This is a genomic window from Nonomuraea sp. NPDC049400 (genome assembly GCF_044466425.1).
In the GTDB taxonomy this organism is placed as follows: domain Bacteria; phylum Actinomycetota; class Actinomycetes; order Streptosporangiales; family Streptosporangiaceae; genus Nonomuraea.
Genome location: NZ_JBITMP010000035.1, coordinates 1 through 54832 on the forward strand (window position 1 = coordinate 1; position 54832 = coordinate 54832).

The following is a 54832-nucleotide window of genomic DNA, read 5'->3' on the forward strand; positions in this document are numbered from 1 at the left end:
GTTGGGGCATGGCGGGATCCGGGCGGTGGCCAGGGCAGCCGGGGTTCGCGAGGCGACGGTATCGGCCGGGGTGCAGGAATTGGAGTCGGGGCAGGAGCCGCTGGGTCGGGCGCATCGCCCTGGTGGTGGGCGCAAGCAGGTGGCCGATCTCGATCCGGACCTCCGTCCGGCGCTGTTGGCTCTGGTCGAGCCGGACATGCGCGGGGATCCGATGTCGCCGTTGCGGTGGACGACCACCTGGACCCGCAAGCCCGCCGCGGAGCCCAGCTTCAGAGTTCGCAGCGACGACTGGACGCGCTTCTCGACGCGACGCTTGAACCCGTGACAGATGGACCGGGCGTCGCGTCTGCACAAGCGTGCTCTGGAGGCGCTACCCCTTGACGCTGGTGTCAAGGGGTGCGGGCGGCCCGCTGGCGGGGGCGACGCAGGGCCAGCGCCCGTCCCCACTGTGGGTGTCGGCGGTGGTGGCGCACTGCCGCAATGGGCAGGTGCGGAAGTCGGTGGCGGCGAAGCGTACCTGGACGTGGAACGCCTCTGGTCGAGTGGGTCTGGGCGCAGGAGGCGCTGGTGTGCCCGCCGGGGCAGACGACGGTGCGCGCCTGGTCGTTGATGAGGAAGGGACGACGCTGCAGGTGTCGGTGGCCTCGACCAGGGCCACCCGAAGGGCCTCGGCGCTTCATGGCTGGCCGTTGAGGAAGTCCCGCAGGTGGGCGGTGAGGACGGCGGGCTGGTCTTCGGGGATGAGGGTGTAGCTGTCGGCGATTTCGACGAGCTTGGCCTGCGGCAGTAGCTGGGCCAGGCGGCGGCCGTGGGAGGGGGGCATCACGCGGTCCTCGGCGGCCCAGGCGACAAGGGCGGGACGGTTGAAGGTGCTGAGCGCCTCGGACCAGGCGAGCAGCTCGTCCTTTGGCGGGGTGCTGAGGACGTATTTGCGCAGGTCGCGGCGTACCTCGGCGGAGGTGATCACGGGCCGGAACCAAGCGTCCATGATCTCGGGTGGCACCGGCCGTTTGGTCATCCAGCCCCAGGTCATCGGGAGTCGGCGCATGGGCTTCAGGCGGAGCAGGTTGAAGGCCAGGGGCAGGCCGCCGGGCAGTCTGGCGGAGGTGACCAGGTTGCTGCCGGGCAAGCCGGGCGGGTAGTTGTCGAAGGCCTCGCAGGAGGTGAGGACGAGCCGGCCGATGCGGGCCGTGCGGCCGTCGGCGACGAGGCTCTGTGCGCCGCCCCAGTCGTTCAGCACCAGCGTGACATCGCTGAGGTCGAGCCGTTCGAGGAACTCGTCCACCAGCCGGGCGACGCCGAGGATCGACAGGTCAGCATCCGGGTGCATCGGACGACGGTGGCCGCCGAGCGGGAGGGTGGGGACGACGCAACGGAAGTCGTCTCGGAGCCCGGCGACGACGTGGCGCCAGAGCGAACCGTCCATGGCGACGCCGTGCAGCAGGACGACCACGGGGCCGTCACCGCCGGTGTCCTGGTAGTCGATGGTTCCCGCCGAAAGGTCCAGATCGGGCATGAAGGCCCCCGCTTCCGCTCGTGACGATGGACCAGTCTGCGCCAAGCCGCACGGCGCTGCGGTGCTGAGCGAGGCCCAGCACCCGAGCAACATAACGCACTGCTCATGGTCTGCCGCCACGGCGGTGGCGAACGCGGAAGCGCAGAGAGTCCATGATCGGCGGCAAGTGGTATCTGAACGATGGAAGATGATCTTAACTAACGCGGAACACGCTTGGTTTCGACCACGCTTTGCTCGAGGTCAAAGGGTTTCGTCGGTTCCCCGCTACTTCGTCGGCGACGACCTGCTGTGGGGCGTCAACCACCGGCGCAAGAGCAGCGACCACACCTGGGCCGCGCTGAAGTCGATCCGCGCAGCCCGCCCGGACGGCGCACCGATCTACGTCATCCTGGACAACCTGTCGGCACACAAGAACCGGCGCATCCTCACCTGGGCGAAGAAGAACAAGGTCGAGCTGCTGTTCACCCCGACGTATGCCTCCTGGGCCAACCCGATCGAGGCGCACTTCGGACCGCTACGCCAGTTCACGCTGGCCAACTCCCACCATCCCACCCACACCGTGCAGACCCGGGCCCTGCAGGCTTACCTGCGCTGGCGCAACGCTCACGCCCGCCACCCCGACGTGCTGGCCGCGCGACGCCGTGAACGCGCGCGCATCCGCAGCGAGAAAGGCATCCGCTGGGGTGGCCGACCGCCGGCACCCGCCGCGTGAGCACGCGCCCGGTACTCCCGCCACGCTGAAGGAAAGGACAGTTCGCACCTCATGCAGGTCCTGCAGACGAATCGCGCTCTGCTGAGCCGGCTACTGCCGGGCGGTCCCAACGGCGGACGGCCACCTCCTCTTGCTGAGGCCTCCGGCTCGGGTCTCCAGGAGGCGGACAATCTCTGTGTGGCCAGTACAAAGCCACGACTCCGAGCGGAGGTTGCCCGCGTGATCGCGTACTTCCGCCACTACACGCACGTCGCCCCCTTCGGACCTCTCTCGGCGGACCGTGATCTGAGCTCCCTGCGGTGCATGTTCCGTGACCCGCGCGACCACCTCTGCCTCGATGTCGCGGCCTGCGTATTGCCTTGCGAGATCGATAGGGCGTCGGCCTTGGCCGTCGGGCGATGCGGGGTCTGCCCCAGAGGCGAGCAGCGTTCGAACAACGGCCGCTGCGCCTCGCCCGGCGGCATGGTGGAGGGCGGTGCGCCCGGCAGAGTCGGCGATGCCCGGATCAGCGCCTCCGCCCAGCAGTGCTCTCACAACGGCCAGGTGCTCGTTGGAGGCCGCCCAGTGGAGGGCCGTCATGGCGCTCCTTTCGACGTCCTCCTGCCGGGATGGGTCGGCACCGGAGTCGAGCAGCGCGATCACTGCCCCTTTGTGCCCCCAACACGCGGCGGCACAGGCTTGGTAGAGGGCCGTGGTGCCATCCTCATCGGGCACGTCTGGGGACGCGCCGCCATCCAGCAGTCGCCTGACCTCCTCGCCCTCTCCGGCTGTCGCCGCCACACCAGATCACGTTCAGCCATGCGGTCCAGTCTGTACTGCGTGCCTCTCGTGATCCACCGGTTTGGTGGGCTCACCGATGGGTTCCAGGATGACCACGAAAGATCAGATTGCAACAACCCCGGAGGGTGCGGCTCTCCGTAGTGACTGGTTCGATCAAGTGCAAAGGGTGTATTCGTCCTGGTGACAGCGGTGGTGGACACGCTGATCTCGCGGTCGACGTGGAAGGTCCAGTGCTGATCGAGATCCTTTGTTGACGATCAGAGCGCGACGCCTGAAGACGGCCGCGGCTCCGGCGAGTACTCGCCGAAGCCACCGGCGACGAGTTCGATCGCCGTACGTACCAAGCGCGCGATCCAGGGATTGCGCGAGCCGCTCCGCCAGGCGACGGCCGTCGTGTAAGGGCTCGCATCGTGGACTGGCCGGTAGGCGATGTCGGGTCGGCTATTGTGCCGGGCGAGCGACGCCGGGATCAGGGCGACGGCTTGGCCCAGGGCCACGTGTTCCAGCAGTTGCGAGCTGTCGTGCACGATCGGGCCTGATTTGGGCGGCTCTGCCTGCAGGGTCACGTCCTGCCCCGACCAGTACGCCTGGTCGGACGCCGTGGAGCCCGGGCATTGCGGCATCGACAGCCCGGCCAGATCACGACAGCCCAGGCTCTCGCACCGCGCGAGCGGATGTCCGGCAGGGAGGGCAGCGACCCGCGGTTCGCTGATCAGCGGCTCGATGTCCACGCCCTGCCGGTCGAACGGCGATCCGAGGATGGCGATGTCCGCGCGGCCGTCGCGGAGCATGCCGGCCTGCTCCCCGTAGCCGCTCACGACGACCTGGACGGTCGCGGCGTCGGGAAGCGCGCGGTAGACCTGGACCGTGTGGCGGAGCAGATCGGTCGCGACACCGGGTTTCGCGGTGATGGTCAGGACGGGGGTTTCGCCTGCGGTCCGGCTGGTGCGGTGAGCGGCCGCGGCCACCGCCGCGAGCGCATTGCCGGCCTCGTCCCAGAGTGTCAGGCCGGCGACGGTCAGCTTGACTCCGCGGTTGCTGCGTTCAAACAGCTGGACTCCGAGCCGCCTCTCGAGCTTCTGCATCGCGCGGGACAGCGGCGGCTGCGCCATTCCCAGACGCTGGGCGGCACGGGAGAAGCTGAGTTCTTCGGCCACCGCGCGGAAGTATCGCAGTTCCCGTATCTCAAGATCGACCATACCGGCAGGGTATGGCATGAGATCGGACGGGTTCTTCCGCAGCCCGCGGCACCGCGCTGAAATGGGGCTGAACCGAAAGGACCATCCTGATGACCGAACTCGACCAGAACAAGCTGACCGTGCAGCGATTCCTCGATATGGCCTTCAACGACAAGAAGCCCGCCGAGGCGTTCGCCGCCTTCGTCGGTCCCACCTACATCCAGCACAATCCCCACGCGCCGCACGGCAGGGAGGCCTCGCTGGAATTCCTGTCCGGGTTCATGGCCCGGTTCCCTCAGCTCACCCTCGACATCAAACGCGCCATCGCCGAAGGCCACCTCGTCGTCACCCACAGCCTGATGAAGCTGTCGCCAGAGGATCGGGGAGTCGCTGTAGCAGACATCGTCCGGATCCAGGACGGCAAGATCGTCGAACACTGGGACGTGGCACAGGAGGTGCCCGAGGCTCCCGCGAACGACAACACGATGTTCTGAGTCGGGGCGTTTGCCTGGCTCGAGCCTGCCCATCGCCCTGGGCTGCTGTCACTGATGTCGCAGCGGCTGCGCGCCCCAGTCAGGCCCGCGTCCGTGAGGATCCCTCACCGGAACACCGCCCACTCTGGGACCGCGCACCGCCACGACCACCACGCCGTTGCCGGGCAGCGGCACATCATGTGCGGGCAGCGGGATCACTTCGGCCGAGTCGAGTCCACAGCCCCGACCCAGGGCAAGGAGCAGTTTGCAGCCGCAGCTTAGTTCGGCGATGGGCTGGCCGCCGGCCCACGCCCAAAGAGCGGCGAGTTCGGCGTTGGTGTAGGGGCGCGAGGCGGTGTCGGCGGACAATTTGACGGGCTTGCCGGTGGCGCAGCCGGTGCCGATGACAGCTTGGCGCAGCCGCAGCCACTTGGAGCGGTAGGTGGCGCGGGTGCCCTCGCGATGCTCGCCCACGCCTATCTGGCTGTCACCGCCGCTCAGGCCCCAAAAGCCCAAGCGGTCTGGTCCGCCTCACACCAGCCGAAATCCGCCGTCTCCTGGCACGTCTGACCACCACGATCACCCGCCCGCTCAGCCACGCCCTCGTCTGGTCCCAACGTCGACGACACCATCAGACGCGCGCACGAGCCAGCCACTACTGGAGGCGTTGGCTCAAACATCACGAAATCAAGCTGTAGCTAATCGCCCATAGGCCAGAGCGGGAGGACGTGGGGGGCCGCTCATCTGGCCCGTGAACGAGACTGGCCGTGCGGGTGCGCGCCCGGCTTGGCCGCACATGTCGGTCTTCGTGCTGATCAGCAACGATCCCGACCGGCAGGGACGTGGGCTGCCCTGCTCATCATTTTGGCATTTCCTGGGGAAATCCGTACCAGAAAAAGCCCTAAATGAGGTTTTGCTCCATATCGGGCGACCCTTGTAGGCGACCCTGCATAGGCTACGCAGTGGGACTCCCGGGAATCCGATCACACGCAGGATGAGGTGATCCGCGATGGTCAAGCAAGCCCTGATAGCCGCAGCCGTGGCGGCCTCCCCGGTCCTTGTCCCCGGGCCGATGACCGCACAACCGGCCGCCGCGACCGCAGAGACGTCCTGCGCCACCACCACCGGCGTCGTTCTGCAGGACACGGCCAAGCCGTGCCGGCGGTGGAAAGCGTGTGTGTACTGCAAGTCGGAGGGTGCCTGGCACGCGGCATATTGCAAGACGAGCCGCCGGGAAGGAAAGCCCGGCTGGGGCAAGGAGCTCCTGAAAAGCCCCTGGGAGCGCGCACGAAACCCGTGGAGCGACTTGGACCTCGGTTGGGGCCGTGGCCGCTGGGGCAGCGATGACGGTCAGGGTCGTGGTGGCGATGGCCAGGGTCCTGGGCGCGACGGTCAGGGGCGCGGTGGTGACGGCCAAGGTCGTGGGCATGACGGTCAGGGGCGCGGTGGTGACGGCCAAGGTCGTGGGCATGACGGTCAGGGGCGCGGTGGTGACGACCAAGGTCGTGGGCACGGCGGCCAGGGACGCGGTGGTGACGGTCACGGTCCTGGGCACGGCGGCCAGGATTGACAGGGCGTGATCACACCGGGACCGTCAGGTCGGCGCGGGCACCCCACGCGGAATGCCCCCATGGGGCAATCCGCGTAGGCAGCCTTGGGCCCGGTTCGGCACGCGGCCTCCTGGAAGCCAGGCCGCTGCCCGGATTCTGGGACGACCGCGACGCCGCACAGCGCCTGGCCGCTGCCCTGGGCGGCGGTACCCGCGCGATCGAGCTGCGCCGGGGTGGCCTGCTCCAGTGTCGACCCCACCGGGCGACCCCAGCCCAACTGGTGGCACGTCGTCACCAAAGGAAGCCCATGTTCATCCCCGAGTACGAGCGCCGAAGGGTGGGGACGACGCCGACGACATCGCCGCCGCCCGGACGCTCCGCCGCGGCGGCCTGTCCGGATGGCTCGACTCCAGCCACGACGCGGCATGAGCTGTCCCGCTGCGGCAAGCCGGCCCCGGGTGCGCGCTGACCCCGCATTCGCGCGCCGAGCACGAGGCTGCCTACGGCGACCTGTCCTGTCTGGAGGATCTGGAGCGCGCCCGCCGGGTCTGGGTACGGCTCACCCAAGGGCGGACCGGTGCCTTGCGCCGTACCGGCTGGCGGTTCGATGTGGCCGTCACCGCCAGGATCTCCCTGCCCGCACGGCTGAACAGGGGTGCCTGGAGCGGATGTATGGTGTGGCCGGTCGCCTGGCCCGGGTATGGCTCGAGTGCCGCGACGCGTTGGAGGTCATCGCCGCCTATGGCCGGTCTGGCGGCGTCATGCGGTGCCACCGATGTCACCTGGAAATCCTGAGCGTCACGCCGGCGGCCGGGCGAGTTTGGCGGCCACGGCGTCGAGGACCCAGTCCAGGCCGGTCGCGAAGGACACCTCGGCGTCCACCTCCGTGCCGTCGTGCACGGCCTTGGCCAGCGCCGGGAAGCGGCCTGTGGCCAGCATCCTCATCACATGCGGGCCGGAGGCGCGCTGCCAGTCGCGCTTGGACAGGCCCGTGGCGCGCTCGGCCCGCAGGTTCGCGATCTCGCGTCTGATCGCGCCGGTGAAGTAGGCGCTGACGGTCTCCACGGCGCGCATGACGGTGTCGAGGTCGGCGAGGCCGTCGAGGGCGGCCAGCGTGGCCTCGGTCACGGCGAGGGCGTTCGGGCCCAGGGTCGGACGGCCGCCGAGCAGGTCGGCCAGCCATTCGTGACGCAGGGTGGCCTGCCTGGTGCGGTGGGCGCGGATGCGAAGCACCTCCCGCCAGTCGCCGGGCTGCTCCTCGGGGAGGATCTCGGCGTAGACCTCGTCCACCATGAGGTCGAACAGCTCCTCCTTGGTGGAGATGTATCCGTACAGCCGCATCGGGCCGGCGTCCAGCCGGGCGGCGACCTTGCGCAACGACACCGCCTCCAGCCCGCCCTCGTCGGCCAGCGCGATGGCGGCGGCAACGATGCGCTCCCGGTCGAGCGGCGCGGGGCGAGTCGGCGGCTCCGGCCGGTCCCACACAGTCATGGATACATCGTACTGTTGCGATACACCGTCTCAGCGCAATACAGTGTATCGACATGAGACATCGTATCGCCGTGATTGGGGGCGGTCCCGCCGGCCTTACCTTCGCCCGCGTCCTGCACCGCCACGCTCACCCCGTCACCGTCCTCGAACGCGATCCCGCCCCCGATGCCCGTCCCCCGGGCGGCACGCTCGACCTGCACGAAAAGCTGGGCCAGCTCGCGCTGGGCAAGGCGGGGCTGCTGGCGGAGTTCGAGGCGCTGTCCCGTCCCGAGGGGCAGGCCATGCGCATCCTGGACACGGACGGGACCGTGCTTCGCGACTGGCAACCCCGTCCGGATGACCGGGCCAATCCCGAGATCGACCGCGGGCAACTCCGTGACCTGCTGCTCGGCCCCCTGGACGTTCAGTGGGGGAGGGGCGTGACGGAGGTGGTGCCGGGGACCCGGGACGGGGTGCTGGTCCGGTTCCCGGACGGGCGACAGGAGACGTTCGACCTTGTGGTCGGCGCGGACGGCGCATGGTCCCGGGTCCGCCCGGCACTCTCGTCCGCGACGCCGCACTACGCCGGCGTCACCTCGGTCGAGACGTCCCTGGACGACGTCGACACCCGCCACCCCGACCTCGCCCGGCTGATCGGCGACGGTTCCATGGCTGTGTACGGCGTGAACCGCGCCCTCGTCGCCCAGCGCAACAGCGGCGGCCACGTCAAGGTGTACGCCCAGTTCCGCGCGCCGCTGGACTGGCACACGAACCTGGACCTGGCCGATGTCGAGGCTGTGCGATCAAGCCTGCTGGCTCTGTTCGACGGCTGGGCCGCTCCCGTCCTCGGCCTCCTCCGCCGCGGCATCGCTTTCGTCCACCGCCCCCTCTACGTCCTGCCCGTGTCCCACACCTGGGCCCACGTCCCCGGGGTGACGCTCCTGGGCGACGCCGCGCACCTGATGCCCCCATTGGGCGTGGGCGCGAACCTCGCGATGCTGGAAGGCGCCGAACTCGCCGAGTCCGTCGCCTCCGACTCTGGCGATCTGGACGAGGCCGTCCGCGCCTTCGAGGAACAGATGTGGGCACGGGCCGGCAGGTGGGCGAAGATCACGGCGGCCGGTCTGGAACGCCTCGTGAGCCCGGACCCCGCCGAAGCTCTCGCCTTCTTCGACGAAGTCCAGCCATCCTGACTGCGCCGGGAACTGCTGGACGAGCAGGCCCAGGCCGTGATCCTTGCTGGTGCGTGAACGTGCGCCGCGACCGAAGAATCCATAAATCTACTTTGTAAAGGCGTGGGCGCCGATAGTGCAGCGGGCCAAGGAGCGAATACGGCGCAAGCCAGCCGAGCCGAAGCGCCCGTACGGCCCGGTGCCGTGCGGGCGCCGGCGTGTCAATAGACTTGTCCGACGTGACAGCCAAGCCGCGTATCCCGAATGTCCTGGCCTCCCGTTATGCCTCGCCGGAGCTGGCCCGTCTGTGGTCTCCCGACTACAAGGTCGCCGCCGAGCGGCGGTTGTGGCTGGCGGTGCTGCGGGCGCAGGCCGAGCTGGGGGTGGCGGTTCCCGAGGGTGTGATCGACGACTACGAGAAGGTGGTCGAGCAGGTCGATCTCGACTCGATCGCGGCCCGCGAGCGGGTGACGCGCCACGATGTGAAGGCGCGTATCGAGGAGTTCAACGCGCTGGCCGGTCACGAGCAGGTGCACAAGGGCATGACCTCGCGCGACCTGACGGAGAACGTCGAGCAGTTGCAGGTGCGCGACAGCCTGCTGCTGGTGCGCGACCGGGTGGTGGCGCTGCTGTCGCGCCTGGCGGGGCTGGCCGTGGAGCATGAGGCCACGGTGGTCGCCGGCCGTTCCCACAACGTGGCGGCGCAGGCCACCACGCTGGGCAAGCGTTTCGCGACGGCGGCCGATGAGCTGCTGGTGGCCTACCGGCGGCTGGAGGAGCTGATCGGCCGCTATCCGCTGCGCGGCATCAAGGGCCCGGTCGGCACCGCCCAGGACATGCTCGACCTGCTGGGCGGCGATCGGGGCAAGCTGGCCGAGCTGGAGGGGCGGGTGGCCGCCCATCTGGGCTTCTCCGAGCGGTTCACGAGCGTGGGGCAGGTCTATCCGCGGTCGCTGGATTTCGAGGTGGTCAGCGCGCTGGTGCAGCTGGCGGCGGCGCCGTCGTCGCTGGCCAAGACGATCCGGCTGATGGCGGGGCACGAGCTGGTGACCGAGGGGTTCAAGGAGGGGCAGGTCGGCTCGTCGGCGATGCCGCACAAGATGAACACCCGCTCCTGCGAGCGGGTCAACGGCCTGGCCGTGGTGCTGCGCGGCTATGCCTCGATGGCGGGCGAGCTGGCGGGCGACCAGTGGAACGAGGGCGACGTGTCGTGCTCGGTGGTGCGGCGGGTGGCGCTGCCGGATGCGTTCTTCGCCTTCGACGGGCTGGTGGAGACGATGCTGACGGTGCTGGATGAGTTCGGCGCCTTCCCGGCGGTCATCTCCGCGGAGCTGGATCGCTACCTGCCGTTCCTGGCGACGACGAAGATGCTGATGGCGGCGGTGCGGGCCGGGCTGGGCCGGGAGACGGCGCATGAGCTGATCAAGGAGCACGCGGTGGCGTCGGCGCTGGCGATGCGTTCGCGCGGCGCCGCCAACGAGCTGCTGGATCGGCTGGCCGGCGACGCCCGTTTCCCGCTGGAGCGTGCCCAGCTGGAGGGGCTGCTGGCTGATCGGGTGTCGTTCACCGGCGCGGCGGCCGACCAGGTGGCGGCGGTCGCGCAGCGGGTGGGCGAGGTCGTGGCGGCGCACCCGCAGGCGGCCGCGTACCGGCCCGGCGCGATCCTGTGACGATTCGCGAGCTGCGCGATGCCGGTCAGGTGCGGCAGGCGTGCGGCGACGACGACCTGCTGATGTGGGTGGCGCAGGGCCTGCGCGGGGGCGCGCGGGCCTGGGCGCTGGGGGACGCGGTCGTGGCGGCCGCTCCCGGCGTGTCGCGGCGGGAGCGGCTGGGCGTGTGGGGCGGCGTCTCGTGCGCGGTGGAGCTGGTGGGTCACGTGCTGGCCGAGCTGGGCCCTTCGTACCGGCCGTTCGGGGAGCGCGAGCTGGTGCGTGAGGTGACGGCGAAGCTGGACGGGCTGGAGCGGGCCGGGGAGTTCTCCTGGATGAGCCTGCCCGCGCTGGACGGTCCTTCGGCTGACGGGGTGGGCTGGCTGGAGCCGGCCGCCGATGCGGAGGTCGCGGCGCTGCTGGCGGTTGATGCGCCCGATTCGTACGCGGTGCCGGGCATCGCCGGGGTGAGCCGGTGGGCGGGCGTGCGCGTGGAGGGGCAGCTGGCGGCGGTGGCGGCGGACGCGTGGTCCGCGCCCACGGTGGGGCTGCTGGCCGGGGTCGCCACCCGGGCGCGTTTCCGCGGGCGGGGTCTGGCCGAACGCGTGTGCCGGTGGGTGTCGCGGGAGCTGCTGGCGGCCTACGGACGGGCGGCGCTGATGGTGGACGACGGCAATGCTGCGGCCATCAGCGTCTACGAGCGGATCGGCTTTCGGCGGCGGCTCGTGATGGCCTCCCGCGTGACCGGCTGACCACCCGCCTCACCGGGGGTTGGGGCCGGGGGAAAATCGGGTGAGGTTCGCGCGGCGCTGGTGCAGAGTTGACGGAGTGATGTCCGATTTTGTGCCAGGTATTGAGTTGTCGCGCGCTTTTTACGGCGAGGTGGTGGCGCCTTTGGTGCCCGGGGTGGCGCACAGTGCCGCCTTGATCGGGCCGGGGTCGGAGGTGCTGGAGTTCGACACCGCCCGCTCGGCTGACCACGACTGGGGGCCGCGGGTGCTGGTGTTCGTGGCCCCGGAGGCGGTGGCGGAGGTGCGGGCGAAGGTGGTGGCGGGCCTGCCCGAGCGTTTCGGCGGCTTTCCGACCGTGTTCGGTTACCACGGCAGCGTGCGGCCCGGGGTGACGGTGACGGACCTGGGGGCGTGGCTGGTGGAGCGGCTGGGTTTCGACCCGCGGGGCGGGGTGTCGCTGCTGGACTGGCTGTCGGTGTCCTGGCAGAGCCTGGCCGAGGTGACGTGCGGCGAGGTGTTCCACGACGGCTTGGCAGGTGGAGGGCTGGAGGCGGCCAGGGCGGCGTTGCGCTGGTATCCGCGAGATGTGTGGCGCTATGTGCTGGCGTGTCAGTGGCGGCGGATCGCGCAGGAGGAGGCGTTCCCCGCCCGGTGTGGCGAGGTGGGCGACGAGCTGGGCTCGGCCGTGGTGGGGGCGCGGCTGGTGCGGGAGGTGATGCGGCTGGCGCTGCTGCTGCGGCGGCGCTACCCGCCGTACGCGAAATGGCTCGGCAGCGCGCTGGCGCGGCTGCCGGGCTCGGCGGAGCTGGGGGAGTGCCTGGGGACGGCGGTGGCGGCCCGCTCGTGGCGGGAGCGGCAGGCGGGGCTGTCGGGCGCGTACGCGCGGGTGGCGGCGCTGCAGAACCGGGTGGCGCTGGCCGAGCCCCTGGATGAGCGGGTACGGGGCTTCTTCGACCGGCCGTTCGAGGTGATCGGGGGTGACCGGTTCGCCGAGGCGTTGATGGCGGCGGTGTCGGATCCGGTGATCAGGGACCTGCCGGTGGTGGGGTGTGTGGATCAGTTGTCGGATTCGACGGATCTGCTGGTGGAGCCGGGGCGCAGGCGGCGGGTGACAGCGGCGGCGCTGGGTCTGTGAGCTTAGTGATCTACATTGTAAAGGGCGTGAAATAATGCAGTCACCCTTTCACTCTTCTGACAACCCTTAGCTGACGAGGGAGGAGGCCAGCTCCTGGACGCGGATGCGCCAGCGTCGAGGAGGTGGCGGTGTCGCCGGTGTGGGTGACGATGAGGCGAGGCCCTGGCCGGTGCCTTGGGTGAGCTCCCACCGTACGCGCCCTGTCGGGGTGTCGTACTCCAGGAGCTTGGCGGTCTCGGCCCGGGGTGACCGCTCCCGTCTGGAGGCGGCGGGCGTTGGTGTGGGTGGGGTGGACTCTCCTATGGGGGGAGGGTCCATGCTGGTGGGCGTGGATGAGGAGTTGCTGCCGATCGGGCAGTTCGCCCGGTTGGGGCGGTTGAGTGTGAAGCAGTTGCGTCACTATGACGAGCTGGGGTTGTTGCGGCCGGCGCATGTGGATGCGGAGACGGGTTACCGCTATTACCGGCCGTCGCAGGCGCGGGTGGCGTTGTCGATCGGGTTGTTGCGGTCGCTGGATGTGCCGCTGGCGGTGGTGGCGGAGGTGTTGTCGGGCGCGGTGGGGGCGCTTGAGGGTGTCCGGGAGGGTTTGGAGGCGGAGCTGGCGCGGCGGCGGCGGACGCTGGCGTCGCTGGAGCGGGTGATGGCGCACGGGTTGCCGGCGGCGCCTGTGCGGGTGGTGGATGAGCCGGCCCGCCGGGTGGCGGTGGTGCGGGAGCGTGCGGCGTGGCAGGAGGATGTGGGCCGGGCGACGTCGGCGGCGTTGGCGCGGCTGTTGGAGCGGGTGTACGGGGTGTCGGGGCCCGGTGGGGCGTCGGTGCGGCTGATCGGGTTGTTCCCGGTGGATTTGGATGAGGCGGTTGATGTGGAGGCCGCCTTGGTGCTGGGGGACGGGGAGAGCGGCGGGGGAGCGGAGGTGCGGGTGCTGCCTGGGGGCAGGTTCGCTTGTGCCACGCATGTGGGGCCTTATGACCAGATATCTCTGACTGTGCATGCGGTGCTGGCCTGGTGTGGCGAGCGGCGCTGCGCGGTTCGGGGTCCGATTCGCGAGGTGTATGTGTCGGATCCGGCTGTCACTTCGCCTGATGAGCTTGTCACCCATCTGATGATCTGCTTGGAGGAGTCATGAATCCTGAACTGGCGACGTACGGCCCTGTGACGTGCCTGAACGTGACCGGCCTTGGCGAGCCGGGCGGCGGCGAGCATCTGTCGGCCATCGGCGCCCTGTACGCGGTGGCCGCGCAGATGGGCGGTCCGGCGGGCCCGTTGGAGGGGTTGTGGTGGGTGGAGGACGATCGGCCGGGGTTGGAGGTGCCGAGGGAGTTGTGGCGCTGGCATCTGCTGCTGCCGCTGGCGGGTTTGCCGGAGCCGGGGGTGGTGGAGCGGGCGCGGGAGGCGGCGCGGCTGTCGGGTGCGGCGGTGGATCGGGTTCGGGTGGCGACGTTCACGGAGGGGGAGTGTGTGGAGCTGCTTCATGTGGGGCCGTTCAGCGAGGAGTATCGGTCGTTGGCGGTGATGGAGGAGTTCATGGCGGAGCGGGGGCTGGTGGTCAATGGGCCGCATCATGAGGTGTATCTGACGCCGTTCGACGATCCGGAGCCGCGTACGGTGTTGCGGCAGCCGGTGCGTGCGGCGGGTGGCACTACGTAGGTACGAAAAATAGGTACCCACGTAGGCATTTCTCACCTCTTCTTGTGATTGATGGTGAGGCAGGCTGGAAGGTGTAGGAAAAGGCTGGATGTGAGGAACGGGGGATCCGCACGATGTGTATGCACCAGCCTCCCTGTCCTCCGGCGGATGCCGTCGACCACCAGGCCGCCCGTCTGGTGGCGTACCACCCAGAGCAGGGATGGGGACTTCTGTGCAACGGGGTCGTCTTCTTCGACGACACGGGTGAGCTGCTGCCTGACGGCCGCAGCGTCCCCGCGCTGAGCGGGCGGGCGGCGTGAACACGCCGCCGGCGTCGTGGACGTTCTCGTCTCGGCCCTGTTCGGTGTTCCAGGCCCGGCAGGCGGCCCGGGCCCAGCTCGTGGAGTGGGGGCTGCACCAGGCGTGCGACTTCGCCGAGCTGCTGATCAGCGAGCTGGTCACCAACGCGGTGCGGCACGCGCGCGGGATCGTGCGCCTGAGCTTGTCGGCGGCCGACGGGCTGCTGCGCTGCGAGGTCGAGGACTCCAGCCCCCTGCTGCCGCGCCTGCGCGCGGCCGCCGACGACGACGAGAGTTCGCGCGGGCTGGCGCTGGTGGAGGTGCTGTCGTCGGGCTGGGGCAGCGTCCCGACGGGCCGGGGCAAGGTCGTCTGGTTCGAGCTGCCGGTGCCGGCGGCGCTCAGCGCCTGACCGGCGCCTGGCTGCCGGGTCAGCGTTGTCACGCTTGCCGGCCGCCGTCCAGCGCCGCCCCCAGCCCCCGCTGGACGGCGGGACCGGCGCCGCAGGATCGATCCGGCCACAATCTCCCCGAACTCACCCCTCTTCGCGCACCCTTCTGGGATGTTTCACCAGGCGATGGGACCGAGGCGATCGATGAAGATCCCGGTCGGCCCGTCAGGGGTGAGCGTCGCGAGCTCGATGATCGGATCACTGCCCTCGGTGACGGTCAGCTCGCCCGTGTGGATGTTCATGTCGGTTGCGGTGAACTTGCCGTTGGCGACCTCGCCGGGGGTCACGGCGTTGAACTTGATGGCCGGCAGTGCCTGGGCGTATCGGACGGTGATCATGTTCAGCGCCGCCTTCGACGAGGTGTAGGCGAGTTCGTACATCTTTGAGACGGCTTGCCCGGGGTCGGTCACGACCGCGATAGATCCCCCGGCGCCGGTGACCATCACCACCCGCGGGTTATCGGCCGCCTGCAACAGCGGCAGGAACGCGTGCGTGACCCGGACCGGCCCGTACACGTTGGTGTCGTAGACGGCGTGGATGTCCTTGGCTGTCGCGTCCGCCGGGTTGACACCGCCGCCCGGCGTGCCGGCGTTGTTGATCAGCACGTCAATCCGGTCGGTGTGCTCGCGGACTAGCCGCACAGCCCCGGCCACCGACTCCTCCGAGGTCACGTCCAATGGAACCATGATGACGTGTGCGCCGTCGGCGGCCAGCTTCTGCGCGGCGGCCCTTCCGCGGCCCTCGTCGCGTGAGCCGAGGAAGACCCTCCAGCCCAGCTCCCCGAGCCTACGCGCCGTCTCGTAGCCCAGGCCTTTGTTTGCTCCAGTGATCAATACTGAGGTCATGTTCTCTCCTGAGATCGTGGTACCTACGGCCATGTGACGGCGCCGACCCGATTCCTGTGACACTGCCGAGATGTGATGTAGGCCACCGGCGGCGGTTGGCACAAACCGGCGGGATCGCCGTCTTGTGTGCAGGCACCGTCGAGATCAGCGTGGAGGGCCGGCAATGCGTTAGGGCAGCGACCAGACGGACCGCGCCACCGAGGCATTCGCCGTCCATCGCAACCTGCTGTTCACCGTCGCCTACGAGGTGCTCGGCTCGGCCGCCGATGAGGAAACCGACCGCGAGCGGCAGCCGACGGCCCGGGAAGCACGCGAAACCCTGGGTCTCCTGGCCTGAGGGCACCCGGGCTCAAAACATCCATGAAGAAGATCAACCACTAGTGCGGAGAATTCGCCGGGGCGCAGTCAGGTGGCCTCACCCAGCTGTTCGGCCAGCCGCTCCAGGCCGCCCCTGACGAGCTGCCCGTACTCGTCGTCGCCGAGCACGCCGGCCTCGGCCCGTGCCTGCTGGAGGTGCTCACGGGCGCGGTCGAGATCGCCCAGCTTGCGATAGCACTCACTCAAGTTCAGGTGCAACGACGGATACCAGCCGGCCGCCGAAAGGAGCGGCCCGCCGTCAAGGTCGAGACGCCCTTACACCATGCGATGGCCAAATCTTGTTGTGGGTTCTTGACCGTGCTCGTCTGGGGTAACGGCCAGGACATAACCTGGACCACGTGGGATGCGGTCCGACGGAGACCCGCCGGCCGCGTCGCGGAAGGCGCCAATGACAGCGGTGACAGCCGGCACCTACCGGGGACGGCCCGACGGCGGGCTGCCCGCGGAGGTGACAAGTTTCGTGGGGCGTCGGCACGAGGTGGCCGAGGTCAAACAGCTGCTGTCCTCGTGCAGGGCTGTGACGCTGGTCGGCGTGGGCGGGGTCGGCAAGACCCGCCTGGCGCTGCGCGTCGGCCATGAGGTGCGGCGCGCCTTCCGCGACGGCGTGTGGCTGGCCGAACTGGCCGAACTGGACTGCCCCGGCATGCTCGCCCAGGCCGTGGCCGAGGCGCTGCAGATCCGCGACCACACCGGCGACCCCCCGATGCGGGTGCTGACCCGCCACCTGCGCGACAAACAGGCCCTGCTGATCCTGGACAACTGCGAGCACATGATCGGCGAATGCGCCGTGCTCGCCGAGACGCTGCTGCGCGCGGCCCCCGATCTGCGCGTGCTGGCCACCAGCCGGCAGGCGCTGGGCATCAACGGCGAACACGCGGTGCCCGTCGCGCCGCTGCCGCTGCCCAGCCGGGAGGAAAGGCCGCCGCTGGAGGCGCTGGTCAGGCAGGACGCCGTACGGCTGTTCGTCGAACGGGCCCGCTCGGTGCTGCCGACGTTCACCGTCAGCGAGGACAACCGCGACACCGTCACCCGCATCGTGCACCACCTCGACGGGCTGCCGCTCGGCATCGAACTGGCCGCCGTCCGGCTGCGCGCCCTGTCCGCCCAGCAGCTGCTCGACCGGCTCGACGACCGCTTCCGCCTGCTGACCGCCGGGTCGAGGGCGGTGCTGCCCCGGCACCAGACGCTGCGGGCACTGATCGATTGGAGTTACGCACTATGCCTGGAGGAAGAACGCCTGTTGTGGCAGCGGGCCTCGGTCTTCGCCGGGACCCTGGACCTGGAGGCGGCCGAGGCGGTCTGCAGCGGGAATGGCATCGACCTGCAGGACGTGATCGACCTGGTGATCGGCCTGGTCGACAAGTCCGTGCTGATTCGAGAAGACCACCCGGGCGGCGTGCGCTACCGCATGCTGGAAACGCTGCGCCAGTACGGACGCCAGCGCCTGGCCGACTCCGGCGGCGAGGCGGACCTGCTGGCACGGCACCGTGGTTATTACCGCGATCTGGCCGCGCAGGCGCGGCAGGAGCTGTTCGGTCCGGAGCAGGTCGCCTGGTTCGTCCGGCTCCAGAGGGAGCACGCCAACCTGCGGGCCGCCCTCGATGCCTGGCTGAGCACGCCGCGGGAGGCCCATGCGGGGCTGAGCATGGCGAGCGATCTGCTGTATCACTGGATCACCAGTTATTACCTGGGTGAGGGACGCGACTGGCTGGCGCGGGCGCTGGCAGCCGACACCGAGCCCAGCACGGCGCGCGCTCAGGCGCTGTGGGCCGCCAGCTGGCTGGCGGTCATCCAGGCCGACATGCCGGCCGCCACGACGATGCTGGAGGAGAGCCGCCGTATCGGGGAGCAGCTGCACGAGGAGCCGGTGCTGGCCTACGTGGCGCTGTTCTCCGGGATGGTGGCCATGTGCGAGGGGCGAACGGAGGCCGCGATCGAGCTATACAGGGACGCCCTGGCCCGCCACCGCCGACTCGGCGACCCGGTGGGGATCGCGCTGTCGCTCATCCGGCTGACGCTCGCCCACTCGTTCCTGGGGGACTCCTCGGCCGCCATCGCGGCGGGCGAGGAGTGCCTTTCGGTGTGTGACGCCTACGGGGAGGGCTGGCACAAGGCGTACACGATGATGGCGCTGGGCGTGGAGGTGTGGCGGCAGGGGGACCTGGCGCGGGCGAGCGAGCTGGAGATGCAGAGCCTGACCTTCAACCGTTCGCTCGGCGACCGGCTCGGCGCGGGCCTCAACGTCGAGGTGCTGGCCTGGATCGCCGCCAGCCAGGGCCGGCACCAGCGGGCCGCGCGCCTGCTGGGGATCCTGGAGACGATGTGGAGCTCCAGCGGGGCGCCGCTGTCGGGATACGGGCATCTGGCCCGCTACCACGAGGAGTGCCAGGCGGTGATACGTCAGGCGCTGGGGGAGGCGGCGTTCGAGGCGGCCGTGCGGCGCGGCGCCCGCATCCCCCTGGAGGAGGCGCTCGCGTACGCGTTGCAGGAAGGCAGGGCCGAGCCGGCGGCCGAGGGGGAGACGCCGTTGACGCGCCGGGAGACGGAGATCGCCGAACTGGTCGCCCAGGGGATGACGAACAAGGAGATCGCGGCGTCCCTGGTGATCGCCCAGCGGACCGCCGAAGGGCATATCGAGCACATCCTGACCAAGCTGGGGTTCAACTCGCGGTCGCAGATCGCGGTGTGGGTGGGGGAGCGGGCCCGCGCCGACGGCCATGACCGCCCGTGACCGTTGCCCCGGCTGCTTGTGCCGGTGTGGATAGCGGAGCCGGCGGCGCCGGTCCCGCTGTCATGGATCGGGTGTCAGAACGGAAGTGGCCGACCTGACGGGGTCCGCAGGTCCATGCCCTGGGCGGGGCGGCGTGGCCGCTTGGAGACGCGGATCCTTTTCTGGCGCACGATGCGTCATTCCTTTCCGTCGGTCGGGTGGGCGTGCGGGCAGTCCCGCTCGGATGTGACGAGCTCGAACCACACGACCTTGCCGGCGATTCCCCAGCAGCACACCAGCCGGTTCAGCAGCGTGATGTGGCGTGGTTCTGCGGCTGCGGGCGCGGCTTCGGCGCTTGCGTCCTCCACTTCGCCCCGCAACAGCCCGTCCTCAACCCACAGCGAAAGCCTGATCTTGTCGGTGGCGTGCCGCAAGGCGTCGGCGATGAGCTCGCCGACCAGCCGGTCGGCGTCCTCGGCCTGTTCTTGCAATCCCCACGCGGCCAACCTGACGGCGGTCATCCGCCGCGCGCTGGGCACCGCCGAAGGCCGTGCCGACAGCAGCCACGAGACGGCGCGGTCCTGCCTCACCCACCCGGCGCGAACGGCCAGGCCATTCCCCATGGCCAACAGCCCGTTCCACGACCACATCCGCAGCGCGGGTTGACTCGGAACGGCCCACTGCTCGACTTGCGGCTGCAACATGGCTGGCACTTGTCTCCCCTCTCCGTGTCGGCGCATGCGTAGAACACCTATCCAGGTTGCTTCACCGCGCGAAACACCGAGACGGGATAAATCCCCATATAGGTACCTAATAGGTACCTATTCGCCTGGTCTCCACGTACGTATCCCTCCGTACCCCACCTCCCGGCGCAGACGGCGGCCCCCCATCAAGCACCAGCAACCTCTCCAGCCGCACACCGCCCCGCAATCGAACAGTTGGCCACTACTGGTCTGGCAAATGAATTCCAGGTACGCACATGACGCCTGAGGCAGGAGACGTCTTCCTGGATGATCTTCCTGCCGTTGACATCGCGGCTTCCGGCCTCGGCCGCCCGCGCCGGCGGACAAGACCTTGCCATGCAGGCCGAACAGGAGGTTCACATGATTCTCACGTAGCGCCGCCGCCCCTCGTCGCCGTACTCGGGGACGCCGCAGTGCTGGACATGACGGAAATTGCGCGGCGTCCTTCGGGCAGGGCGAGCCGCCGAAATCCTGGCGCTCAACGTCGAGGACTTGGACCTGGAGCACCGCCGCGCGCCCGTCCGCTCCAAGGGCGGCGCCGTTGAGTGGGTGTACTGGGACAGCGGCACCGCCCACCTGCTACCCCGCCTGCTCCGGCTGCCCGACGGCAGCACCCGCACGCACGGCCCGCTGTTCCTGTCCGAACGCCGCCCCGTCCCCGCCCGCCGCCGACATCTGTCCGCACACCAGCCGCGCCCGCCTCGGCTACGACCGCGCCCGCGTCCTGCTAGAGAAGTACGCCGGCCTTGACCTGCACCAGCTGCGCCACAGCGCCGCCACCCACCTCGGCGACGCCGAGGTCCCGCTGCAGCTCATCATGGGCAAGGCCCGGCACAAGAACCCCCGCACCGCCATGCGCTACGTCAAACCCGGCGCCGAAGCCATCGCCAAGGTCACCGAGGTCCTGGCACCCCGCCGCCGTACCCACTGATCAGGAACTTCTCCGAGTGGGAGGGGACGCTGCCCCTTTCTCTCGTACTTGGTCTGGCCCCGATCATGAACAGGCTGCTGACCGAGGCCCAGGCCGGGGAGCGCTGGCCGGGTTCGCGCGGACGTTCACCAGCAGTCTCGACACCACGGGCCTGTCCTGGCACCAGACGTTCTCCCTCGGGGTGCCGCTCGGCACCGAGGTGCTCTCCGTACTGCTGACGCTCGTGGCGGCCCGGCACCGCCATCTTCCGCGACCTCACCGCCCCCTCCGCCCCCGTCGAACTAGCCGGCGGCCGGGACATCTCGGCCGCGCCCGATGTCGGCACTCCGCTGCCCTGGGGGGTGAGAGACCGGCGTCACCGAGGCGACGCCCCGCGCTTCACCCGACGGGGCCGTCAGATCGAGCGCGGCCCCGTGGTGCGAGACGCGGAAGAGGCCATGCCCTCGCCAGCATGGACGGGCCCGTGGTGCTCTTCCCCGCCCACGTCACCCGCTACTGGGCACGGCCGGACATCGCCTACCTGCCGGTCACCGATCTGGAGCCGCTGCCGTACGCGCTGGTGTGGCGGAGGGAGGCGGAGAGCGAGCCCATCCGGGCCCTGGCCGGGATCGTCCGTGACCTGGGCCCTCTCCCGTCGGCCTCTCCCGGCTCTTGATGTCGTCCGTCACCCTCGGGTGGGATCTGATGCCAAGCGGGCCGGGTGTTGCCTGGCTGTACGCCAATTCGCGCTGTCCCCGATGGGCAGGTGAGTGGCGGCGTCGCAGTCGTAGGAGCCGACCCGGACAATTACGAGAGATCGAAGGGGGCGGGGGGGTGGCCTTCCCAGATCTGGCGGGATGCCTGTTCGGGGTAGGGCAGAGTCTTCGACTCGGTGTCCAGGACGCGGGTGAGGTGCCCGCCGGGCCGGTGGGCGGACCAGCCCGCGTCGCCGGTGGTGACGAAGCGGACCCATGCCTCCTGGAGTTCGCGGGAGAGCGCGACGGCCTCGGGAGAGGGCTCCTCGCCGATGAGCTGGGTGCCGACGGGGCTGTCCAGCGTGCCGAACGCCAGGGGCACGTCGAGGCTGTGGCAGGCGCCCAGGATGCCGCCGAGGGCCGGGGGCACGTCGAGGCTGTGGCAGGCGCCCAGGATGCCGCCGAGGGCCGGGGCAACCCAGCACAGTTCGAACAGGTACGAGGTGCCGCCGGCTACGGCGTTCGCCTCGGCCAGTTTCTGTGACGGCATGCGGAAGAGGGCGTCGGAGTACACCGTCTCCACCAGCTCCTCCGGGCCTGCCTGCGGGAACGCGGCACGGTAGGCCCGCGCGCCGTCCGGCTGCGGGGCGTGCAGTTCCAGGGCTGCGTGGGCGTCCTCCTCGGTGAAGGTGCCGTACCGTCCGCTCATGACGCTGAAGTACCGGAATTCGTCCCGGGTGTGGCCGACGAGCAGTTCGGTCCCGCTCGCGCGCGCGCCGGTCAGCGCGGGCCAGGGCGTTTCCGGGAGGACCTCGCCGTCGACGACGGGGCACAGCGCGGTGCCGGTCTCCGTGAGGCGTCCCCAGCTCTCCCGGTGCGCGTGGAGGCCGGCGTTGAAGGAGGTGAGTTCGGCGGCCAGGTGCCATGGGTCGATGTCGCGCAGGGCCTCGGCGGTGGGGGCCGCCGCGCCGAGCCGGTCCGCGAGCGCGGCGGTTACCTGCCGTGCCAGCGCGGGGGTGCTGTGCAGCCCCGGCACCGAGTGGGCGATGGCCCGCCGGAACAGGCCGCGCGCCGGCTTCATCGTCAGCAGGGCGGCGACCGACCCTGCCCCGGCAGACACCCCGGCCACGGTGACCCGGCCGGGGTCGCCTCCGAAGGCGGCGATGTTGCGCTGCACCCACTCCAGCGCCGCGATCTGGTCGAGGAATCCGCGGTTGGGCGGCGCGTCGTCGAGGAACGCGAAACCCTCCGCGCCCACGCGGCAGTTGATGGTCACCACGACGAGTCCCGCCTCGGCCAGCGCTGCCGGGTCGAACATCGGGTCGCTCGACGCCGCCGAGAGGTAGCCGCCCACGGGGATCCACACCAGCACCGACAGTCCCGCCGCGCCGGGATCCGGAGTGCCGACGTTGAGCGTCAGCCAGTCGGTGCCCTGCGGGGGCACGTCGATCGGCAGGGACAGTGGCACCACGGGACCGAACTCCGCCGCCTGCCTCGTCCCCTCCCAGCGGTGCGGCGGCGCGGGCGCGGCGAAGCGGAGCGCTCCGACCGGGGGCTGGGCGTAGGGGATGCCGCGGAACACCGCGTGCCCCTGCCGCCGGCGCCCCTGCACCACGCCTTCCGTGGTCCGTACCTTTGGCTGTTCGGACATGATGATTCCTTCCCTCGAGTGGACCCCAGGATTATGGGTCAGGTGTATTATGTCAACCGTATTGAAACAGTCCCGGGGTACGAGGAGGGGCCGGCGATGCCGAAACAGGTGGATCACCGCGGACGCCGCGAAGCGATCGCCCGCGCACTGTGGCGGGTGGTGGAGCAGCGCGGCGTCACACAACTGACGATGCGCGTGGTGGCGCAGGAGGCGGGCATGTCACTCGGGCAGCTGCAGCACTACTTCGCCTCCCGGACCGCCATGCTCTCCTTCGCCATGGACTTCGCGTCCGAGCAGACCTCGGTGCGCGTACACCAGGGGCTCGAAAAGCTCGGTGACCGTCCGCACCCCCGTGACGTGCTGCGACTGACGCTCGCGGAAATGCTCCCCCTGCATGCCGACGCCCGCGCGACCAGCCGGATGAGCGCCGCCTACGTCCTGGAGGCGCTGCACGACGAGGCCGTGCACGAGCAGGCGCGCCGCGGCCTCGTCCAAGGGCGGGCCCTCGTCGAGCAGCTGGTCCGCCAGGCGATCGCCGACGGGCACATCGACTCCGGCCGCGACCCGGCGACCGAGACCAACCTGCTCCTCGCCCTCACCGGCCTCACCCCCCTGATCGAACTCGACGTGATCGAGCCCCAGGACGCGCTCGCCGCGATCGACGTGCATCTGGACCGGCTGTTCAGGAGTACGTGACCTGCCCCCGGACACGGGGGCAGGTGGGGACAAGATCAGCTCTAGTCCGGAACCCTTCCGGCCACACGCCTGACGCCCGCCGGGCCCGCCTGTCCCTCGACACCTTCGAGGCGTTCTTCGCCGGCCGCGGCATCGCCGTGCACCTGCGCCAGAGCCGGTGAACGCCCACGGCCGCCCTCAAGGTCCTGGTCTGCGTCGACATGGACGGTATCGAACGCGTCACGCCACGCGCGCCTGGTGTCACCACCCGCTGGTACACCCAGATTGAGACCGATTAATCCGCCGCGCCCGTACACGATCACGCTACCGGTGGCTTGGCGGGAATGTCCGGCCGGATATGACCACGACCCGGACAGGCGCCGGTCAGGTGGGGGCGGGCGTGGAGCGGGTGGCCAGACGGTCGAGCGAGATGCCGAGCACGTCGGCCAGGGCCGCGATGGTGAAGAACGCCGGCGTCGCGATCCGGCCGGTCTCGATCTTGCGGAGGGTCTCGGCGGACATGCCCGCCGCCGCGGCGACCTCGACGATGCTGCGCTCGCCACGGGCCTGACGCAGCATCAAGCCGAGCTGCTCGCCGCGCAGCCGCTCCTCAGGGGTCAGCGGAGGTCGCACCATGTAAACCACTCTATACCCGCGACACCGGTATAGTTATCGAACCGCCCCACGGCGCTCACCTCACCGGCCGCCCTTACCGCGCAGCAGGGGATGCGTACGCATCGCCACCTCCAGCTCACCCGGCAACTCATCCCGATACCGGCCCAACGTCGACAGATCGCTGTGCCCCAGCACCCGCCGCACCGCGTCCATGTCCACCGCGTCCGCCAGCAGATGCGTCGCCGTCGTATGCCGCAACCCATGCGGCGTCACCGAACGCCGCTGATCGGGATCCACCCGCCGCTGCACCCGGTCGATCACCGCCTGCACATCCCCCCGCGCCAGCCGCCGCCCCCGCCACGACAACAGCAACGCCTTGTCCGCCACCGCCGGCCGGCCCCGCTCCAGATACTCCTGCAACACCGCCGCCACATCATCCGGCAACGGCACATCCCGCGTCCGCCCGCCCTTACCGAAGATCCGCCAGTAACGCACCCCGTCGTTGGTGAAGAAATCCTCCACATTGGCCCGCACCAGCTCCGACACCCGCGGCCCCACCGTCGACAACAGCAGCACGATCACCGCGTCCCGCAACTCCATACGCTGATCACGACGCTTGCCCGCCGGCGCAGCCTCCGGCAACTCCCGCGCCGCCCCGATCAGCCCTTGGGCCTGCTCCCGCGTCAACGCCCGCCGCTGCGGCCGCAACCCGCCCCGCTCCTTCGCCGTCACCGTCGAAACCGTCATCGGGTTGACCTGCACCCAGCCCGCCAGCGCCGCATGCTTGAACAACGCCGAAATCGACCGGCGGAAACGCGCCTGCGACGACGGCGACTGCCCAGACTCACCCCGCTGCCCACCCGCCCCGCGCCGCCGCCCATCCGGCCGGCGGGCGAACGCCAGCAGCAACGCATCCACATCGTCGCCCGTCAGATCGTCCAGCACCGCCCCCGCGCCGGCCAGCTCCACCAGCGTCGCCACATCCCGCGCATACACCTCCGCGGTCGACGGCGACAACGCCCCCGTCACCGTCCGCGCCCGCACCAGCTCCACATACCGATCAGCCGCCTCCGCCACCGTCAGCCGCTCGAGCTCCGCAGGCCGCACCGGCCGCCACCATCCCCTCGAAAATCCCTCACACGAGAAAAGATCCAAGGACGACCGTAGCGGCCGGCACCGACAGGAACGCTAGATGTCGCGGAACGTCTCGATGCGCGCCCCCAACGCGTTCAACCGCTCGGCCAGATCCTCATACCCGCGGTTGATCACGTACACGTTCCGCAACACCGACGTGCCCTCCGCCGCCATCATCGCCAGCAGCACCACCACCGCCGGCCGCAGCGCCGGCGGGCACATCATCTCCGCGCTGCGCCACCGCGTCGGACCCTCCACCAGCACCCGGTGCGGATCCAGCAGCTTCACCGACGCGCCCAGCCGCGTCAGCTCCGTCAAATAGATCGCCCGGTTGTCGTACACCCAGTCATGGATCAACGTCGAACCCTGCGCCGACGCCGCGATCGCCGCGAAGAACGGCACATTGTCGATGTTCAGCCCAGGGAACGGCATCGGATGGATCTTGTCGATGGGGGAGACCAGCTTCGACGGCCGCACCGTCAGATCCACCAGCCGCGTACGCCCGTTGGCCGCCGGATACTCCCGGCCCCGATCACAGTCGAGGCCCATCTCCTCCAGCACCGCCAGCTCGATCTCCAGGAACTCCACCGGCACCCGGCAGATCGTCAGCTCCGACGACGTCACCACCGCCGCAGCCAGCAGGCTCATCGCCTCCACCGGATCCTCAGAGGGGGAGTAGTCGACATCCCGCTCGATGTCCGGCAGCCCGTGCACCGTCAGCGTCGTCGTCCCCACCCCCTCCACCCGCACGCCGAGCTGCTCCAGGAAGAAACACAGATCCTGCACCATGTAATTGGAGGAGGCGTTACGGATCACCGTCACCCCGTCATGCCGGGCCGCCGCCAGCAGGGCGTTCTCCGTCACCGTGTCGCCCCGCTCGGTCAGCACGATCGGCCGAGACGGCGACACCCCCCGATCCACCCGCGCGTGATAGAAGCCGCCGGTCGCGGTGATGTCCAGACCGAAGTGCCTCAGCGCCGACATGTGCGGCTGCACCGTACGCGTACCCAGGTCACAGCCGCCTGCGTACGGGATCTGGAACTGCTCGGTACGGTGCATCAACGGCCCCAGGAACATGATCACGCTCCTGGTGCGGCGCGCCGCCTCGGTGTCCATCGCCTCCAGCTCCAGCCTGGCCGGAGGCACGATCTCCAGATCGCTGCCCTCGTTGATCCACCGCGCCCGCACCCCGATCGACGCCAGCACCTCCAGGATCCGGTAGACCTCCTCGATCCGCGCCACCTTCCGCAGGATCGTCCGGCCCGAGTTCAGCAACGACGCGCACAGCAACGCCACGCACGCGTTCTTCGACGTCTTGACGTCGATGCTGCCCGACAACCGGCGGCCGCCCACCACCCGCAGATGCATCGGCCCCGCATAGCCCAGCGAGACGATCTCACTGTCGAGCGCCTCACCGATCCGGGCGATCATCTCAAGACTGATGTTCTGGTTGCCGCGCTCGATCCGGTTGACCGCGCTCTGAGACGTCGCCAGAGCATCCGCCAGCTGCAGCTGCGTCCAACCACGATGCTGGCGCGCATCCCGGATCAGCCGGCCGATCCGCACAAGGTAATCATCTGCCACAACACGAGACCATATCTCACATATGAGATGCCGCAGCGCCCTCAGCCGCCGACGCGCCGGACAACTCACGATGAGCAGCCAAATGCTCCGGCGTCGCCGACGCCTTCACCTTATGCACGAACCCCCGCCGCGCCGCCCGGAACTCGTTACGGTCGTCGAACATGTCGCGGCTCATCTCCGCCAGCTCCTCAGCACGGTAAGCATCCAACGGCTTACGCCGCTCATCAACCTCCCGCGCCTGCCGACGGCCCGCCAGCAGCCGATCATAACCCGGATCCACCGCCAGCCGCTCCGCGTACTCCAGCACCCTGCGCTCGAAATCCAGCCGCGACCCGCCCAGCACCCGATCAGCCAGCCCCACCTCGACCGCCTCCGACGCCCCGATCGGCAACGCCTGCTGCGTCAACCTCCGCGCCGTCTCCGCACCCACCCGCCGCGGCAGCACATACGTCCAGTACTCACTACCGAACAACCCCATCGTCCGGTAATGCGGATTCAGCACCACCGAATCCCGGATGATCACCCGGTCGGCGCCCAACCCCATCATCACCCCGCCAGCACCCGCGTTCCCGCCGATCGACGTCACCACCAGCTGACTCGTACACCCCACGATCTCCCGGCACACCGCGTTGATCGCGTTGATGTTCATCCACGACTCCAGCTCCGGATGACGCGACGCCTCGATCACGTTCAGATGAATGCCGTTGGAGAACACCTCCCCACCCCGCACCACCAGCACCCGCGTGTCCTGCGCCACCGCATACCGCAACGCCGACGACAACCGCCGGCACTGCTCAGTCGACATCGCCCCGTTGTAGAAGTCGAAACTCACCACCCCCACACCATCACTGCGGTCATACGTGATCTCGCTGTAACCCGAACGCTCCGGCGCCGAAGCCACCCGATCACCCAACGCCAGCGCCGACGGAAGCTTGATCGCCCCCTCCTGCTCCAACCGCACATGCCCCACCCACACCGAACCGTCCCCGGTGTGCACCAGCACCGCACCCTCACGCCGCGCCGCCACCTCACCCGGCCGCCCCGCAAGCTCCGGACCCCGGTACACGTCGAACACCCGCACCGGCACCTCACACAACACCGCCCGCCCACCAGGCGACCCGTCCGCGGCCCGCACCCGCCGCAGAATATCCTCCGTCGGCTCCTCCCAGGCGAACTCCCGATCAGAATGCCGCATCGCCCGCCGCAACCTGCCCCGCACCTCCGGCGCACGGTAATCCAGCGGCACCGGCACGAACGACGCGTCCGCCGCCTTGGCCGCCACCTCCGCCACCAGCTCCACCGCCGCATCCGCGACCGGCCCGTTGTACAACGCCGACTTACGCGGCGCCTCCGACGGCATCGCGAACGTCCGATACCCCCAGATCGGGCCCGCATCCATCTCCTCGACCGCCTGCAGCGCCGTCACCCCCCACTCGGGCTCGGCCTCCAAAATCGCCCAGTCCAGCGACGACGGCCCCCGGTCCCCGGGCGGCCCCGGATGCACGATCACCGTACGGTGAGCGCGCCACAACTGCTCAGGCACCCGCTCTTTCAGGAACGGGCAGATCACCAGATCCGGCTTGGCCAGCTCGGCCGCCTCCACCATCGCCTGCTCCGAGACGGCCAGCTCGACACTCACCTCATGACCGGCGCGGCGCAACTCCAGCCAGCAACGCTGGGTCAGGCCGTTGAACGAGGAGCACAGCAGCAAGATACGCAACGCGGAACTTCTTTCCAGACAGCAGGGGTTGAGGACAGGAGATCGGGCGGCAGGGGACGTGCTCAGCGGGGGCGGGAGAGGTGTTCCCTTATGCCCCGCAAATTTAAGGCAGTCCCATATGGCCCATACATGCCTTTGATGCTGACACGAATCGCGCACTGCCGGTGACACTTCACCGCAAAAACCCGCCCGGACCGGCCCTAGTTGACCCGCTTTGCCCGAAACATCCATCTGTAGCCGGCGCCGACCGGGCACCCCACCCGAACCGAAACCCCGCACCCGGGAGCTCCAACCCGGGGGAGGGGCGGACCGCCGCCCTCGTCCCACCCTCCCTGCGCCGCGGCGAGCCGCCCGGACCCAGCGCGGCGGGGACCGCGGGGGTGCTTCGCGCGGCCTGGGGACGGCCGCCCGGCACCCGCGAAAGCGCTCCTTATCCCTCTATGTACTGCTTTGTCGCAAACCAGACAGAATCCAGCTTCTGTCTGGTTTCGCGTCTAATGTGAGCTCGAGCGAGTGAGGGGTCAGAGGCGGTTGACGAAGCGGGCGGCGGCGCGCTGGCTCATGCCGGTCTCGCCGCGTACGAGGAAGACGGCTTCCTGGATCTGGCCGAGGGCTTTGAGCTCGCGGGCTTGATCCACGAGGTCGATGCTGACGCCGGGCCGGTTGCGCGGGCGCTGGGCGAGCCGGGCCGCCACGATGATCAGCCAGATGGCGAGCGCGGTGATGACGGCGGTGAGTGCGACGAGGCCGGGGGTTGAGATGTCGAGGGCGGGCATGCAGGGCGTCTGCCCAGCTGCGGCCGGATCATGCTGATTGCTTGATAATGAGCATTATGTCAAGTTGACTGCTTCGGAAGGGGCTGGGCCGCTCCCCTCCGGCTGGTGGGATCGGTGGGTCTGGTGTGATTTTCCTCTCCGCGAGGCGGCGGGGGCGGCCGGGGGCGGCGCGCGCGGGCGGGGCCGGATGGCGGGTCAGCGGGGGGTTTTGCGGACCTGTGGGGTGGTTTGCAGGGGCTCCCCTCGGCGTTGACCGGAGGTTTGACGCTCTGTTGATTCGCTGTCCTTGGCGGGATGCGTTGTTTAGTGTGGGAAATCCTGCTATTCGCGCCGCGAGAGGAGCAGCACGTGGGGAGTCAATCGGTGATATGTCCGGTGTGTCAGGGGGTTCTGCCCGCTTCGGGTAAGGAGGCGTACACGGCGCTGCGAGGGCGTCTGATCGTGAGCAACGGGTATTGCGCGGGTGGGTGCGCCGAGCGGCGTGCTGAGGAGCTGGCGCAGCAGCAGACGCAGCAGATGGCGTATCCGCAGCCGGTTGCGGCGCCTGCGCCGGGGGCTTCGCGTGGTCCGGTGCGGTCGGGGGTGGCGCCGGTTCCGGTGGCGCGCTGATCCCCTTTTTGTGGGGTTTGTTGCTCGGGGTGTCGCGGCGTGTGGCCGGTTGTGGGGGCCGGTGGACGTGGGGTTATTGGTGGCCGTCGGTGGTGTGCCAGTAGTCGCGGGTCTGTGTGGCGAGGCCGTCGGGGTCGAAGTGGGCGAAGACGCAGCCTGCGAGGGTGATGGGGCGGCCGTTGTCGTGGGCGTGGACGCGGAATTCGATGGCTGCCTGGTCGCCGTCGACGATGGGGGTGGCGAAGGTGACGTGGGGGTCGCTTTCGCCGGTGAATGACCATCGGATGTAGTCGGCGATGGCGTGTTTGCCCTGGTGTGGTGGGCGGAAGGGCATGCTGGTGTGGACGGCGTCGTCGCGGTAGAGGGCGATGATGGCGTCGGTGTCGTGGTGGGTCCAGCCGTGTTGCCAGGTGTCGGCGAAGCGTTGGGCGGCCGTTCGGGTGTCCATGGCGACCATTGTGCGGTGTGGTGGGGCTGGGCCGGTGTATGTGGCCGCCGGGTTGAGGTGAGTGCCGCTCCCCCGGCGGTCTTGCGGCTTTTGCTGCGTGTGTTGGAGGTGCCGTGCCGCCGTTGTGTCGCCTGGTCGCGTGTCGCGGGGCGTTCGTGGTGCTGTCTGCACTCCCCTGGCGTTGTCTTGTCGGGTTTCCTGCTTCGGGGTGCTCCTGTGGTGAGGTCCGTTCCCCTGCTGCTGTGAGTGTTCAGTGGGTGTAGGGGTGTACGGCGGTGACGGCTGTGAGGGGCAGGGGGCCGTACAGGTGGGGGAAGCCGTTTTCGAGGCGGATGTCGAGTCCGGTGGGGTTGATGTCGAGGATGAGCAGGGGTTCGGTGAGGTGGCTGTAGAAGGCGGTGTGGACGCCGCGTAGCTGGGTGAGGTCGCGGCTGCAGTGGATGAAGCCTTCTTGGTCGAGGGTGCGGCCGAGGGTGGAGATGCGGTACTCCCCCGCTTTCTGTGCGGCTTCCCAGTCGGTGCGCAGGGCGAGGTGGTGGATCATGTGGTCCATTCGGTGCGGAGGATGGCGTAGATGGTTTCGCTGGTCCATTCGCCTTTGACGTACTCGTTGTCGATGAGGGTGGCTTCGCGGCGCATGTGGAGTTTTTCCAGGACGCGGGCGGAGGCGGTGTTGCGGGCGTCGAGGCGGCCGGTGATGCGGTGCAGGCCGAGGTGGTCGAAGCCGAGGCGGAGCATTTCGCGGGCGGCTTCGGGGGCGTAGCCGTGGCCGTGGTGGTCGGGGTGCAGGACGTAGCCGATTTCGCCTTGCTGGTGTTGTTTGCTGGTCCAGATGATCAGGGCCTGGCCGATGAGCTGGCCTGTGTGGCGCAGGGTGACGGCCAGGTCGATGGCGTCGCCTTCGTCGAGGAGGGCCGTGCGGGTGATCTTTTTGTCGAGGAAGGTGCGGGTGGTGTCGCGGTCGCGGGGTTCCCAGTAGAGGTAGCGGGCGACGTCGGGGCGGGATTCGTAGGCGTGGAGGGCGTCGAGGTCGTCGGGGGTGAAGGGGCGTAGCAGGAGGCGGTCGGTGGTGATCGGGTAGTCGGGTTTCAGCACGGGGGCAGTGTAGGTGGGGGTCAGGGGGGCGGCAATGTGTTTTCTGCCGTTTTGACGGCGTGGGTGAGCAGGTCGCGGGCTTGGTCGAGGGGGCGTTGTTCGACGACGTGTTCCAGCCAGAGGGCGGTGAGGGTGGTGTAGAGGAGGCGGACGCGGGTGTCGGTTTCTGGGAGGTGGAGGGTGTCGGCGACGATGCGGACGCAGCCGTCGGTCCAGCGGCGGGCGATGTGCTGGAGTACGGGGTCGCGCCCGGCGTGGACGTACAGCTCCCAGAGGCCGAGTTGGCGGGCGCGGTCGGCGGTGGCGACCTGGTCGGGCAGGGCGGTGAGGCCGTGGTCGGTGATCCAGGCGCGGGTGGTGGCGAGTTCGGCTTCGACGAGTTGGGCGAAGGCTTCGGCGAGGAGTTGGTCGCGGGAGGCGAAGTAGTAGGTGGTGGCGGACAGGGGGAGGTCGGCGCGCTGGGCGACGGCGCGGTGGGTCACGGCGGCGAAGCCGCCTTCGGTGAGCAGGTCGACGGCTGCGGCGAGGAGTGTGGCGCGGCGGCGGCGTCCGCGGGCCTGTGCGGGGGCTTGTGTGTGGCGGGGCTGGTCTTCCGGTGTGTCCTGGTGCGGGGTCAATGGCCACCTGCGAGGTTGAGGACGACGACGCCGCCGATGATGAGCAGGATACCGCCGATCTTGAGCGGGGTGAGGGTCTCCCCCATGAAGGCGGCGCCGATGAGGGCGATGGCGGCGGTGCCGGCGCCGGACCAGACGGCGTAGGCGGTGCCCATGTCGAGGTGGAGTTTGAGTGCCTGGGAGAGCAGGGCGAAGGAGGTGATGTAGCCGGCGGCGACGACGATGGTCCATCCGGTGTGGGTGAAGCCGTTGCTGAGTTTGAGTGCGGTGGTGGCGAGGATTTCTGAGGCGATGGCGAGGGCGAGCAGGAGCCAGGGCATGGGGGTGTTCCTCGGTCCGGAAAACTGGTACGGGTGTGCCAATTTTATCGTGGTGTCCGGTGGAGGCGGTGCCGGTGTGTGGGGAACTGCTTGAAAACGCTGTCGAATGCGTGTTCCATTGGTCGGTGTGGGTTGGGACGCGCTTGCGCTTGTCGAGGACGCCGCCGACGAGCGTCCGCTGATCGAGCGGCGTGCGGTGGTGCGCGGCGGTTTCTACGAGATGCAGGCCCGCACGGTGATCGAGCGGGTGCCGCAGTCCGCGGGCGTCGCCCAGGAGTGGGCCGTCTCCCCCTATCGTGGCTGCGCCCATGCCTGCCGCGGTTGCGGCGCCCGGGCGGGGCATCGGCGGCTGGGGTTGGATGCGGGGCGTGATTTCGACACGCGGATCGTGGTCAAGCCGAACGTGGTGGCCCGGTTGCGGGCGGAGCTTGCGCGCTGGGACGGTCAGGAGCTGGCGGTGGGGCTCAGCGGTGACTGTTATCAGGCGGGCGAGGAGACTTATCGGCTGATGCCGGGGGTGATCGGGGCGCTGGCGGAGGCGGCGGTGCCGTTCACTGTTTACACCAAGAGCGCGCTGGTGCTGCGGGACGCGGAGTTGCTGGCGCGGGCGGGTGCGCGGGTGGCGGTGTCGATCGCGTTCGTGGACGAGCGGATCCGGCGGGCGGTGGAGCCGGGCGCGCCGGGTGCTCAGGCGCGGCTGGAGCTGGTGTCGGCGCTGGTGGAGGCGGGGGTGGACTGCCGGGTGCTGATGGCTCCGGTGTTGCCGCTGCTCAGTGACGCGGCCGATCAGCTGGCGGCGACGGTGCGGCGCATCGCGGCGGCGGGTGCGCTGGCGGTGGAGCCGGTGGTGCTGCGGCTGCCGCCGGGGACGCGTTCGTGGTATTCGGAGTGGCTGGCGCAGGCGCATCCGCAGCTGGTGGAGCGGTATGAGGAGCTGTATGACCGCTCGGGGTTGCCGTCGCCGGATTACGAGCGGCGCATCACGGGGCAGATCGCGCAGTTGTGTCAGGTGTACGGGATGCGGTGCGGTGCGCCTGCGGTTGAGCGGCGGGAGCCGCGTGCGGCGCAGCTCGCGCTTGTGTGAGGCGCACCCGCCGGCCTGACCCGCGAGAGTCGGGATCTTGAGGTGTCCCCGCGGTTTGGGATCGAGCCGCAGGGAGCCGGTATAGGCCCGCCGCTCGGGTCGCTGCGACTGGACGCAATGTAGCTGTGCGTGAGGATAGTTACTGTGTGTTCGCAGAAATGAGGAGTTCTGCGAGGGTTGAGCCACCCTCTTCGGATGTCCGGTTCGCCCCTGATCTTCTCTCTCAGAACCCTTCGCAAAACCGTTCTCGCAGAACCACGCTTCCGGTAGGTTCTGCGACATGACCGACCTCGTCGATCCCGCCGCCGCAGTCGAACAGTTCGACTGCCCCATGTGCGCGGCCCCGGCGGGCAGCGCCTGCCGGACCCGGGGCGGCAAGGTCGCCCCGAAATACCACACGCCGCGCTTCATGTTGGTGCCCCAGTTGCGCGCCGAGCTCGAGGTGCGGGTCCCAGCCGAGCGCGGCCCGGGACGTGTCTGGCAGGCCGGGCCGGCGATCGAGGCCGCGGCGCCCGCGACGGCGGCCCGGTCCACCAGGGTCGGCTACGCCCGCTGCAGCACAGCCCAGCAGGAACTGCAGAGCCAGCTCGACGCGCTGTGCGAGGCGGGCTGCGAGCCGATCTTCTCCGAGAAGATCAGCACCCGGGTCAAGGTGCGGCCGGAGTTCACCAAGGCGATGGACTACGCCCGCACCATCAAGCAGGCCGTCCCGCACCAGCGGGTCATCTTCACCGTGCACGAGATGAAGCGCCTGGGCCGCGGCGCCGCCGAGCTGCTCACCATCGCCGAGCAGCTGCGCCACCACGCCATCGAGCTGGAGCTGCTCACCGGCCCGCTGCAGGGCCTCTACGATCCGTCCGGGCACGGGGCGGCGTTGTTCGCCTTCTTCGCCGGCATGGCCGAATCCGAACGCGAGTACATCCGCGAGAAGTCTCTGGAGGGCCAGGCATCGGCCCGCGAGCGCGGGCGCCACGGCGGGCGGCCGAAGGTGTTCGACGACGACATGATCGCCTACGCCCGGTCGTTGCGTGAGCGCGGCGTGGCCGTGCCGGACATCGCTCGCAAGCTGGTCATCCCGATCGGCAAGAACAAGGGCAAGCATCCCTCGGTGGCCAGTGTCTACCGGGCGCTGGCCGAGGGCGGCGGCTGAGCCCGCCGCCGGGGGCCCGGCGTGCTTCAGGGCAGCAGGATGGTGCCCATGCCCAGCAGGGCGCAGATGCCCAGGATGCGCAGCATCGGCCACTTGAGCACGAACGTCATGACCAGCGCCGCCACGGTGATCGCTGCGGCGATTGGGCTCAGGGTGCCCAGCTCGGGAAGCTGGATCGCGAACGGCCCCCACGTCCACGCGAAAGTGCGCCCGAACAGGGTGTGCTGGGCGAAGTAGAGGGCCAGGTTGGCGATGACGCCGACGACGGCGGCGGTGATGCCGGTCAGGGCGGCGCTGATGGCGGTGTTGTGGCGCAGCTTCTCCACGTAGGGGGCGCCGAGGAAGATGAACAGGAAGCAGGGCACGAAGGTGACCCAGGTGGTCAGCAGCGCGCCGAGCAGGGCGCCGGCCCACGGGGCCAGAGTTCCGGGGTCGCGGTAGGCGCCGAGGAAGGCGACGAACTGCACGACCATGATGAGCGGGCCTGGGGTGGTCTCGGCCAGGGCCAGGCCGCGCACCATCTCCCCGGGGGTGAGCCAGGCGTACGTCTCGACCGCGCGCTGGGCGACGAAGGCCAGCACGGCGTAGGCGCCGCCGAAGGTGACCAGCGCGGTGCCGGAGAAGAACAGGCCTTGAGTGGTGAAGACGCTGTCGGTACCGGTGAGCAGGGCGACCGCGGCCACCGGCAGCCACCACGCGGCCAGCCCGATGGCGAGGATCTTGCCTGCCGAGCGCCAGTTGGGCTGGGCGTGGTGCAGGGCGTCGTCGGGGATCAGCGGCGCCGGGCCGCCGTCGCCCCCATGCCCGTTGCCTTTCGTGAGAACGTGCGGGGTGAGCTTGTGCACGGTCCAGCCGATGAGCGCGGCGACAGCGATGACGATCGGGAACGGCACGCCGAACAGGGCGAGCGCGGCGAAGGCGGCGACCGCGACGGCCACGAAGATGGGATGGGTGAGGGAGCGCTTGGCGACCCGGATGACGGCCTGGGCGACGATGGCCAGCACGGCCGGGGCGATCCCGGCGAACAGCGCGGTCACCACGCCGGTGTCCTGCCACAACACGTACACCGCTGACAGCGCCAGCAGCGCGAGCATGCCGGGCAGCACGAACAGCGTGCCGGCCACCAGGCCGCCGCGGGTGCCGTTCAGCAGCCAGCCCACGTATATGGCCAGTTGCTGGGCCTCGGGGCCGGGCAGCAGCATGCAGTAGTTGAGTGCGTGGTTGAAGCGCTGCTGGCCGATCCAGCGCTTTTCTTCCACGAGGGTGCGCTGCATGACGGCGATCTGCCCGGCTGGGCCGCCGAAGGTCTGCAGCGAGATCAGAAACCAGGCGCGTACGGCTTGCCGGAACGGGATCACATCATGGGTGCGGGTGACGTCGGTCGTCATCTCGGGGCCTCATCAGGGGGATGCTGGTCGGTGGGCAGGCGGACGGATCGGAAGGTCCGCCACAGGGTCAGGTCGTAGGCGGTCTTGGCGGCGCCGGCGATCACGTAGGGCAGCGCCGCCCCGAACGGGAACAGCAGCCCGGCCAGGGCGGGTCCGGCCGGCCGGGTCAGGTAGCGGGCAGTGTTGGTGACGGCGGCGGCCGCGGTCCGCTCCTGCTCGGGGACCAGGGCCATGACGTACGCCTGCCGGGTAGGCAGGTCCATCTGCGACAGGCACGCCCGGGCCAGCAGCAGCACGACCGCCACCGGCAGGCTGGGCGCGAACGGGACAGCGGCCAGCAGCACGTTGGACGGCAGATGGGTGAACACCATCGTGCGCAGCAGCCACCACGGTGCCCCGGCCGCGATCACGATTCCGCTGCAGGCCAAAGCCGCGTACAGGAGCGTGTACGCCCGGCGGCGGCCGATCAGGTCGCCCCAGCGTGCCGGCCAGGATGGCCGCCAGCTTCAGCCCCACCTCGGCCGACGTCAGCCCTTCGCTCCGCAACAGCGCGCCGAGCTGGAGCGCGGCGACGCCGTAGCCGAGCCCGCGCACCGCCTGGGGCATCAGCACGATCCCGACCACGCCGCTGAACGTGCCGGGGCTGTTGCCCCGGCCGGTGTCGGTCATGCCGGCTCTCGCCCCAGCAGCAGCGCCCGCCGGTGGAACTCATACAGCCCGTCGAAGACGGGCCCGGAGATCTCCAGGACGCGCTTGTCGTCGCAGATCATCGACAACCCGCGTAGCACCACGTCCAGGCCGCGCGCCTCGGGCGCGTCGAAGCGCTCGTCATCAATGTCGGCCTCGTGCACGATCTCGGCGATTTTCCACAGCACCGGATCGTCGAGCTCGTAGCGGCGCAGGATCGTCTCGAAGCTGCAGTCGTCGCCGTGGTGCGACAGATCGGCTCCGCGCATGTCGAACGGAGTGGCGTCGGCGGGCACCAGGGCCGGGTCGTCGACGAACACGAACTCGGGCTCGGGGTCGATGTGGCGGCGGATCAGCCAGGCGCAGGCGGCCCGGTCGATGTGCACGCCGGCGCGGGTGGCCCACCTCATCGCACAGCCCCCTCCGCGGCGACGGCCTCGGCCAAGGCCCGCACCGCCCGCTGCGCTGCTTCCCGCTCGGCGGGCGGGAAGTAGTCGCGGCGGCCGATCCTGCGCAGCTCAGCCTGCAGTCGCTTGACCGCCCGGCTGCGTTCACCGGGGCGGGCTTGCGTGGCGGCCTCGGCCTGCTCGATCACGGCCTGGTACTCGGCGGCGCGCGCTCGCCGCATCTCGGCGGCGGCGGCCTTCTCCTGGGCGGCGTTGCCGGCCGTGGCCAGCCAGACGGTCGAGGAGCCGCCGACCTCGCTGATCTCTTCGGCGATCCACTCCAGCTGCTCGCGGGTACGGGCGTCGGCCGGCAGCGCCACCAGCCCATCCCCGAGCCGGGCCACGCCGAGCCGGTCCAGCTTGCGCCAGATCGTGATGCGCAACGTCGACGGCTGGCGCGGGATCCGGTAGGCCAGCAGCACCCACTGCCCCGCCGTCTGTCTCGCTGCGGCGTCCTCCACGACAACCCCTCCTTCAAGCAACCATGGTTACAGTAACTCTGGTTGCAGCAGCATGGCAATCGCCGACGCCCTGGAGTGGATCCGCGGGTGGGGTCGTGGGGTCGAGGCCTCAGCCTGCCGGGGTGACGTTGTGGGCATCCACCGCCGTACGCAGCGCCCTGGCCAGCTTCACCCCGTCATCGACCGCCCAGAAATGCATGTAGAACAGCCGGGGCTGGTCATCCAGGGCGTGCTGGTGCAGCTCGACGATGTCGATGCCGCCGGCGCGCAGCGCGCGGATGACGTGTTGCACCTCGCCGGCGGTCATCACGAAGTCGCCGTTGACGGCGGCCTTGCCGCCGCCGGTGGGCTGGAAGTTCAGCGCGGTGTTGACGCCCCATGCCGGCGCTGACCACGCGGCCGTGCGAGGTGACCTGCTCCTTTCGGGCGAAGGAGAACTTGTAGATCCCGCCGTCGTTGGTCCCCTTGGCCCGCAGCGCCGTATCGATGCCACGGGTGTCCAGGTCGATCGGCGAGGGTGAGGACGGCGGGCGTGCTGGCGGGGTGGCGGTCTGGTCCAGGGCCGCCTTGAGAGAGCGGGCGATGGCCACCGGATCGCGGCCGAGAGCGTGCACGTGGTTCCACCACACATCCGGCGCGTGGGCCAGCAGGTGCTTGTGCACCGCGGTCTGATCGATGCCACGACGCTGCAGCGCGTCGGTGACCTTGCCCAGCTCCGGCTCGGTGACCACCAGGTCCCCCATGACCATGGCCGAGCCGTCGGCGTAGCGGGCGAAGGCCGCATACGAGCCCAGCGCGAAGCCCGGCTTGATCGGCACGCCGTAGGAGGTGACCTTCAGATCGGCTCGGGGGAAGCCGACCCGGTACACGGTCCCGTCCTTGGACAGCTTGCCTGCCCGGCCCAACGCGTTGGCCACGCCCTGCCAGTCGACCTCGGTCGTCTTGACCATCCGGATCGGCTCACCGTGCTCACCGGCCTGCTCGTGCCCGATCGGCGAGGCGGCGGCCCTATGCTCGCCCCCGCTCGCACTCGAACCGCACCCGGCCAGCACGACCACGGCGGCGGCCGTCCAGCTGACTGTCCTGCTATCCCCCATGGCTCCCCTTCAGGCCCCCATACCCGGACTAGGGCATGTAGCCACGGTTACACGCATGGAAGGGCTGTCCGGGCCCATGTCATCCCCACCCCCCGCGCATGCCTCGCCCCGCGCATGCTCCAGCGCTTGAGACCGCATAGATTCGCCCCGACAAGGCACCGCATCGTCACATCACGAGCCGTCGCTCAGGCAGGGGTCCGGCGCAGCACCACGGGTACCAGCAGGAACGCCACGCCTGCGGTCAGGAACGCGCCCGCCCCGGCAGTACCCGCGATGGTGCCGGCCAGCGTGGCCAGCGGCGGGACGGCGGGCTGTGCCAGGCCCCACGACGATCCCTGGAAGGCGAACCAGCGCGGCCGATCATCTTCTGGCGCGGCGTCGGCCACCGCCGCCTGCCAGCGGCCGAGCAGCACGCTGTTGACCACAGTGCAGGCCAGGTAGGCGGCCATCGTCAGCTGCGGGCTGCTGGTGATGGCCATGACCAGAGCCAGTGAGGCGAGCAGTAGCGTGCCCATGCCCAGGATCGCCTGATGGGAGCGGCCGGTCAGCAGCCGCCGGGCCGCCCACAGCGCGAGTGGCGCCAGCACCGCCGCGCCGGCCAGCGTCAATCCGGGCACCCACGCCGGCGCCCCCCGCTCCAGCAGCGCCAGCGGCAGATACATCATTACGGCCAGGGAGCCGACCGCGAATGCGGTGCCCGCCACGGTCAGGCGCATCAGGGCCGCGGGCGGCCGCCAGCGCCCGCCCACCGCATCGCGCCGCTGATCGTGACTTTCACTGCGCTGTCCGGCTTGCGGGATGTCGTTGCGGGGCAGGAACGCGAGCGCCACGACGGCCGCCAGCAGGCAGGTCAGCGCGTCGGCGGCGATCAGCCAGCGCACCCCCAGCGGCAGCAGCACCGCCGCCACCAGCCCGGCGGCCGCTCCGGCCGCCGACAACGCCACTCCCATCACCGCGTAGCTGGTATGGCGCTGCTCGCCCGAGCTGGCCCGCGCCACCAGCTCTTGGCAGGCCGGCTCATACAGCTCGAAGGCCAGCCCGACCAGCGCGATCGCGACCAGCACCTGCGCCGGGCCCTGCGCGAGGGCCAGCGCGATCAGCGCCAGGCCGGTGGCGGCCAGCCCGGCGGCCAGCACGCCGCGCGGCGAGAAGCGCTCGAGCAGGAACGCCCCCGCCCAGCGCGAGAGCAACGCCATCACGCCGAACAACACCAGGGCCGCCGCAGCGAGGTCCGGCCCGGCCAGCACCGCCAAGAACGACAGCGCGTAGGCGCCGAGCGCGTTGAGGACGCGCACCCACACCAGCGTCCGGGCTGCCACTGGCAGCGCTTTCCACATGCGTCCCCTCCACCGGCGATGACAAACGGGGCTCATGTCGCACACGCCACCGACAATGCGGACTCACCGCCGGACCTCCCCGCACGCCACCCAAGCGCAGCCGCGGCGGCGGGTCTTCAGCCCCCGGCCGCTACCGGTGGGCGAGCAAGACGGCGTGATGATCGGCACCAGCCGGACCGTCGGGATCGGCGTGCACGGTGGCGGCCTTCAGCCGCGGCACCTCGTGGATGAGCCGGTGTTCGGCCTCCACGGCCAGCGCGTGTGCCTCGACCAGCGACAGTTGGTGATCGACGTGGATGTCCACTTCGGCGCGCAGGGCGTGGCCGATCCAGCGCAGCCGTACCGAGCCCACCCGCCGGATGCCGGGCACCGCGCCGAGGACCTGCTCGGCCTGCTCGACCAGTGCCGGGTCGACGGCGTCCATCAGCCGGTGGTAGATCTCCCTGGCGGCATCACGCAGCACGAAACAGATGGCCACGGTGATCAGCAGGCCCACGATCGGGTCGGCGATGGGAAATCCCAGGGCGGCGCCGCCGGCACCGATGAGCACGGCCAGCGAGGTGAAACCGTCGGTGCGGGCATGCAGGCCGTCGGCCACGAGGGCGGCCGAGCCGATCTCACGGCCGACTTTGATCCGGTAGCGGGCCACGAGCTCGTTGCCCAGAAAGCCGACGAGACCCGCGCCGGCCACCCAGGCGAGCGCCTGCACGTCCTGTGGATCGATGAGGCGCTTGACCGCCTCGTAGCCAGCCAGGGCGGCGGAGAGTGCGATCAGTAGCACGATGACGATGCCTGCCAGGTCCTCGGCCCGGCCGTAGCCGTAGGTGAAGCGGCGGGTGGCCATCCGGCGGCCGACCGAGAACGCGATCGCCAGCGGGACCGCGGTCAGCGCGTCGGCGAAGTTGTGCAAGGTGTCACCCAGCAGGGCCACCGACCCGGAGTAGGCGACGATGACCGCCTGCACCACAGCGGTGACCATAAGCGCGGCAAAGGAGATGGCCAGAACCCGCATGCCGCGGCTGCTGGACTCCAGCGCCGCATCGGTCTTGTCCGCGCTGTCGTGGCTGTGGGGGGTCAGCACGTGCCTGATCCCGTTCAGCGCCCGCCTGACCCCACGATCCTGTCCATGACCATGACCATGTCCATGACCGTGTCCGTGACCATACTGACCCGACATATCCGCCCTTTCCTGCCCGAAGTGGACCGCGCCGGAAGTATATGTAGTCATGTGCGTACGCGACAACGGATCAGGTGCCACCCATTCGCAGGAGCACATGCAACGAATATGCAGGTCAGTGCCACCTTCAGCGCCTTCCGCAGCTCAGCGGCCGCCTCGGTCAGCCGACCGGTGCCCAGGCTCTGCACGCTGACCGCACGGGAACGCACCGAGCGAGATGCAGTTCGCCACGGCTGGGGAGGCGCTGGGGCTGCTGTCGGATCCGACCCGGCTGCGGGTGGCCTGGCTGCTAGCGATGACGTCGGCGGACGAGGACACCCTGGACACGGCCTGCGGCGCGCCGGTGACGCGACACCTGGCCAAGCCTCGCCTGGCCGGCCTCATCGAGGGGCGCAGAGAGGGGCCACCGGTCGTCTGTGCGCTTCGTGACGGTCACTTGCGCCGGCTGGTCATCGAGGCGCTCAACCATGCCGACCACCTGCTGTCCGGCATGCCGCATCACAGGTGGTTCACCAGGTAGCTGGCCGCCCAGATGAGCACTGCCGCGGCGACCACATAGAACAGCACCAGCCCGACGACCTTCATCCACGGCTTCACCAGGCCATCGTGCGAGGAACGCGGGCGCCCGGGCAAGGGGCCGCCTGCATGGAGATCAACATATATGACTACTGTGAGTAGCTAGTCATGTGCGTATCGTTGAGAAGTTGGGATAGGCCACGCAGGCACGCGTGGTTCGCCGCCGTGCTCGCGATGCTCACGCTCGCGCACATGTGGTCGCACGCCGCCCAGGTCGCCGATCATGTGACCGCGGACTCGCTCGTGGCGATGAGCCACAGCGTCCACGACCACGCCCATGACCACGAGGACCATGGCGAGCAAGCCCACTTGCATCCCTTCGTGGCCATCGCCGTGACCGCGGCCCAGACCGGTCAGAGCTTCGGAACGGCCGTGATCGTCCGGCCTGTGAACCAAGAGCAGGCACCGGTGCCGCCGCTGCCGATGGGACGGGCACCACCCCGCGACCACCAGGGACGAGCCGCGCTCAATCGGACACTCGAGGTGTGCCGCTGCTGACGAGAACGTGCACCTCACCGTCCTCTGCAAGCAGCAACCTGGCGCAGCATGCGCCGAAACGAGCGTTCAGCATGTCCTCATACACACCCGAACTCACCATGACGCACCTGGTGGGACACACACCCGTCAGCTGGATCGGCGAGCCCTTCGCCCCGGGGGGCCAGGGCTTCTGGGGCAAACTCGAAAGCTCCAACCCCGGCGGGCTCAAAGACCGGGCCGCCCTGCACATCGTGGAACAGGCCCGGGCCCGCGGCGAGCTGGCTCCCGGCGCGACGATCGTCGAGTCCACGTCGGGAACCTTCGGCCTCGGCCTCGCACTCGCCGGCATCGCCTACGGCCACCCGGTCACCGTGGTCACCGATCCTGGCATGGAAACCATCATCCAGACGCTGCTCGTCTCGTACGGCGTGCGCGTCGAGACCGTCACCCAGCCACATCCTGTCGGTGGCTGGCAGCAGGCCCGCCTGGACCAGGTGGCCCGCCTCCTGGCGGACGAGCCCGGCGCCTACTGCCCGGACCAGTACAACAACCCGGACAACGTCCAGGCCTACGCGAGCCTGGCCGACGAGCTCGTCGCGCAACTCGGCCGGATCGACGTGCTGGTCTGCAGCGTCGGCACCGGCGGCCACTCGGCCGGCACCGCCCGGCGGCTGCGCCTGCACAACCCGGCGCTGCGCCTGGTCGGCGTGGACTCCGTAGGCTCCACGATCTTCGGCCAGCCCGCCCGGCCCCGCCTGATGCGAGGGCTGGGCAGCAGCATTCATCCGCGCAATGTGGCCCACGACGCCTTCGACGAGGTGCACTGGGTGGCCCCGCATGAGGCGGTCTGGGCCAGCCGCACTCTCGCCCAGACCCACTACGCCACCGGCGGCTGGAGCGTCGGGGCGGTCACCGTCGTGGCCTCCTGGCACGCCAGGACCCGGCCACCCGGCACCCGCATCGCCGCGATCTTCCCGGACGGTCCCGCCCGCTACTACACCACCGTCTTCGACGACGCCTACTGCGCCGGGCACAACCTGCTGGACCGGCCGCCCGCCGCCGAACCCGACGAGATCAAGCATGCCAGTGAGGCCGAGGTCACCCGGTGGACCCGGATGGTGATGCGCTGATGTGGCGCCGCTTGCGTTCCTTCGACGGCAGCGTCCGGCTGCTCATGGTCAACCAGTTCGCCATCAACGTCGGCTTCTACATGCTCATGCCCTACCTGGCCGGGCACCTGTCCGGCGGGCTCCACCTGGCCGCCTGGGCCGTCGGGCTGGTGCTCGGCATGCGCAACTTCAGCCAGCAGGGCCTGTTCCTGCTGGGCGGGACGCTCGCCGACCGTCTCGGCTACCGGCCGGTCATCGTCGCCGGCTGCCTGCTGCGCACGGCGGGCTTCGCCCTGCTCGGCTTCGCGAACGCGCTGCCCGTGCTGCTGGTCGCCTCGGCGATGACCGGGTTCGCCGGCGCGTTGTTCAACCCGGCGGTACGCGCGTACGTGGCGCACGGCGCGGGCGAGCGCAGCGTGGAGGCGTTCGCCCTGTTCAACGTCTTCTACCAGGCGGGCATCCTGCTGGGGCCGCTGCTCGGCGTGGCCCTGCTCGCGGCCGACTTCCGGCTGGTGTGCGTCGTGGCGGCGGCGATCTTCGCGGCCCTCACCATGCTTCAGCTGTTGGCTCTGCCGCCATGCCGGAGCGAGACACGGCAGCGCAGCAGCGTGCTGGCGGACTGGCGGGACGTCGCAGGCAACCGGCCGTTCCGGATGTTCGCGCTGGCCATGGCCGGCTCCTACGTGTTGTCGTTCCAGATCTTCCTAGCCCTGCCGCTGGCGATGGGCGATAACGGAGCCGTCAGCGCGGTGTTCGTCGTCTCAGGCCTGGTGGCCCTGCTCGGCCAGGTGCGCGTGACGGACTGGGCGCGCGAGCGCTGGACCGCCTCCCAGGCCATCGTGCGCGGCCTGCTGCTGATGGCGCTCGCCTTCGTGCCGCTCATACCGTTCGGGGGCGCGGGCGCGCCGGTGCCGGTGGCCGCGGGGCTGGCCTGCACGGTGCTGCTCACGCTCGGCACCGTGCTGACGTATCCGTTCGAGATGGACACGATCGTCACGTTGTCGGGCGGGCACCGGGTGGCCACCCACTACGGCTTCTACAACACGGTCGCCGGCCTCGGCGTCGCCGCGGGCAACCTGCTGGTCGGCCGATTGCTCGACGCCGGAGCGGTCTGGGTCTGGAGCGTGCTGGCCGCCATGGGGGCGACGGGCGCGCTGGCTGTCTGGCGGCTCGACACCGCGGGCGTGCACCAGCTTGGGGGACGTCCGCGCCGTATGACGTCCACAAGCGCCCCATCCTGAACGCGATCGCCCCTTCGCCTGGCCTGCCACGCCGTCGGCAGGGCAGGCCAGGCGATCAGTGCTCTCATGGCGGGCTACCTCACCTTCAACCACGTCGGGCGAGGGCTCGTTACTCACCCAATCGGTCTTACAACAAGATCAACGCCGTTTGGGGCTCATAACACCTTTTTACTGGCCCTGAAGGTGGCCCTCGTTCTCGGCTATGGGCCAGCCAGCACGGCCCGCACACCGGGCTCGACGGCCGCGCGGAAAGCGGCGTCCAGTTCGGCGGGCGAGGCCGCTGTCTCGCCGTCCACCCACGCCCGCAGCAACCCCATGAACGCCCCGACCACGCAGACCACCAGCAGGTCGAGGGCGGCCGACGCCCGCGCGCCCGCGGCAAGAAGCTCGTCCCTGACGAGATCGGCGAGCAGCCGCTCCCCGCGCGCGTGTACCGGCCCGCCGCCGCGCCGCCCCAGCAGCGCCCGCACCAGCCGCTCCTGCTCGCGCACGTGCTCGAACATCGGCCGGCTGAACGCGAACAGCTCCCGCGACCCACTGGCCGGCGCCCGATGCAGGAAGGCGAGCTCGTCGAGGTTGCTGAGCAGCACGTCCTGCTTGTCGGTGAAATGGGAGTAGAACGTGGAGCGGCCCACGTCCGCACGGTCGATGATGTCGGTGACAGTCACCGCCTCATAGCCCTTCTCCAGGATCAGCGCCACCAGCGCCTCCTGGACCATGCGCCGCGTACGCCGCACCCGCCGGTCTCCGGACACTTTCCCTCTCCCTGTTCAGTACGGCACAGCCCAGCCGATCTGCTCGTTGACCCTCCCACAGTATGAACGCATCATTCATAACCGAACACATTGTTCGGAATTCGGGAGGCCATGCCATGGGACTGGGAAAGCTGCTGCACCACCATGAGGAACACGCCGACGCGGGCGGCACCATCGACCGCCCGCGGGCGTATGAGGTCTTCGGCTCGATCGCGTTCCTCGGCGGCCGTCGCGCCGCCTTCACTCGCGTGGCCGCCGCGGCCCGGCCACGGGCGGGCGATCGCATCCTGGACGTCGGCTGCGGCACCGGCTACCTCAGCCGGATCCTGGCCCCCGTCGTCGCTTCCGGCGGCCATGTCACCGGACTCGACCCATCCCCCGCGATGATCGCCTACGCCACCCGGCAGGCCCCGGCCAACTGCACCTACCTCCTCGGCGAAGGACAGGACCTGCCGTTCTCGGACGGCTCGTTCGACCTGGTCGTCTCCAGCCTGGCCGTGCACCACATGCCCGCCGGCGCCCGCCCCGAGGCGGTGCGGCAGATGTTCCGGGTACTACGGCCGGGCGGGCGGCTGCTCATCGCCGAGTTCCGCCCGCCGGCCAACCCCCTGGCACGGCACCTCGTCGGCGCCCTGTCCGGCCCTGCCATGCGGCACGACCCGCGTGACTTGCTCGGCACCATGATTCAGGACGCCGGCTTCGAGGTGGAAGCCGAGGGCGCCTGCCGTACCTGCTGTACTGCGTCCGTGCCACCCGGCCGTAAAACGACAACGCCTTGTTACCGGGCGGTGGTAGCAGCGCCAGGTCGTGCGCGTGCGTGATGCTGTCACTCCGGCGGACCGGCGAGGGCGGGTTCCAACTCCAGATGGCGGTTCATGTCGAGCTCAAAGCGCCCGTACAGGTTCAGATGAGTCCAGAACAGCGCCGACAGGCCCCGCCGATCGGCCGGACTCAGCCGCTTTCGCCAGGCGGGATCGCGCAGCACGATCTGGATCATCACCGTGTTCAGGTAGGCGATCGCCGCGGCGACCAGGTGCAAGGCCAGCGCGGAGACCTCGGCGTGCTCCCGGTCGTCGCCGGTCAGGTCGCCGGCCTTGCCGTAGAACAGGTCCTTGCTGGCGGAGTTGAAGTTCTCCACCACGTTCAGACCCTCGTTGATCTCCTTCCTGAGCTCCTCATCGGCGAGGTAGTCGCAGATGAAGATCGTTCTGACCACGCGGCCGAGTTCTTCGATGGCCTGGTAGGTGGGGTGCTTGGGGCCGCCGCGGGTGAAGCGGCGCAGCATCTGGTGAGACTCGGCGGTGCGCAACCTGAGCGCGGTCGCGTGCTTGATCATCTGGTCGTAGTGGCGGGCGATGAGGTCCCAGTCGATGGTCTTGTGCGACAGCACCACCTCCAGCGCCGGCCACGCCTCGTCCCCGCCAGCTTCGGGGCCGATCCCAGGCCGGTACAGCCGCGCCGAGCCGATGTTCTTCAACCGGGGCAGCAGCTTGAAGTCCAGCAACTCGGAGAAGGCGAACCCGACGATCGAAGCGCCGTGCGTATCGGTGTACTGGCGATCGATGTCGGCGTCCGTCAGATGCCGCAGCAGGCCCTCGAACATCGAGGCCACTTCCGAGGCGGTCGTGGACGTGACCTGGCTGTAGATACACACGGACCGGCGTTCGACGTGCCAGTACACCATGATCCCCGGCCCGCGGTACCTCTGATGCCACTCGGTCATCGCGTTGGCCGCCCACGAGCCGAACTTGCGCGAGTCGGACGCGCACGAGGTACCCGGCCCCCATAGCCCGATGTCGCGTACGGCGAGGGTGGCGTTGACCAGCGTGCGGATCGCCTCGCGCAGGTTGTCGCGGTTGATGAACAGCCGGCGGGTACGGCGCAGCGTTGCCTCGTTGTCGATCTGGTCCCGGGGCAGCGCGGCCGCGGCCACGCCGTCGGCGACCCGCTTGATCCCGACGTTCGTCCCCAGCCCGTACAGGCACAGCAGCAACCGTCGCTGCAGCACCGCGGGATCGGTGACGGTGCGCGAGGCGACTGAGGTGAACGCGGCGGTGTAGCCGGTGACGTGGGCGACGTCCTTGAGCACGTCCAGCAGGTCGATCACGCCCCAGCGCCGGGAGATCTCCTGTTTGAGCGCCTTCAGGCTGGCCGGCTCTTCCTGCTTGCCGATCGGCGGCACGCTGATCCACGGCTCGCCTTTCTTGCGGGTGAGCTTCACCCCGCCCGTGGCGCCCTTGCGCATCGCCGCGTTCAGACGGTCCAGGGCCGCGGCGTGGCGGCGCTGCAGGTCGGCGATGAACGCGGCCGGATCGCGAGGTTTGGCCAGAGCCTCGTAGTGCACGTCCCGGTTGTCGTCGAAGTCGGCCGGCAGATCATCGTCAGGGTTGCGCCAGATCTTGCCGCCCTCGACCCAGATCTCCCGCCGCCGGATCGCCTTGCGCAGCGCGACCAGCACGCACAGCTCATACGGGATCCGTTCGACGCGGCCGCGCTCGTCGACCACGGCTTCCTGCCAGTCTTCGGGCACCACATGCTCCAGCGGCACCAGCTCGGCGCGGTCATAGAAGACGGCCTCGGAGCCGTCGTAGCGGTCCAGTAGCTTCAGCGCGTCCATCACCGGCTGGAAGGCGGTGTTGTTGCACCGGAAGACCAGCGCGCGCAGCAGCTTGGGCAGACCGCGCCGGTAATGGCGCGAGTAGGAACCGCGCAGCTAGGTTCGCACCCGGGTGTTGAATGCCTTCTCGTTCGCCTTGGCCTCGGCCACGATGTCGGCCAGCGTGCCGGCACCGACCACGGGGTAGATCGCCTTGCGGACGACCTCCTCGGGCAGGTCCAGGGCGGCCTGGGCAAGCCGGGCCAAGATACCGTGCTTGCCGTGCACCCGCCGGAACTCGGCGCTGATCTCGTTCTCGACCTTTTTCTCCGCCCGCACGCTGATCTTGTGCACGAGCTGGATCAGTAGCTCCACCAGGCCGTCGATCATCTCGGTCTTGCGCACCCAGCACAACGCCGCCAGCAACGTCAGGCACACCCGCGGCGAGGCAGCCGCGAAGTCGGAGGGGTACATCCTCATCGCCCGCGCCCGCCAGGCCTCCACGACCTTCTCCGAGGTGCCCTCGAACAGGTGCTCCGGCAGACCGATCGCCATGACCCGCTCCAGCTTGACGATCTCGGCCAGCAGCGTCTCCAACTGCAGCGGCCCCGGGTCCTCCTTCAGCTCCTGCAAGAAACTGCGCATCCCCGCGCCGCCGCAGTCCCGGCCATCGCCCTCACCATTGGGATCCGGGTCGGGGACCTTGATGAGCTCCTGCGGCGCGGTCACCGCCGCGGCCGGCAGCCGCTCCATTGTGGCGGTGGTGAACTCGCGCTCGAACATCGCCTCGGCCGCGCCCACCAGCCGCTCGACCTGCTTGGGGGTGGGAGGTTCCATCCGTTCCTCTCGGCAGCGGGCGAGGAACGCCGCTCGCAACCGCTCACGCGCGATCTCCACCGGGCACATGTCGCGGGCCAGCCAGAAGATCAGCTTGTCCTCGTCGGCGACCGTCGGTTCACGGAACCCGTAGAACTCCCGGATCTGGGAGCGATGGTTGGTGGCCTGACGGGAGGCGAAGTCTTAGGCGGCAAACAGCTCGCCATCCACTTTGACCAGCCCAGCCACGTAGTCGACCGCAGCCTTGGGCACATCCTCCCGGCGCGGAAACCGTGCCTCCTGCTCGAAGAACTTCAGCATCAGGGCAAAGCCCAAACGCGTAGCCCCGGTCTTGTTTCCCAGCAGGTCGGCCTCGGCCTCATCCAGCGTCCAGCACTCGACGAGGTCCTCCAGCCCCCACTCTCTCCGCATCGGCTGGGATCCTTTCTCCCGATCCGCCCCAGAAGAACGAGAGAAACAGTGATCCGTGATGACACGGCTACCCAGCGGTACGGCCAAGCCGTGACCGACACGTACCGATCCAGAGATGTAACTCTCAGCTACCTTTCGGGTGGTCGCAGCGACCCGAGTGGAGGGCCGTATATCGCTACTCCCCCGTGTTTTGCGGCGTGGTCGGCGGTGTGGCCGTCGCCGTCAAGCGCACTCATGCGGCCGAGGCTATGGGCCGGGGGTGCTGGGGCTGCCGGTGGCGACGCCGCTGGCCGGGCCGCAGCCGAGGGCTTGGGAGGCGGATCGTGGTCAGGCGGGCGTGGCCAGGCCGCAGGTGTGAGCGAGGGCAGCGGCCTCGGTGCGGCTGCCCACGCCGAGCTTGTCGAGGATGTTGGCCACGTGGAACTTCACGGTGTGCTCGCTGATCAGCAGGTCTTCGGCGATCTGCCGGTTGCGCAGGCCGCGCGCCAGCCGAGCGAGCACTTCGAGCTCGCGCGGCTTGAGCGCGGCCAGGGCGGCGTCCGATTGCGGGGGCGCGGGCGGGTGGAGCGGCAGTGCTGCACTGATCGTCGTGCCCCAGCCCGGAACGGCGTCCAGAAAGAGACGGCCACCCGCGGCGGCTGCCAGCTCGGCCAGGCGGCGCATGGGCAGGGCGTCGGCCGCCAGCGTGCCCGGCCCGTCGTCGCGGACGACGAGGTGGAGCTCGGACTCTGCCGGCTCCCAGGTGACGCGGATCCTGGTCAGGCCGTCCTGCTCGAGCATGGTCACCACGGCGCCCCGTACCAGGGCCTGGGCGGTGTTGGCGATGTCGGCGGGCAGGGCGCGGTCGGGGTCGCGCGGCTCGGCCAGCTCCAGCGACACCTGGCTGTGGCGCATCAGCGGCGCGAGCTTGCCGGTCAGCCGGTCGAAGGCGGCCCCGGCGGGCTCCTCGCTCAGCGTGGAGTCCAGGTCGGCCGCGGCGCGCAGGTCGATCAACGCTGACACGGCCAGGTCGGTGGCGGTGCGGCGGGCGGCGGCGTCGTCGAGCGTGCGGCTGCGCAAGGTGCCGAGCAGGGATTGCAGTGTGGCGGCGTGGGTGCTGGTGAGCTCGGCGATGACGCGGGCCCGCTCGCCGGCGGCCAGCCGGTTGCCGGTCAGGTCGGCGGGCGGCAGGTTCTCGGCCCGGTGCATCAGCTCCAGGGCGATCAGGTCCCACAGCCGTTGCACCAGTTCGCCTGCCGGGCCGGCGGGCGCTTCCTCGGCGCTGGTCACCACCACGAGCAGGCCGCCGGAGGCCCCTGCCGGGCGGGAGGCGACAGCCAGCATCGGGAGGTCCTCGCCGGCCAGGCGTACCCGGCCGTACCACGGCTCCCCCACGCCGACGGTTCCGCCGACGCGGGCCAGTTCGGCGCTGGTGATCTTCTCGGTGATCGCCGGCTCGCCGTGGGCCTTCATGGGGTGCCGGGCGCAGTCGCCGGTGAGCATGGCCAGCGCCCGGTGCGGCAGGAACTGCGCCAACGCCTGCGACAGCGGCTCCAGCATGGCGCCGATCGGCGCCTGCAGTACCGACGTGGCGGCCGCCAGCACGGTACGCGGGTCGGGCAGGTCCATGGGCCCGATGCTAGGCGACGACGGGTTGGCGAGGTGACTGCCCGTTCGAGTAGTAGATGCCGCCCGAACGGGCGGTGAGCGGAGCAGCGGGTGGCGAGCAGGCTTTGACCCGTCCGATTTTCCGCCACTTGAGGATTCGCTGATCATGAAAGCTCTCATCGTCTGCGCCTGCGGGTCGGTGGAGCAGCTGCGCATCCACGACATGCCCGACCCGTCACCCGGTCCTGGCCAGGTGATCACGGGTGAATTGCGCGCGATGTCCCCGGTGACACATCCGTTCGTGCCCGGCGTGGAGGCCACCGGCGTGGTGGCGGCCGTGGGGAAGGGCGTGACATGGCGCGGCAAGATCGTCATCGCTTTCTGAGGAGTTCGTCATGCTGTCACAATCACTTCCCTCTCGCGCCGGTGTCCGTCCCCGTACCGGCCCGTCCGTTCCGCACGTCCAGCTCAGCCAGAACAGCCCCGACGAGATCCGCGAGCAGCTCAAACAGTGGATGAGCACCGGGCTTCCCGGCACCCGGATCAAGCCCAGCGAGATCTCCGAGCCGGGCTCGCTCGCCTTCTTCCTGGAAGAGGACGCGGCGCCGCCGCAGGGCGCGGTGCTCCTGCCACCCCGCCTGGTCGCCGAGTTCGCCCACGTTCACCTCGACGGCAGCCTGCACCTGGCCCTGTCACAGCAGGACCAGCAGGAGCTCATCGACAAGGGCTGGGGCGAGCGCCACCCCCTGTACTCGCCCACCATCAACGTGGTGATGCTCTACGGTCCCCGCACGGAACAAGAACTCGAGGTGGCCAAGAGCGTCGTCGCGGCCTGCTACCGCTACGCCACGGGCAGGACCCTGTAGTCAGCCGGCACAGCCCTGCAGGCAGGCGGCTGCGGCGTCGCCCGGGGCCGCGCGCTGGTCGAGTGCAGAATGGCGCAACGTATTCCAGCGCGTAGGCGATGTCGTGCAGCCGCGGTCTGGGCCGGGCGTAGTCCCAGTCCAGGATCCCGGCGGGGCGTTCACCACGCGAGACGATGTTCCATGGTCCGAAGTCCCCGTGACAGATCACCTCGTCATCGCGTGGTCCTGTCTCGCCGCTGGACCATCTGAGCCCCTGGGCGGGCGAAAGCCGGCGACCGCGTCGTGATAGTGGCGCAGCAGGCGGGCAAGGGCCATCAGAGCGGCGAGTAAGGGAACCCCGCCTCCTCCAGATGCTGGAGCAACGCATGAACGGCCAGTGTCCACGGGTGCGTGGGCCTGCGAACCGTGTCGCCGACGCGTGTCGCTCTGCGATGCCGCGTCTCAATTGTCCCGGAACGCTGCCTGCTGTGCCCGCCACTCGGCGTCTCGGCCAGACAGCACAAGGAGGCGACGCTGCCGCCGCTTTCCCCTACCTCCCGGCTAGCGCTGAAAATGCCAGAACAGCATCGACGCCGTTCCGGCGATGGCCGCGTGCGCAGCCTCGGGCGCCAGGTCGCACAGGGCCCACGGCCACACGTCCCACGGCTCCAGGACGTCGGTCCCTTGGCCCGGCTCTCCTGGCGGGTGCAGGGGCTCGTCGCACCGCCGCACCTGGAGCCCCACCGCCAGCGCGGCTCTCAGGTAGTCCCCGACCAGATGTCGGTAGGTGGCCACCCTCCCCGGCTGTCCGTCGGGCAGCCGTACGGGCGGGACCACCCCCCGGGCCACGCCATCGGGATGGATGTCGGTGATCACCACATGCCCGCCCGGCCGCACCACCCGGGCAAACTCGGCCAGCGCCGGGTCAAGCACGGGCACGTGCGTCAACGCCAGCGAGCAGACCACCAGGTCGACGGACTCGTCGGGCACCGGCAGGGACGACAGGTCGCCCAGTTGGAACTCTGCCTGTGGCACCCGCTGGCGGGCCCGCTCCAGCATGTCGGGCGAGCTGTCGACGCCGCGCACCCGATGGCCGCGACCGGCCAGGTGGGCCGTCAGCCTGCCGGTGCCGCACGCCGCGTCGAGCGCGTCGCCGACCGGCAGCGCGTCGACGATCTCTCTGATGAAGGGCTCGTCGATGTCGAACGCGGTGTTGGGGCCATCGTAGGTTTGCGACCAGACCCTGTAACCGGCCACGGTGTCCACGCGGGCGACCTCGACGGCGGCGTCGGCCAGCAAGTCGCTGTCGAGGAGCTTGCGGATCTCGGCCAGGCGCGCTTCGACGAACGCGCGGTCGTGCTCGCCGGTGTAGGCCCGCATCAGGGCGATGCCCTCCAGGCCGAGCACGTACGCCAGGGGATGCTCATAGATCACCCCGGCACGGTAACGACGACCGCTGCACGGAAGCTACCGCATTTCGAACCGGACCGGCATGCGCTGGCCCTTCGGACCCTTAACGATGGACCAATTCCGTGAGTTCTTCTCAGGGAAACCTGGTGACGTCCCGTTGGGGTCCCGGTAGCAATCGCGGAACATCCAACGAACCCATCGCTGACCTGCGCTTATGGTGCAAGAGGGTGCGATGAGCCCTGAGTGGTTTGTCGTCAGTGGATCGCTTTGTCCCAGCGTCGGCGGGCGGCGCGGATCTCGGCATCGGCGACCTTGTCGTCCAGCAATGCGTACAGCTGCGTGGTCTCGGTGGAGGCGTGGCCGAGAGGGCACCGCCCGCTGCCCTGGAGCGGCAGGCGCCGCCCACATGGGACGGGGCGGCGCCACCGAGGGTGGAGAAACGCGCTCGAAGCCTGATCAGCGCCTCTTGGGGAAGGCGGCGCGCAGTGCGGAGCCGCGGGTGATGAACGCGACCCGGATGACGGGCAGCATGCAGACGACCTGCATCACGGCGTACCACAGCGGGCACATCCCCGGGATCAGGTCGACGCCGATGATCGCGATCGGCACGATGACGGTGAGGGATTCACGCGCTCGAAGGCCCGTCGAGATCCCCGGGAAGCGGAGACTGTCATCCGGTAGATCAGCACGGCGACCGCAGGCAGCAGGGCTGCCCGGACCCACATGAACGTGTTCACCATATGACCGCTGCTCGACACCACGATGACCGCCAGAAGGGCGATGGCGCTGAGTGCGCCGTAAACCTTGATGCTGTTCTTCGCCGTGTCGAAGGCCCCTTGGGTGCGGGGGTTGTTGGATTCCATGCTCAGCGACGCTACGGAGCGCTTGGCCGGGGCGGTATCGGTCCAGGCACACAGGTGGGTGGGGCCAGACCCACTCCTTGGCCGGCCAGGGCAGTGGCGCGCTCCGCGCGGTGCACAGTAGAAGCACCGAACAGGCAGGCGAAGGAAGAGGCATGCGGCAGCTGGGTATCTGGGCGGGGCGCGTCGGCGTGGGGTTCGTGCGGTCGTGCGTGGTGGCGATCGTCACCACGCTGGTCCCGGCCGTGTGGGCCGTGGCCGTAGCGTGGGCCATCTGGTGGGGTGCGGGGAACCCATGGTCGTGGCTGGGGCCGTTCGTGCTGGTGTGCGTCGGCACCCCCGGGCTGTCCCGGCCGGTCTGCCGGCTGGTCCGTTCGCTGGTGGCGAGGTGGACGGGCACCTTCATCCCCGCCGGGTACCGGGAGGCCGGGCCGGTGGTGCGGATGTCCACCGGGTACTGGTGGAACGGCTTCTCCTACGAGCGCAGCCGCCGCGACGCCGTTCTGGATCAGAAGTGGCGGGTGCGGTGGAAGGATCCCGCGTCTGGCGTGACGTGCGGTTCACCGGGATCGTGCCGTTCGCCGCGGGCGTGGTGGCGTCCGTTCCGCCGGCCGGCGTGGTCGCGGCGGTCCTCGGGCTTGGCCAGTCGGGGCTCGCCGCGCGCCTCGTCGGGGTGCTCGGCTTGGTCGTGGCCATCGCCACAGCCCCGTACGCCTGGCGGCTGCTCGTGCCAGTGGCTGTCCGCTTCCTGCGCCCGTCGCGCGCGATGGCGATGACCGAGCGGGTGGAGGAGTTGACCGCCCAGCGCGCGGACGCGACGGTCGCGCAGGCCGCCGAGATCCGCCGGATCGAACGGGACCTGCACGACGGGGCGCAGGCCCGCCTCGTAGCGCTCGGACTCGCGTTGGCGACCGCGGAGAAACTGATGGAGACCGACCCCGACCAGGCAAAAGCGCTGATGCGGGAAGCACGGGGCGGTGCCGCCGCCTCGCTGGCCGAGCTTCGCGAACTGGTCAAGGGGATCAGCCCGCCGGTG

59 protein-coding genes and 4 pseudogenes (1 of these 63 cut by a window edge) are annotated in these 54832 nt (G+C 69.8%); 27 read left to right on the top strand and 36 right to left on the bottom strand.

Annotated elements, in window-relative coordinates:
- Nucleotide 1 precedes the first annotated feature (1 nt).
- Nucleotides 2-262 (top strand): annotated as a pseudogene (locus ACIBVN_RS39945) (ISAzo13 family transposase); the annotation flags it as partial.
- 414 nt (nucleotides 263-676) lie between these two features.
- On the opposite strand, the gene ACIBVN_RS39950 reads toward ACIBVN_RS39945, so the two are convergent.
- On the bottom strand, nucleotides 677-1516 hold the full coding sequence (locus ACIBVN_RS39950; RefSeq protein WP_397145494.1) for an alpha/beta fold hydrolase: 840 nt from the start codon (nucleotides 1514-1516) through the stop codon (nucleotides 677-679).
- A 265-nt stretch (nucleotides 1517-1781) separates the two neighbouring features.
- Here ACIBVN_RS39950 and ACIBVN_RS39955 point away from each other — a divergent pair.
- Nucleotides 1782-2228, top strand: a pseudogene (locus tag ACIBVN_RS39955) (transposase); the annotation flags it as partial.
- A gap of 90 nt (nucleotides 2229-2318) precedes the next feature.
- Here the strand turns inward: ACIBVN_RS39955 and ACIBVN_RS39960 are convergent.
- Together ACIBVN_RS39960 and ACIBVN_RS39965 are read right to left on the bottom strand one after the other, a co-directional pair.
- Nucleotides 2319-3008 (bottom strand): ankyrin repeat domain-containing protein, encoded by a 690-nt coding sequence (locus ACIBVN_RS39960; RefSeq protein ID WP_397145495.1) that lies wholly within the window; start codon nucleotides 3006-3008, stop codon nucleotides 2319-2321.
- 257 nt (nucleotides 3009-3265) lie between these two features.
- Complete coding sequence (locus tag ACIBVN_RS39965) at nucleotides 3266-4207, bottom strand: LysR family transcriptional regulator (protein ID WP_397145496.1); 942 nt, start codon at nucleotides 4205-4207, stop codon at nucleotides 3266-3268.
- An 89-nt stretch (nucleotides 4208-4296) separates the two neighbouring features.
- On the opposite strand from ACIBVN_RS39965, the gene ACIBVN_RS39970 reads away from it, so the two are divergent.
- Nucleotides 4297-4680, top strand: a complete 384-nt coding sequence (locus tag ACIBVN_RS39970) for a nuclear transport factor 2 family protein (protein ID WP_397145497.1) — start codon at nucleotides 4297-4299, stop codon at nucleotides 4678-4680.
- 48 nt (nucleotides 4681-4728) lie between these two features.
- On the opposite strand, the gene ACIBVN_RS39975 is transcribed toward ACIBVN_RS39970, so the two are convergent.
- Entirely contained in the window at nucleotides 4729-5133 is a 405-nt protein-coding gene (locus ACIBVN_RS39975) for a hypothetical protein (RefSeq protein WP_397145498.1), read from the bottom strand.
- An 869-nt stretch (nucleotides 5134-6002) separates the two neighbouring features.
- Here ACIBVN_RS39975 and ACIBVN_RS39980 point away from each other — a divergent pair.
- Entirely contained in the window at nucleotides 6003-6239 is a 237-nt protein-coding gene (locus tag ACIBVN_RS39980; RefSeq protein ID WP_397145499.1) for a hypothetical protein, read from the top strand.
- A 768-nt stretch (nucleotides 6240-7007) separates the two neighbouring features.
- Here the strand turns inward: ACIBVN_RS39980 and ACIBVN_RS39985 are convergent.
- On the bottom strand, nucleotides 7008-7700 hold the full coding sequence (locus ACIBVN_RS39985; protein ID WP_397145500.1) for a TetR/AcrR family transcriptional regulator: 693 nt from the start codon (nucleotides 7698-7700) through the stop codon (nucleotides 7008-7010).
- Between the two features lie 53 nt (nucleotides 7701-7753).
- Between ACIBVN_RS39985 and ACIBVN_RS39990 the strand changes: the two genes are divergently transcribed.
- The 8 genes from ACIBVN_RS39990 (at nucleotide 7754) to ACIBVN_RS40025 (ending at nucleotide 14701) form a co-directional block, all read left to right on the top strand.
- Complete coding sequence (locus ACIBVN_RS39990) at nucleotides 7754-8872, top strand: FAD-dependent oxidoreductase (protein WP_397145501.1); 1119 nt, start codon at nucleotides 7754-7756, stop codon at nucleotides 8870-8872.
- Between the two features lie 218 nt (nucleotides 8873-9090).
- Entirely contained in the window at nucleotides 9091-10521 is a 1431-nt protein-coding gene (gene purB, locus ACIBVN_RS39995) for an adenylosuccinate lyase (protein WP_397145502.1), read from the top strand.
- Nucleotides 10518-11252: a GNAT family N-acetyltransferase gene (locus tag ACIBVN_RS40000; RefSeq protein ID WP_397145503.1), complete on the top strand. Its 735-nt coding sequence runs from the start codon at nucleotides 10518-10520 to the stop codon at nucleotides 11250-11252. Before purB ends, ACIBVN_RS40000 begins: the two co-directional genes overlap by 4 nt.
- Nucleotides 11253-11358: 106 nt before the next feature.
- On the top strand, nucleotides 11359-12366 hold the full coding sequence (locus tag ACIBVN_RS40005) for a DUF4037 domain-containing protein (protein ID WP_397145504.1): 1008 nt from the start codon (nucleotides 11359-11361) through the stop codon (nucleotides 12364-12366).
- Nucleotides 12367-12682: 316 nt separating this feature from the next.
- Entirely contained in the window at nucleotides 12683-13492 is an 810-nt protein-coding gene (locus tag ACIBVN_RS40010; RefSeq protein WP_397145505.1) for a MerR family transcriptional regulator, read from the top strand.
- A complete protein-coding gene (locus tag ACIBVN_RS40015) occupies nucleotides 13489-14013 on the top strand; it encodes a hypothetical protein (protein ID WP_397145506.1) in 525 nt (174 codons plus the stop codon). Before ACIBVN_RS40010 ends, ACIBVN_RS40015 begins: the two co-directional genes overlap by 4 nt.
- A gap of 113 nt (nucleotides 14014-14126) precedes the next feature.
- Nucleotides 14127-14312 (top strand): DUF5999 family protein, encoded by a 186-nt coding sequence (locus tag ACIBVN_RS40020; RefSeq protein ID WP_349458339.1) that lies wholly within the window; start codon nucleotides 14127-14129, stop codon nucleotides 14310-14312.
- Nucleotides 14309-14701 carry an ATP-binding protein gene (locus ACIBVN_RS40025; RefSeq protein WP_397145507.1) on the top strand — a complete coding sequence of 131 codons (393 nt, stop codon included), beginning with the start codon at nucleotides 14309-14311 and terminating at the stop codon, nucleotides 14699-14701. Before ACIBVN_RS40020 ends, ACIBVN_RS40025 begins: the two co-directional genes overlap by 4 nt.
- A 155-nt stretch (nucleotides 14702-14856) precedes the next feature.
- Here ACIBVN_RS40025 and ACIBVN_RS40030 read toward each other — a convergent pair whose 3' ends face one another.
- Nucleotides 14857-15585: an SDR family NAD(P)-dependent oxidoreductase gene (locus ACIBVN_RS40030; RefSeq protein ID WP_397145508.1), complete on the bottom strand. Its 729-nt coding sequence runs from the start codon at nucleotides 15583-15585 to the stop codon at nucleotides 14857-14859.
- 405 nt (nucleotides 15586-15990) lie between these two features.
- A pseudogene (locus ACIBVN_RS40035) lies at nucleotides 15991-16176 on the bottom strand (hypothetical protein); the annotation flags it as partial.
- Between the two features lie 175 nt (nucleotides 16177-16351).
- On the opposite strand from ACIBVN_RS40035, the gene ACIBVN_RS40040 reads away from it, so the two are divergent.
- Nucleotides 16352-18694, top strand: a complete 2343-nt coding sequence (locus ACIBVN_RS40040; RefSeq protein WP_397145509.1) for an ATP-binding protein — start codon at nucleotides 16352-16354, stop codon at nucleotides 18692-18694.
- A 176-nt stretch (nucleotides 18695-18870) separates the two neighbouring features.
- On the opposite strand, the gene ACIBVN_RS40045 is transcribed toward ACIBVN_RS40040, so the two are convergent.
- Nucleotides 18871-19377, bottom strand: coding sequence for a hypothetical protein (locus ACIBVN_RS40045; protein ID WP_397145510.1), 507 nt, complete (start codon nucleotides 19375-19377; stop codon nucleotides 18871-18873).
- Nucleotides 19378-19957: 580 nt separating this feature from the next.
- Between ACIBVN_RS40045 and ACIBVN_RS40050 the strand changes: the two genes are divergently transcribed.
- The gene (locus tag ACIBVN_RS40050) at nucleotides 19958-20347 is read left to right on the top strand and encodes a tyrosine-type recombinase/integrase (RefSeq protein ID WP_397145511.1); all 390 of its coding nucleotides are present in this window, start codon (nucleotides 19958-19960) and stop codon (nucleotides 20345-20347) included.
- A 451-nt stretch (nucleotides 20348-20798) separates the two neighbouring features.
- Nucleotides 20799-21002 carry a hypothetical protein gene (locus ACIBVN_RS40055; RefSeq protein WP_397145512.1) on the top strand — a complete coding sequence of 68 codons (204 nt, stop codon included), beginning with the start codon at nucleotides 20799-20801 and terminating at the stop codon, nucleotides 21000-21002.
- 131 nt (nucleotides 21003-21133) lie between these two features.
- Here the strand turns inward: ACIBVN_RS40055 and ACIBVN_RS40060 are convergent, their stop codons facing one another.
- Entirely contained in the window at nucleotides 21134-22672 is a 1539-nt protein-coding gene (locus tag ACIBVN_RS40060) for a carboxylesterase/lipase family protein (RefSeq protein ID WP_397145513.1), read from the bottom strand.
- Between the two features lie 96 nt (nucleotides 22673-22768).
- Between ACIBVN_RS40060 and ACIBVN_RS40065 the strand changes: the two genes are divergently transcribed.
- Together ACIBVN_RS40065 and ACIBVN_RS40070 are read left to right on the top strand one after the other, a co-directional pair.
- Nucleotides 22769-23368, top strand: a complete 600-nt coding sequence (locus tag ACIBVN_RS40065) for a TetR/AcrR family transcriptional regulator (RefSeq protein ID WP_150066632.1) — start codon at nucleotides 22769-22771, stop codon at nucleotides 23366-23368.
- A 23-nt stretch (nucleotides 23369-23391) separates the two neighbouring features.
- Nucleotides 23392-23529 carry a hypothetical protein gene (locus tag ACIBVN_RS40070; protein WP_397145514.1) on the top strand — a complete coding sequence of 46 codons (138 nt, stop codon included), beginning with the start codon at nucleotides 23392-23394 and terminating at the stop codon, nucleotides 23527-23529.
- 202 nt (nucleotides 23530-23731) lie between these two features.
- On the opposite strand, the gene ACIBVN_RS40075 is transcribed toward ACIBVN_RS40070, so the two are convergent.
- The 10 genes from ACIBVN_RS40075 to ACIBVN_RS40120 form a co-directional block, all read right to left on the bottom strand.
- Nucleotides 23732-23983, bottom strand: a complete 252-nt coding sequence (locus tag ACIBVN_RS40075) for a helix-turn-helix transcriptional regulator (protein WP_349455874.1) — start codon at nucleotides 23981-23983, stop codon at nucleotides 23732-23734.
- A gap of 60 nt (nucleotides 23984-24043) precedes the next feature.
- Complete coding sequence (locus ACIBVN_RS40080; protein WP_397145515.1) at nucleotides 24044-25069, bottom strand: tyrosine-type recombinase/integrase; 1026 nt, start codon at nucleotides 25067-25069, stop codon at nucleotides 24044-24046.
- Between the two features lie 81 nt (nucleotides 25070-25150).
- Nucleotides 25151-26680 (bottom strand): UDP-N-acetylglucosamine 1-carboxyvinyltransferase, encoded by a 1530-nt coding sequence (locus ACIBVN_RS40085; RefSeq protein WP_349455876.1) that lies wholly within the window; start codon nucleotides 26678-26680, stop codon nucleotides 25151-25153.
- 16 nt (nucleotides 26681-26696) lie between these two features.
- Nucleotides 26697-28400 (bottom strand): enoyl-CoA hydratase-related protein, encoded by a 1704-nt coding sequence (locus ACIBVN_RS40090; RefSeq protein ID WP_397145516.1) that lies wholly within the window; start codon nucleotides 28398-28400, stop codon nucleotides 26697-26699.
- Between the two features lie 521 nt (nucleotides 28401-28921).
- Entirely contained in the window at nucleotides 28922-29176 is a 255-nt protein-coding gene (locus ACIBVN_RS40095; protein ID WP_397145517.1) for a hypothetical protein, read from the bottom strand.
- A 682-nt stretch (nucleotides 29177-29858) separates the two neighbouring features.
- Nucleotides 29859-30233 carry a nuclear transport factor 2 family protein gene (locus ACIBVN_RS40100; protein WP_349455879.1) on the bottom strand — a complete coding sequence of 125 codons (375 nt, stop codon included), beginning with the start codon at nucleotides 30231-30233 and terminating at the stop codon, nucleotides 29859-29861.
- A 250-nt stretch (nucleotides 30234-30483) separates the two neighbouring features.
- Nucleotides 30484-30786, bottom strand: a complete 303-nt coding sequence (locus tag ACIBVN_RS40105) for a DUF952 domain-containing protein (RefSeq protein ID WP_397145518.1) — start codon at nucleotides 30784-30786, stop codon at nucleotides 30484-30486.
- Nucleotides 30774-31328 (bottom strand): GNAT family N-acetyltransferase, encoded by a 555-nt coding sequence (locus ACIBVN_RS40110; protein ID WP_397145519.1) that lies wholly within the window; start codon nucleotides 31326-31328, stop codon nucleotides 30774-30776. Before ACIBVN_RS40110 ends, ACIBVN_RS40105 begins: the two co-directional genes overlap by 13 nt.
- Nucleotides 31329-31348: 20 nt before the next feature.
- The gene (locus tag ACIBVN_RS40115; protein WP_397145520.1) at nucleotides 31349-31945 is read right to left on the bottom strand and encodes a TetR/AcrR family transcriptional regulator; all 597 of its coding nucleotides are present in this window, start codon (nucleotides 31943-31945) and stop codon (nucleotides 31349-31351) included.
- Nucleotides 31942-32265 carry a DMT family transporter gene (locus tag ACIBVN_RS40120; RefSeq protein ID WP_397145521.1) on the bottom strand — a complete coding sequence of 108 codons (324 nt, stop codon included), beginning with the start codon at nucleotides 32263-32265 and terminating at the stop codon, nucleotides 31942-31944. Before ACIBVN_RS40120 ends, ACIBVN_RS40115 begins: the two co-directional genes overlap by 4 nt.
- Before the next feature lie 106 nt (nucleotides 32266-32371).
- On the opposite strand from ACIBVN_RS40120, the gene ACIBVN_RS40125 reads away from it, so the two are divergent.
- Both ACIBVN_RS40125 and ACIBVN_RS40130 read left to right on the top strand, forming a co-directional pair.
- Nucleotides 32372-33349, top strand: a complete 978-nt coding sequence (locus tag ACIBVN_RS40125; protein ID WP_397145522.1) for a radical SAM protein — start codon at nucleotides 32372-32374, stop codon at nucleotides 33347-33349.
- Between the two features lie 280 nt (nucleotides 33350-33629).
- Entirely contained in the window at nucleotides 33630-34499 is an 870-nt protein-coding gene (locus ACIBVN_RS40130; protein ID WP_397145523.1) for a recombinase family protein, read from the top strand.
- A gap of 26 nt (nucleotides 34500-34525) precedes the next feature.
- On the opposite strand, the gene chrA is transcribed toward ACIBVN_RS40130, so the two are convergent.
- From chrA to ACIBVN_RS40170, 8 genes and pseudogenes are all read right to left on the bottom strand, one after another.
- Nucleotides 34526-35887 carry a chromate efflux transporter gene (gene chrA / locus ACIBVN_RS40135; RefSeq protein ID WP_397145524.1) on the bottom strand — a complete coding sequence of 454 codons (1362 nt, stop codon included), beginning with the start codon at nucleotides 35885-35887 and terminating at the stop codon, nucleotides 34526-34528.
- Nucleotides 35884-36297, bottom strand: a complete 414-nt coding sequence (locus ACIBVN_RS40140; protein ID WP_397145525.1) for an MFS transporter — start codon at nucleotides 36295-36297, stop codon at nucleotides 35884-35886. The genes chrA and ACIBVN_RS40140 overlap by 4 nt, the downstream gene beginning before the upstream one ends.
- 255 nt (nucleotides 36298-36552) lie before the next feature.
- Nucleotides 36553-36984, bottom strand: a complete 432-nt coding sequence (locus ACIBVN_RS40145) for a chromate resistance protein ChrB domain-containing protein (RefSeq protein ID WP_397145526.1) — start codon at nucleotides 36982-36984, stop codon at nucleotides 36553-36555.
- Nucleotides 36981-37481, bottom strand: a complete 501-nt coding sequence (locus tag ACIBVN_RS40150) for a Chromate resistance protein ChrB (protein WP_397145527.1) — start codon at nucleotides 37479-37481, stop codon at nucleotides 36981-36983. Before ACIBVN_RS40150 ends, ACIBVN_RS40145 begins: the two co-directional genes overlap by 4 nt.
- Before the next feature lie 109 nt (nucleotides 37482-37590).
- Entirely contained in the window at nucleotides 37591-38112 is a 522-nt protein-coding gene (locus ACIBVN_RS40155; protein ID WP_397145614.1) for a DUF1259 domain-containing protein, read from the bottom strand.
- Nucleotides 38048-38578 (bottom strand): annotated as a pseudogene (locus tag ACIBVN_RS40160) (DUF1259 domain-containing protein); the annotation flags it as partial. The pseudogene ACIBVN_RS40160 and the gene ACIBVN_RS40155, both read right to left, overlap by 65 nt.
- 185 nt (nucleotides 38579-38763) lie before the next feature.
- A complete protein-coding gene (locus ACIBVN_RS40165) occupies nucleotides 38764-39915 on the bottom strand; it encodes an MFS transporter (RefSeq protein ID WP_397145528.1) in 1152 nt (383 codons plus the stop codon).
- A 130-nt stretch (nucleotides 39916-40045) separates the two neighbouring features.
- A complete protein-coding gene (locus ACIBVN_RS40170; RefSeq protein ID WP_397145529.1) occupies nucleotides 40046-40996 on the bottom strand; it encodes a cation diffusion facilitator family transporter in 951 nt (316 codons plus the stop codon).
- A 313-nt stretch (nucleotides 40997-41309) separates the two neighbouring features.
- Here ACIBVN_RS40170 and ACIBVN_RS40175 point away from each other — a divergent pair, with 313 nt between their 5' ends.
- From ACIBVN_RS40175 to ACIBVN_RS40190, 4 genes are all read left to right on the top strand, one after another.
- Nucleotides 41310-41612, top strand: coding sequence for a transcriptional regulator (locus tag ACIBVN_RS40175; protein ID WP_397145530.1), 303 nt, complete (start codon nucleotides 41310-41312; stop codon nucleotides 41610-41612).
- A gap of 176 nt (nucleotides 41613-41788) precedes the next feature.
- Nucleotides 41789-42166, top strand: coding sequence for a hypothetical protein (locus ACIBVN_RS40180; protein ID WP_397145531.1), 378 nt, complete (start codon nucleotides 41789-41791; stop codon nucleotides 42164-42166).
- Nucleotides 42167-42237: 71 nt separating this feature from the next.
- Nucleotides 42238-43275 carry a PLP-dependent cysteine synthase family protein gene (locus ACIBVN_RS40185; RefSeq protein WP_397145532.1) on the top strand — a complete coding sequence of 346 codons (1038 nt, stop codon included), beginning with the start codon at nucleotides 42238-42240 and terminating at the stop codon, nucleotides 43273-43275.
- Entirely contained in the window at nucleotides 43275-44495 is a 1221-nt protein-coding gene (locus ACIBVN_RS40190) for an MDR family MFS transporter (protein ID WP_397145533.1), read from the top strand. The genes ACIBVN_RS40185 and ACIBVN_RS40190 overlap by 1 nt, the downstream gene beginning before the upstream one ends.
- A 200-nt stretch (nucleotides 44496-44695) precedes the next feature.
- Here the strand turns inward: ACIBVN_RS40190 and ACIBVN_RS40195 are convergent, their stop codons facing one another.
- A complete protein-coding gene (locus ACIBVN_RS40195; protein ID WP_397145534.1) occupies nucleotides 44696-45250 on the bottom strand; it encodes a TetR/AcrR family transcriptional regulator in 555 nt (184 codons plus the stop codon).
- Between the two features lie 116 nt (nucleotides 45251-45366).
- On the opposite strand from ACIBVN_RS40195, the gene ACIBVN_RS40200 reads away from it, so the two are divergent.
- On the top strand, nucleotides 45367-46071 hold the full coding sequence (locus ACIBVN_RS40200) for a class I SAM-dependent methyltransferase (protein WP_397145535.1): 705 nt from the start codon (nucleotides 45367-45369) through the stop codon (nucleotides 46069-46071).
- Between the two features lie 5 nt (nucleotides 46072-46076).
- Here ACIBVN_RS40200 and ACIBVN_RS40205 read toward each other — a convergent pair whose 3' ends face one another.
- From ACIBVN_RS40205 to ACIBVN_RS40220, 4 genes are all read right to left on the bottom strand, one after another.
- Complete coding sequence (locus ACIBVN_RS40205) at nucleotides 46077-47963, bottom strand: Tn3 family transposase (RefSeq protein WP_397145615.1); 1887 nt, start codon at nucleotides 47961-47963, stop codon at nucleotides 46077-46079.
- A complete protein-coding gene (locus ACIBVN_RS40210; RefSeq protein WP_397145536.1) occupies nucleotides 47964-48683 on the bottom strand; it encodes a hypothetical protein in 720 nt (239 codons plus the stop codon).
- A gap of 183 nt (nucleotides 48684-48866) precedes the next feature.
- Nucleotides 48867-49094, bottom strand: coding sequence for a DUF4158 domain-containing protein (locus ACIBVN_RS40215; RefSeq protein ID WP_397145537.1), 228 nt, complete (start codon nucleotides 49092-49094; stop codon nucleotides 48867-48869).
- 327 nt (nucleotides 49095-49421) lie between these two features.
- The gene (locus ACIBVN_RS40220) at nucleotides 49422-50702 is read right to left on the bottom strand and encodes a response regulator transcription factor (protein WP_397145538.1); all 1281 of its coding nucleotides are present in this window, start codon (nucleotides 50700-50702) and stop codon (nucleotides 49422-49424) included.
- Between the two features lie 145 nt (nucleotides 50703-50847).
- On the opposite strand from ACIBVN_RS40220, the gene ACIBVN_RS40225 reads away from it, so the two are divergent.
- Nucleotides 50848-51066: a hypothetical protein gene (locus tag ACIBVN_RS40225; RefSeq protein WP_397145539.1), complete on the top strand. Its 219-nt coding sequence runs from the start codon at nucleotides 50848-50850 to the stop codon at nucleotides 51064-51066.
- A 10-nt stretch (nucleotides 51067-51076) separates the two neighbouring features.
- A complete protein-coding gene (locus tag ACIBVN_RS40230; protein ID WP_397145540.1) occupies nucleotides 51077-51547 on the top strand; it encodes a luciferase family protein in 471 nt (156 codons plus the stop codon).
- On the opposite strand, the gene ACIBVN_RS40235 is transcribed toward ACIBVN_RS40230, so the two are convergent.
- The 4 genes from ACIBVN_RS40235 to ACIBVN_RS40250 all read right to left on the bottom strand — a co-directional run bounded on the left by ACIBVN_RS40235 (nucleotide 51444) and on the right by ACIBVN_RS40250 (nucleotide 53799).
- On the bottom strand, nucleotides 51444-51914 hold the full coding sequence (locus tag ACIBVN_RS40235; protein ID WP_397145541.1) for a phosphotransferase: 471 nt from the start codon (nucleotides 51912-51914) through the stop codon (nucleotides 51444-51446). The genes ACIBVN_RS40230 and ACIBVN_RS40235 overlap by 104 nt on opposite strands.
- 173 nt (nucleotides 51915-52087) lie before the next feature.
- Nucleotides 52088-52960, bottom strand: a complete 873-nt coding sequence (locus ACIBVN_RS40240) for a class I SAM-dependent methyltransferase (protein ID WP_397145542.1) — start codon at nucleotides 52958-52960, stop codon at nucleotides 52088-52090.
- Between the two features lie 432 nt (nucleotides 52961-53392).
- Nucleotides 53393-53545 (bottom strand): hypothetical protein, encoded by a 153-nt coding sequence (locus tag ACIBVN_RS40245; RefSeq protein WP_397145543.1) that lies wholly within the window; start codon nucleotides 53543-53545, stop codon nucleotides 53393-53395.
- On the bottom strand, nucleotides 53515-53799 hold the full coding sequence (locus ACIBVN_RS40250) for a hypothetical protein (protein WP_397145544.1): 285 nt from the start codon (nucleotides 53797-53799) through the stop codon (nucleotides 53515-53517). The genes ACIBVN_RS40245 and ACIBVN_RS40250 overlap by 31 nt, the downstream gene beginning before the upstream one ends.
- Nucleotides 53800-54322: 523 nt before the next feature.
- Here ACIBVN_RS40250 and ACIBVN_RS40255 point away from each other — a divergent pair.
- Nucleotides 54323-54832 carry the 5' portion of a sensor histidine kinase gene (locus ACIBVN_RS40255; protein WP_397145545.1) on the top strand. It continues 378 nt past the right edge of the window, so only the first 510 of its 888 coding nucleotides appear in the window; its start codon is at nucleotides 54323-54325; its stop codon lies off the right edge, out of view.

Coding starts and splice junctions, on each gene's coding strand:
- ACIBVN_RS40250 (WP_397145544.1), bottom strand. CDS start 53,799: ATGGAATCCAACAACCCCCGCACCCAAGGGGCCTTCGACACGGCGAAG.
- chrA (WP_397145524.1), bottom strand. CDS start 35,887: ATGACGACCGACGTCACCCGCACCCATGATGTGATCCCGTTCCGGCAA.
- ACIBVN_RS39990 (WP_397145501.1), top strand. CDS start 7,754: ATGAGACATCGTATCGCCGTGATTGGGGGCGGTCCCGCCGGCCTTACC.
- ACIBVN_RS40010 (WP_397145505.1), top strand. CDS start 12,683: ATGCTGGTGGGCGTGGATGAGGAGTTGCTGCCGATCGGGCAGTTCGCC.
- ACIBVN_RS40120 (WP_397145521.1), bottom strand. CDS start 32,265: ATGCCCTGGCTCCTGCTCGCCCTCGCCATCGCCTCAGAAATCCTCGCC.
- ACIBVN_RS40015 (WP_397145506.1), top strand. CDS start 13,489: ATGAATCCTGAACTGGCGACGTACGGCCCTGTGACGTGCCTGAACGTG.
- ACIBVN_RS40200 (WP_397145535.1), top strand. CDS start 45,367: ATGGGACTGGGAAAGCTGCTGCACCACCATGAGGAACACGCCGACGCG.
- ACIBVN_RS40155 (WP_397145614.1), bottom strand. CDS start 38,112: ATGTGTGGTGGAACCACGTGCACGCTCTCGGCCGCGATCCGGTGGCCA.
- ACIBVN_RS40055 (WP_397145512.1), top strand. CDS start 20,799: ATGGACGGGCCCGTGGTGCTCTTCCCCGCCCACGTCACCCGCTACTGG.
- ACIBVN_RS39970 (WP_397145497.1), top strand. CDS start 4,297: ATGACCGAACTCGACCAGAACAAGCTGACCGTGCAGCGATTCCTCGAT.
- ACIBVN_RS40020 (WP_349458339.1), top strand. CDS start 14,127: ATGTGTATGCACCAGCCTCCCTGTCCTCCGGCGGATGCCGTCGACCAC.
- ACIBVN_RS40220 (WP_397145538.1), bottom strand. CDS start 50,702: ATGGACCTGCCCGACCCGCGTACCGTGCTGGCGGCCGCCACGTCGGTA.
- ACIBVN_RS39965 (WP_397145496.1), bottom strand. CDS start 4,207: ATGGTCGATCTTGAGATACGGGAACTGCGATACTTCCGCGCGGTGGCC.
- ACIBVN_RS40030 (WP_397145508.1), bottom strand. CDS start 15,585: ATGACCTCAGTATTGATCACTGGAGCAAACAAAGGCCTGGGCTACGAG.
- ACIBVN_RS40225 (WP_397145539.1), top strand. CDS start 50,848: ATGAAAGCTCTCATCGTCTGCGCCTGCGGGTCGGTGGAGCAGCTGCGC.
- ACIBVN_RS40190 (WP_397145533.1), top strand. CDS start 43,275: ATGTGGCGCCGCTTGCGTTCCTTCGACGGCAGCGTCCGGCTGCTCATG.
- ACIBVN_RS39985 (WP_397145500.1), bottom strand. CDS start 7,700: ATGACTGTGTGGGACCGGCCGGAGCCGCCGACTCGCCCCGCGCCGCTC.
- ACIBVN_RS40235 (WP_397145541.1), bottom strand. CDS start 51,914: ATGCGTTGCTCCAGCATCTGGAGGAGGCGGGGTTCCCTTACTCGCCGC.
- ACIBVN_RS40215 (WP_397145537.1), bottom strand. CDS start 49,094: ATGCGGAGAGAGTGGGGGCTGGAGGACCTCGTCGAGTGCTGGACGCTG.
- ACIBVN_RS40045 (WP_397145510.1), bottom strand. CDS start 19,377: ATGTTGCAGCCGCAAGTCGAGCAGTGGGCCGTTCCGAGTCAACCCGCG.
- ACIBVN_RS40130 (WP_397145523.1), top strand. CDS start 33,630: ATGACCGACCTCGTCGATCCCGCCGCCGCAGTCGAACAGTTCGACTGC.
- ACIBVN_RS40040 (WP_397145509.1), top strand. CDS start 16,352: ATGACAGCGGTGACAGCCGGCACCTACCGGGGACGGCCCGACGGCGGG.
- ACIBVN_RS40095 (WP_397145517.1), bottom strand. CDS start 29,176: ATGCCCGCCCTCGACATCTCAACCCCCGGCCTCGTCGCACTCACCGCC.
- ACIBVN_RS40060 (WP_397145513.1), bottom strand. CDS start 22,672: ATGTCCGAACAGCCAAAGGTACGGACCACGGAAGGCGTGGTGCAGGGG.
- ACIBVN_RS40125 (WP_397145522.1), top strand. CDS start 32,372: ATGCGTGTTCCATTGGTCGGTGTGGGTTGGGACGCGCTTGCGCTTGTC.
- ACIBVN_RS40185 (WP_397145532.1), top strand. CDS start 42,238: ATGTCCTCATACACACCCGAACTCACCATGACGCACCTGGTGGGACAC.
- ACIBVN_RS40175 (WP_397145530.1), top strand. CDS start 41,310: ATGCAGTTCGCCACGGCTGGGGAGGCGCTGGGGCTGCTGTCGGATCCG.
- ACIBVN_RS39980 (WP_397145499.1), top strand. CDS start 6,003: ATGACGGTCAGGGTCGTGGTGGCGATGGCCAGGGTCCTGGGCGCGACG.
- ACIBVN_RS40065 (WP_150066632.1), top strand. CDS start 22,769: ATGCCGAAACAGGTGGATCACCGCGGACGCCGCGAAGCGATCGCCCGC.
- ACIBVN_RS40165 (WP_397145528.1), bottom strand. CDS start 39,915: ATGTGGAAAGCGCTGCCAGTGGCAGCCCGGACGCTGGTGTGGGTGCGC.
- ACIBVN_RS40075 (WP_349455874.1), bottom strand. CDS start 23,983: ATGGTGCGACCTCCGCTGACCCCTGAGGAGCGGCTGCGCGGCGAGCAG.
- ACIBVN_RS40100 (WP_349455879.1), bottom strand. CDS start 30,233: ATGGACACCCGAACGGCCGCCCAACGCTTCGCCGACACCTGGCAACAC.
- ACIBVN_RS40105 (WP_397145518.1), bottom strand. CDS start 30,786: ATGGACCACATGATCCACCACCTCGCCCTGCGCACCGACTGGGAAGCC.
- ACIBVN_RS39950 (WP_397145494.1), bottom strand. CDS start 1,516: ATGCCCGATCTGGACCTTTCGGCGGGAACCATCGACTACCAGGACACC.
- ACIBVN_RS40145 (WP_397145526.1), bottom strand. CDS start 36,984: ATGAGGTGGGCCACCCGCGCCGGCGTGCACATCGACCGGGCCGCCTGC.
- ACIBVN_RS40230 (WP_397145540.1), top strand. CDS start 51,077: ATGCTGTCACAATCACTTCCCTCTCGCGCCGGTGTCCGTCCCCGTACC.
- ACIBVN_RS40210 (WP_397145536.1), bottom strand. CDS start 48,683: ATGGAACCTCCCACCCCCAAGCAGGTCGAGCGGCTGGTGGGCGCGGCC.